The 40,610-nt window shown below is 74.6% G+C and carries 41 protein-coding genes and 1 pseudogene (1 of these 42 only partly in view); 21 read left to right on the top strand and 21 right to left on the bottom strand.

What is annotated here, in order from left to right:
* Positions 1 to 498: pseudogene (locus AC07DA_RS28640) on the bottom strand (amidinotransferase); the annotation flags it as partial.
* 165 nt (positions 499 to 663) lie between these two features.
* Here AC07DA_RS28640 and AC07DA_RS28635 point away from each other — a divergent pair.
* From AC07DA_RS28635 to AC07DA_RS28590, 10 genes are all read left to right on the top strand, one after another.
* On the top strand, positions 664 to 1,320 hold the full coding sequence (locus tag AC07DA_RS28635) for a maleylpyruvate isomerase N-terminal domain-containing protein (protein WP_479131099.1): 657 nt from the start codon (positions 664 to 666) through the stop codon (positions 1,318 to 1,320).
* Between the two features lie 58 nt (positions 1,321 to 1,378).
* Positions 1,379 to 2,182 (top strand): alpha/beta fold hydrolase, encoded by an 804-nt coding sequence (locus AC07DA_RS28630; RefSeq protein WP_479131104.1) that lies wholly within the window; start codon positions 1,379 to 1,381, stop codon positions 2,180 to 2,182.
* Entirely contained in the window at positions 2,182 to 3,543 is a 1,362-nt protein-coding gene (locus AC07DA_RS28625) for a SpoIIE family protein phosphatase (protein ID WP_479131098.1), read from the top strand. Before AC07DA_RS28630 ends, AC07DA_RS28625 begins: the two co-directional genes overlap by 1 nt.
* Positions 3,540 to 3,869, top strand: coding sequence for an STAS domain-containing protein (locus AC07DA_RS28620; RefSeq protein ID WP_479131097.1), 330 nt, complete (start codon positions 3,540 to 3,542; stop codon positions 3,867 to 3,869). Before AC07DA_RS28625 ends, AC07DA_RS28620 begins: the two co-directional genes overlap by 4 nt.
* An 890-nt stretch (positions 3,870 to 4,759) precedes the next feature.
* Positions 4,760 to 6,574, top strand: coding sequence for an ABC transporter ATP-binding protein (locus tag AC07DA_RS28615; protein ID WP_479131096.1), 1,815 nt, complete (start codon positions 4,760 to 4,762; stop codon positions 6,572 to 6,574).
* Between the two features lie 173 nt (positions 6,575 to 6,747).
* Positions 6,748 to 7,029 carry a hypothetical protein gene (locus AC07DA_RS28610; RefSeq protein ID WP_479131095.1) on the top strand — a complete coding sequence of 94 codons (282 nt, stop codon included), beginning with the start codon at positions 6,748 to 6,750 and terminating at the stop codon, positions 7,027 to 7,029.
* A 17-nt stretch (positions 7,030 to 7,046) separates the two neighbouring features.
* Entirely contained in the window at positions 7,047 to 7,985 is a 939-nt protein-coding gene (locus AC07DA_RS28605) for an alpha/beta fold hydrolase (RefSeq protein WP_479131094.1), read from the top strand.
* A complete protein-coding gene (locus tag AC07DA_RS28600; protein WP_479131093.1) occupies positions 7,982 to 9,574 on the top strand; it encodes an AMP-binding protein in 1,593 nt (530 codons plus the stop codon). Before AC07DA_RS28605 ends, AC07DA_RS28600 begins: the two co-directional genes overlap by 4 nt.
* Before the next feature lie 162 nt (positions 9,575 to 9,736).
* Positions 9,737 to 10,150 carry an SRPBCC family protein gene (locus tag AC07DA_RS28595; protein ID WP_479131092.1) on the top strand — a complete coding sequence of 138 codons (414 nt, stop codon included), beginning with the start codon at positions 9,737 to 9,739 and terminating at the stop codon, positions 10,148 to 10,150.
* A gap of 5 nt (positions 10,151 to 10,155) precedes the next feature.
* On the top strand, positions 10,156 to 10,464 hold the full coding sequence (locus AC07DA_RS28590) for a hypothetical protein (RefSeq protein ID WP_479131091.1): 309 nt from the start codon (positions 10,156 to 10,158) through the stop codon (positions 10,462 to 10,464).
* Positions 10,465 to 10,878: 414 nt separating this feature from the next.
* Here AC07DA_RS28590 and AC07DA_RS28585 read toward each other — a convergent pair whose 3' ends face one another.
* The 7 genes from AC07DA_RS28585 to AC07DA_RS28555 form a co-directional block, all read right to left on the bottom strand.
* Complete coding sequence (locus AC07DA_RS28585) at positions 10,879 to 11,484, bottom strand: hypothetical protein (protein WP_479131090.1); 606 nt, start codon at positions 11,482 to 11,484, stop codon at positions 10,879 to 10,881.
* Positions 11,485 to 11,607: 123 nt separating this feature from the next.
* A complete protein-coding gene (locus AC07DA_RS28580; protein WP_479131089.1) occupies positions 11,608 to 12,243 on the bottom strand; it encodes a potassium-transporting ATPase subunit C in 636 nt (211 codons plus the stop codon).
* Between the two features lie 5 nt (positions 12,244 to 12,248).
* A complete protein-coding gene (kdpB, locus tag AC07DA_RS28575; protein ID WP_479131088.1) occupies positions 12,249 to 14,357 on the bottom strand; it encodes a potassium-transporting ATPase subunit KdpB in 2,109 nt (702 codons plus the stop codon).
* Positions 14,354 to 16,018: a potassium-transporting ATPase subunit KdpA gene (kdpA, locus tag AC07DA_RS28570; RefSeq protein WP_479131087.1), complete on the bottom strand. Its 1,665-nt coding sequence runs from the start codon at positions 16,016 to 16,018 to the stop codon at positions 14,354 to 14,356. The genes kdpB and kdpA overlap by 4 nt, the downstream gene beginning before the upstream one ends.
* Positions 16,019 to 16,108 carry a K(+)-transporting ATPase subunit F gene (gene kdpF / locus AC07DA_RS28565; RefSeq protein WP_009326374.1) on the bottom strand — a complete coding sequence of 30 codons (90 nt, stop codon included), beginning with the start codon at positions 16,106 to 16,108 and terminating at the stop codon, positions 16,019 to 16,021.
* Between the two features lie 222 nt (positions 16,109 to 16,330).
* Positions 16,331 to 16,639, bottom strand: coding sequence for a hypothetical protein (locus tag AC07DA_RS28560; RefSeq protein WP_479131086.1), 309 nt, complete (start codon positions 16,637 to 16,639; stop codon positions 16,331 to 16,333).
* Positions 16,640 to 16,910: 271 nt separating this feature from the next.
* A complete protein-coding gene (locus AC07DA_RS28555; RefSeq protein ID WP_479131085.1) occupies positions 16,911 to 17,711 on the bottom strand; it encodes an endonuclease/exonuclease/phosphatase family protein in 801 nt (266 codons plus the stop codon).
* A 126-nt stretch (positions 17,712 to 17,837) separates the two neighbouring features.
* Between AC07DA_RS28555 and AC07DA_RS28550 the strand changes: the two genes are divergently transcribed.
* Positions 17,838 to 19,004, top strand: coding sequence for an NAD(P)/FAD-dependent oxidoreductase (locus tag AC07DA_RS28550; RefSeq protein ID WP_479131084.1), 1,167 nt, complete (start codon positions 17,838 to 17,840; stop codon positions 19,002 to 19,004).
* A 138-nt stretch (positions 19,005 to 19,142) separates the two neighbouring features.
* On the opposite strand, the gene AC07DA_RS28545 is transcribed toward AC07DA_RS28550, so the two are convergent.
* Positions 19,143 to 20,108, bottom strand: coding sequence for a pirin family protein (locus AC07DA_RS28545; protein ID WP_479131083.1), 966 nt, complete (start codon positions 20,106 to 20,108; stop codon positions 19,143 to 19,145).
* A 134-nt stretch (positions 20,109 to 20,242) separates the two neighbouring features.
* On the opposite strand from AC07DA_RS28545, the gene AC07DA_RS28540 reads away from it, so the two are divergent.
* From AC07DA_RS28540 to AC07DA_RS28530, 3 genes are read left to right on the top strand one after another with little or no spacing between them, the layout of a single operon-like run.
* Complete coding sequence (locus tag AC07DA_RS28540; protein WP_479131082.1) at positions 20,243 to 20,725, top strand: MarR family winged helix-turn-helix transcriptional regulator; 483 nt, start codon at positions 20,243 to 20,245, stop codon at positions 20,723 to 20,725.
* Complete coding sequence (locus tag AC07DA_RS28535) at positions 20,722 to 21,183, top strand: MarR family transcriptional regulator (RefSeq protein WP_479131081.1); 462 nt, start codon at positions 20,722 to 20,724, stop codon at positions 21,181 to 21,183. Before AC07DA_RS28540 ends, AC07DA_RS28535 begins: the two co-directional genes overlap by 4 nt.
* Before the next feature lie 50 nt (positions 21,184 to 21,233).
* Positions 21,234 to 21,593 (top strand): tetratricopeptide repeat protein, encoded by a 360-nt coding sequence (locus AC07DA_RS28530; protein WP_479131080.1) that lies wholly within the window; start codon positions 21,234 to 21,236, stop codon positions 21,591 to 21,593.
* Between the two features lie 73 nt (positions 21,594 to 21,666).
* On the opposite strand, the gene AC07DA_RS28525 is transcribed toward AC07DA_RS28530, so the two are convergent.
* Positions 21,667 to 23,070, bottom strand: a complete 1,404-nt coding sequence (locus tag AC07DA_RS28525; RefSeq protein WP_479131079.1) for a PepSY-associated TM helix domain-containing protein — start codon at positions 23,068 to 23,070, stop codon at positions 21,667 to 21,669.
* A 133-nt stretch (positions 23,071 to 23,203) separates the two neighbouring features.
* On the opposite strand from AC07DA_RS28525, the gene AC07DA_RS28520 reads away from it, so the two are divergent.
* Positions 23,204 to 23,848, top strand: a complete 645-nt coding sequence (locus AC07DA_RS28520) for a peptide deformylase (protein ID WP_479131078.1) — start codon at positions 23,204 to 23,206, stop codon at positions 23,846 to 23,848.
* Positions 23,849 to 23,887: 39 nt separating this feature from the next.
* Here the strand turns inward: AC07DA_RS28520 and AC07DA_RS28515 are convergent, their stop codons facing one another.
* Positions 23,888 to 25,318, bottom strand: coding sequence for a dihydrolipoyl dehydrogenase family protein (locus tag AC07DA_RS28515; RefSeq protein WP_479131077.1), 1,431 nt, complete (start codon positions 25,316 to 25,318; stop codon positions 23,888 to 23,890).
* Between the two features lie 118 nt (positions 25,319 to 25,436).
* Between AC07DA_RS28515 and trxA the strand changes: the two genes are divergently transcribed.
* Positions 25,437 to 25,826 (top strand): thioredoxin, encoded by a 390-nt coding sequence (trxA, locus tag AC07DA_RS28510; RefSeq protein WP_479131076.1) that lies wholly within the window; start codon positions 25,437 to 25,439, stop codon positions 25,824 to 25,826.
* Positions 25,827 to 25,878: 52 nt separating this feature from the next.
* Here the strand turns inward: trxA and AC07DA_RS28505 are convergent, their stop codons facing one another.
* The 3 genes from AC07DA_RS28505 to AC07DA_RS28495 all read right to left on the bottom strand — a co-directional run bounded on the left by AC07DA_RS28505 (position 25,879) and on the right by AC07DA_RS28495 (position 29,332).
* Complete coding sequence (locus tag AC07DA_RS28505; RefSeq protein WP_479131075.1) at positions 25,879 to 27,315, bottom strand: benzaldehyde dehydrogenase; 1,437 nt, start codon at positions 27,313 to 27,315, stop codon at positions 25,879 to 25,881.
* 221 nt (positions 27,316 to 27,536) lie between these two features.
* Entirely contained in the window at positions 27,537 to 28,574 is a 1,038-nt protein-coding gene (locus AC07DA_RS28500; RefSeq protein WP_479131074.1) for a LacI family DNA-binding transcriptional regulator, read from the bottom strand.
* A gap of 89 nt (positions 28,575 to 28,663) precedes the next feature.
* On the bottom strand, positions 28,664 to 29,332 hold the full coding sequence (locus AC07DA_RS28495; protein WP_479131073.1) for a TetR/AcrR family transcriptional regulator: 669 nt from the start codon (positions 29,330 to 29,332) through the stop codon (positions 28,664 to 28,666).
* A gap of 129 nt (positions 29,333 to 29,461) precedes the next feature.
* On the opposite strand from AC07DA_RS28495, the gene AC07DA_RS28490 reads away from it, so the two are divergent.
* A complete protein-coding gene (locus tag AC07DA_RS28490) occupies positions 29,462 to 30,025 on the top strand; it encodes an NAD(P)H-dependent oxidoreductase (RefSeq protein ID WP_479131072.1) in 564 nt (187 codons plus the stop codon).
* Between the two features lie 150 nt (positions 30,026 to 30,175).
* On the opposite strand, the gene AC07DA_RS28485 is transcribed toward AC07DA_RS28490, so the two are convergent.
* From AC07DA_RS28485 to AC07DA_RS28470, 4 genes are read right to left on the bottom strand one after another with little or no spacing between them, the layout of a single operon-like run.
* The gene (locus AC07DA_RS28485) at positions 30,176 to 31,363 is read right to left on the bottom strand and encodes an XdhC family protein (RefSeq protein WP_479131071.1); all 1,188 of its coding nucleotides are present in this window, start codon (positions 31,361 to 31,363) and stop codon (positions 30,176 to 30,178) included.
* Positions 31,356 to 33,470 (bottom strand): xanthine dehydrogenase family protein molybdopterin-binding subunit, encoded by a 2,115-nt coding sequence (locus tag AC07DA_RS28480; protein ID WP_479131070.1) that lies wholly within the window; start codon positions 33,468 to 33,470, stop codon positions 31,356 to 31,358. The genes AC07DA_RS28485 and AC07DA_RS28480 overlap by 8 nt, the downstream gene beginning before the upstream one ends.
* Positions 33,467 to 34,459: an FAD binding domain-containing protein gene (locus AC07DA_RS28475; protein WP_479131069.1), complete on the bottom strand. Its 993-nt coding sequence runs from the start codon at positions 34,457 to 34,459 to the stop codon at positions 33,467 to 33,469. Before AC07DA_RS28475 ends, AC07DA_RS28480 begins: the two co-directional genes overlap by 4 nt.
* Positions 34,456 to 35,001: a 2Fe-2S iron-sulfur cluster-binding protein gene (locus tag AC07DA_RS28470; RefSeq protein WP_479131068.1), complete on the bottom strand. Its 546-nt coding sequence runs from the start codon at positions 34,999 to 35,001 to the stop codon at positions 34,456 to 34,458. Before AC07DA_RS28470 ends, AC07DA_RS28475 begins: the two co-directional genes overlap by 4 nt.
* Positions 35,002 to 35,239: 238 nt before the next feature.
* Between AC07DA_RS28470 and AC07DA_RS28465 the strand changes: the two genes are divergently transcribed.
* Together AC07DA_RS28465 and AC07DA_RS28460 are read left to right on the top strand one after the other, a co-directional pair.
* The gene (locus AC07DA_RS28465) at positions 35,240 to 35,818 is read left to right on the top strand and encodes a TetR/AcrR family transcriptional regulator (RefSeq protein ID WP_479131067.1); all 579 of its coding nucleotides are present in this window, start codon (positions 35,240 to 35,242) and stop codon (positions 35,816 to 35,818) included.
* Positions 35,819 to 36,146: 328 nt separating this feature from the next.
* On the top strand, positions 36,147 to 37,337 hold the full coding sequence (locus AC07DA_RS28460; protein ID WP_479131066.1) for a CaiB/BaiF CoA transferase family protein: 1,191 nt from the start codon (positions 36,147 to 36,149) through the stop codon (positions 37,335 to 37,337).
* 15 nt (positions 37,338 to 37,352) lie between these two features.
* Here the strand turns inward: AC07DA_RS28460 and AC07DA_RS28455 are convergent, their stop codons facing one another.
* The 3 genes from AC07DA_RS28455 to AC07DA_RS28445 form a co-directional block, all read right to left on the bottom strand.
* Positions 37,353 to 38,348, bottom strand: coding sequence for a TerC family protein (locus AC07DA_RS28455; RefSeq protein ID WP_479131065.1), 996 nt, complete (start codon positions 38,346 to 38,348; stop codon positions 37,353 to 37,355).
* An 85-nt stretch (positions 38,349 to 38,433) separates the two neighbouring features.
* The gene (locus AC07DA_RS28450; protein WP_479131064.1) at positions 38,434 to 39,078 is read right to left on the bottom strand and encodes a phosphoribosyltransferase; all 645 of its coding nucleotides are present in this window, start codon (positions 39,076 to 39,078) and stop codon (positions 38,434 to 38,436) included.
* Between the two features lie 167 nt (positions 39,079 to 39,245).
* A complete protein-coding gene (locus AC07DA_RS28445) occupies positions 39,246 to 39,902 on the bottom strand; it encodes a dienelactone hydrolase family protein (RefSeq protein ID WP_479131063.1) in 657 nt (218 codons plus the stop codon).
* Between the two features lie 117 nt (positions 39,903 to 40,019).
* On the opposite strand from AC07DA_RS28445, the gene AC07DA_RS28440 reads away from it, so the two are divergent.
* Together AC07DA_RS28440 and AC07DA_RS28435 are read left to right on the top strand one after the other, a co-directional pair.
* Positions 40,020 to 40,142 carry a hypothetical protein gene (locus tag AC07DA_RS28440; RefSeq protein WP_479131061.1) on the top strand — a complete coding sequence of 41 codons (123 nt, stop codon included), beginning with the start codon at positions 40,020 to 40,022 and terminating at the stop codon, positions 40,140 to 40,142.
* Between the two features lie 57 nt (positions 40,143 to 40,199).
* On the top strand, positions 40,200 to 40,610 hold the 5' portion of the coding sequence (locus AC07DA_RS28435) for an archease (protein ID WP_479131059.1). 45 nt of this gene lie beyond the right edge of the window; the window shows 411 of its 456 coding nt (coding positions 1-411); the start codon lies at positions 40,200 to 40,202; the stop codon falls past the right edge of the window.

The following is a 40,610-nucleotide window of genomic DNA, read 5'->3' as shown; positions in this document are numbered from 1 at the left end:
GGGCCGGTAGGAGTGCGTCTCGAAGTACCGGCAGGGCCATGCCATCGGTGTCTCGATGATCTCGTCGCCGATGACCAGCATGCTGTCGCGCGGGCAGGTGTTGCAGAAGCCGCGCGAGGACCAGTCGGGTGTGGCGAAGCGGCGCCGGTGGTCGACCGCGTCGGGGCGGCGCACGGTGACGTCCAGTGACTCCAGCAGGGCGACGAAGGCGTCGATCTCCTGCTGCGCCTTCTCCACCAGCAGCCGCGGATAGCGGAACCCCGCGGCGAGCCCCTGCAGGCGCCCGGCCCAGGGCGGCACGTTGCAGGTGACCACCTCGTGGTCGGACGGGATCGTCGCCCCCTCCAGACGACCCACGATGATCTCCTCCAGCGGGTCCCACTCGGTGTGCGAGTTGACCGGCTGGGTGAGGTGCTCCGCGCCCGGTCCGGCCGGCGCGGGGTGCTGCGCGGCCTCGCCGGCGGCGGTGGCTGTTGCGGGACTGTGTGTGACCGCCATGCTCACCCCTCTTCTGGTCGCATGCCTCGGTGGCGCGCCGCGCCGGAACGCGGCGCGCGACGGCCGCCGACCCGTGCCGTCGGCCGTCGCGGCTTCCACGCCCGCGCGCGGGCGCCCGTGGAATAACGGTTGCCCATCTTTCGGGCACTTCACTACGTTGCCGAGGTGGATCTCTTCTCGGCCTCCTGGACGGCGCTGCGTGCCGCCGTCGCCGACCTGTCCGACGAGGACTTCGCGCGGCCGTCCGGCTGTGCGGGCTGGCTGGTGCGGGACCTGGTGTGCCATCTGGTCATCGACGCGCAGGACGTCCTGATCACGCTCGCCACCCCGTCCGAGCGGGAGCCGACCCGGGACGCGGTGACCTACTGGGAGGTCTCCGGCACCCCTCCGACCGGTGAGGACCCGCTCGACGCGCTGACCGTCCGGCTGGCCGCGGCGTACGGGGAGCCGCACCTGCTCCGGTTCCACCTGGACGACGTGGGCTCCGCCGCCGGCCGTGCCGCGCTGCTCGCCGACCCGGCCGGCCGGGTCGGCACCCGCGACGAAGTGCTCACGGTGGCCGACTACCTCTCGGTGTACGTGCTGGAGTGGACGCTGCACCACCTGGACCTGATCGCCCACCTCCCCGGTCCGGAGCAGCCCCCGAAGGCGACGCTCGCCCGGTCCCGCGAGCTGCTGGAGCGGATCGCGGGCAGCCCGTTCCCCGCGTCCCTGGGGGACGTGGACGCGCTGCTGATCGGCACGGGCAGGCGGGCGCCGACCGGGGCGGAGCGGGCCGTGCTGGGCGACCTGGCCGACCGGCTCCCGTTGTACCTCGGCTGAGGAGCCCGTCGCAGGCCCGCCGTCGAACCGCCGCGGCCGAGGTGGGAGCATGGTCGCCATGGACATCCGCCGCAGGAACAACGTGAACGTCACCGGTCCCGACGACGCCCCGGTGCTGCTCCTGGCACACGGCTTCGGCTGTGACCAGAACATGTGGCGCCTGGTGGTGCCGGTGCTGGCGGAGCGCTACCGCGTGGTGCTGTTCGACTACGTCGGCTCCGGCAAGTCGGACCTGACGGCCTGGAGCGAGGAGCGCTACTCCTCGCTGCACGGCTACGCGCGCGACGTCGTCGACGTCTGCGAGGAACTCGACCTGCGGCAGGCGGTCTTCGTGGGGCACTCGGTCAGCGCCATGGTGGGCGTGCTCGCGGCGCAGGCCGCGCCGGAGCGGATCGGGGCCCTGGTGATGGTGACGCCCTCGCCCTGCTACATCGACAGCGGGGACTACCGCGGCGGCTTCAGCGCGGAGGACATCGAGGAGCTGCTGGCCTCCCTGGAGGCGAACTACCTGGGCTGGTCGTCCGCGATGGCCCCGGTGATCATGGGCAATCCGGACCGCCCGGAGCTGGGCCGGGAACTGACCAACAGCTTCTGCGCGACCGATCCGGACATCGCCCGGGTCTTCGCCCGTACGACCTTCCTGACCGACAGCCGCGAGGACCTCCAGGACGTCCGGGTGCCGACCCTGGTGCTGGAATGCGAGCAGGACGCCATCGCGCCCCGCGAGGTCGGCGCGTACGTCCACACGGCGATCCCGTCCTCCCGCCTGGTCACGCTGGACGCCACGGGCCACTGCCCGCAGCTGAGCGCACCCGAGGCCACCGCCGAGGCGATCCTCGACTTCCTGGAGTCCGTCAAGTGATGTGCCGCACGGGCGGCGTACCGGAGCCCGCGGAGGCCGGGGACGGGGCGAGCACGGACGCGGTGTTCACCGCCCTGCTGGAGGACAGCGCCGAAGACCTCTACGAGTCCGCGCCGTGCGGCTACCTGTCCACGCTGATGGACGGCACCATCGCCAAGATCAACGCGACGCTGCTGGACTGGCTCGGCCTGGAACGCGAGGCCGTGGTGGGGCGCAAGCGCTTCACGGACCTGCTCACGGTCGGCGGCCGGCTCTACCACGAGACGCACTTCGCGCCGCTGCTGCGCATGCAGGGCGAGCTGCGCGGCATCGCCCTGGAGCTGCGCCGCCAGGGCGGCGGCCGGCTGCCGGTGCTGGTCTCCGCCGTGGTCAAGTACGGCACCGAGGGCGACCCGCTGCTGATCCGCATCACCGTCTTCGACGCCTCCGACCGGCGCGCCTACGAGGAGGAGCTGCTGCGCCGCCGCCAGGAGGCCGAGCGGGCCCGCGCGGAGGCGGAGCGGGCCCGCGCCGAGGCGGAGGCGGCGCGGCGGCAGGCCGAGTCCGACCGGGCCCGGCTGGCGGCGGCGCTCGCCGTCCTGCAGCGGTCCCTCGTACCCGACTCGCTGCCCGACGTGCCCGGCCTGGAGACGGCCGTCCACTACCACACGGCCTCGCCCGACCGGCTCGGCGGCGACTTCTACGACCTGTTCCCGGTGGCCGGCGACCGCTGGGCGTTCTTCCTCGGCGACGTGTGCGGCAAGGGACCCGAGGCCGCCTCGCTCACCTCGCTGACGCGCTACACCCTCCGGGCCGCCGCCCACCACGACCCGGATCCGGCCGCGGCCCTGGCCACGCTCAACGCCGTGCTGCACGAGCGGTACACGGGGGACGGCAACCCCCGCTACTGCACCTGCATCGTGGGTGTCGTCGAGCCCGCGGGCGAGCACGGTCCCGCGGTCGTGCGCCTGGCCTCCGGCGGGCACCCGCCGGCTCTCGTCCTGCGGTCGGACGGCCGCGCCGAGTACCTGCCGACCCCGGGCGGCATGCTCGTCGGCGTGCTGACCGACGCGCCGATCGGCACCGCACGGACCGTCCTGGAGCCCGGTGACACCCTCGTGCTGTACACCGACGGTCTCACCGAGGCCCGCAGCGGGCCCGGCCGCGACGACCGGTACGGGGAGGACGCCCTGCTCGCCTTCGGCGCCGGCCACGCGCCCGCCGCCCCCGGCGAGGTGATCACCGCGCTGACCGGGCTGCTGGAGGGCTTCGGTGACGGGCTGGACGACGACACGGCCCTGCTCGCGCTGGGCGTCCCCTCCCCCGCCCCGTGTGCCTCCCCCGCACCCGTGATCCGCCCCGCGACGGGCCGCCTGCCATGAACCCGCTGACCATCGATCTCCGCTCCACCGCGGCCGGCCCCGTCCTTCGGGTGGCCGGCGACCTCGACTTCGACCGGGCCCCCGCACTGCGCGGCCGCATCGACCAGCTCTCGCTGGAGTCCGGGCAGTGCCTGGTGGTGGACCTGTCCGGACTCGACTTCTGCGACTCCTCCGGCATCACGGCCCTGCTCGCCGCCCGCCAGCACGCCCTGGCCGCCGGGGCCGACATCGTGCTGGCCGCCGTACCGGCGCACCTGATGCGGGTCTTCACCCTCGTCGGCCTGGACCGGGTCTTCACCCTGCGCCCGGACGGCGCGACGCTGTGAGAGCAGGCGCCGGGCCGCGCTGAGGGACGAACCGGCCCCTTCGTTCAGCCGGCCGCCGAGGCCCAGCTCGCCGGCGCGCACGCCGGTCTGGAAGCGGGAGTCCGTGTCAGTAGCGGCAAGCGCGCGGGACTCTGCGACCGTCGGCGTCGAGGCGTGGGTGCTCGCCCTCCAGGAAGGCCTCGAGGTCGACGGCGCTGCCCCGGGCGGCCTCGCGGAGCGCGTACACGGAGCCGGCCGGGACGGGGCCCGGGTCCACCGTGCGGGCGCGGGGGGCCAGGACGGTCCCGGCGCGGGCACGCCGGTGCCCTGGTCGGCGAGGGCCCCGGCGACGCGCACGCCGGTGCCCTGGCCCGCGGGGGCGCGCAGGCTCGCGCGGCCGCTCTCCCCGGTCGGCGCGGCCGGGCGGCACCGCGCGCGGGCCTGCCGGCCGGGCGCGCGCCGCCACCCCCGCCGCCTGCCGGCCCCCGGACTCGCGCAGCCACCGCTCCGCCGCCTGTCGGGCGCGCGCCGGCTGTGGCCAGGTGCCCCGGCCGCGGACCGCGCGGACGAGCTCCTGCCGCACCGAGGAGAAGGAGAAGAGGGGGTCCGGCACGGGCCCCGCGGGGTCGAGGTCGCCGCGGACCGTCGCGACGTCCGCCACCCCGCCCTTCGGCCCGCCCGCGGCCCCCTCCCCCACCGCGCGCGGGAGACCGCCTCCGCCCCCCGAGTCCGCCCGCCGCGCCTCTTGGCGCTCCCCGCACACCACCGCCCGGCCGGAAAACGCTTGGACTGCGCGGTCGCGGTCGCGGGAGACTTCCGGACTCGACCCGGAACTCCACACATCCGTTGCGGCGACGGCCCCTGCCCGCACGCGCGCGGGAGGGGCGGCCGCAGGACGACACAGGGGTGGGATGGAAACGCCTGGATCACGCAGGGTTCAGCCGGGCAAACGCTCGGTCCTTCTGGCACTTCGGTACTACGGGAGGGAGCTGTCCCGGCTGCGCCGCTGGACGGCTCCCGCCATGTCGCTCTCGGCGCTGGGCAACATCGGCCTCTACTACATCGCGCCGCTGATCGTCGCCAAGCTGGTCGGCGACCTCGCCGGCGAGGAGCACGTCACGGTCGCCTCGACGCTGCCGTACGTGCTCGGCTTCGCCGGTGTGCTGCTGTTCGCGGAGGCGCTGTGGCGGGTCGCGCTGCACTGCCTCAACCGGCTCGACGCCCTGGGCATCGAGCATCTGTACGTGATCGGGATGGACGAGCTGTTCGCCAAGGACGCCGCGTTCTTCCACGACAACTTCGCCGGCTCGCTGACCAAGCGGGTCCTCAGCTTCGCCTCCCGCTTCGAGCCGTTCGTGGACACGCTGACCTTCCAGATCGTGGGCAGCTTCGTGCCGCTGACGTTCGGGGCGGTGGTGCTGTGGCGCTACGAGCCGCTGCTCGTCGTCGGCCTGCTGGTGATGATCGCGCTGACGGCGGTGCTGGTGGTGCCGCTCATCCGCCGGCGGCAGCGGCTCGTCGACGAGCGCGAGGAGGCGATCGCCCGGGTGTCGGGCCATGTCGCCGACAGCCTGATGAACATGGACACCGTGCGGGCCTTCGCCGCCGAGGAGCGTGAGGCCGCCGAGCACCGCCGTCGGGTCGCCGCGTCGCGCCGGCTCACCCTGCGCTCGTGGGACTACGGCAACCTGCGCATCGACACGCTGGTCGCGCCGATGTCCGTGGTGACCAACGCGGTGGGCCTGCTGCTCGCGGTGACGCTCGCCGGGGGCGCGCACGGCGTGGAGGCGATCGTGGTCGCCTTCACCTACTACACCAACGCGACCCGGATCATGTTCGACTTCAACCAGATCTACCGCCGGCTGGAGTCCTCGATGACGGAGGCCGCGCAGTTCACCGAGCTGCTGCTGACGCCGCCGACCGTGCTCGACCCGCCGGAGCCGGAGCCGCTGCGGCCCCGGGCCGCCGACGTCCGCTTCGAGAAGGTGACCTTCGCCCACCGGGGCGGCCGCCCGCTGTTCGACGGACTCGACCTGGACGTGCCGAGCGGGTCGAAGCTGGGGCTCGTAGGCCGGTCGGGCGGCGGCAAGACCACGCTCACCCGGCTGCTGTTGCGGATGACGGACATCGACGGCGGGCGCATCCTGATCGGCGGGCAGGACATCAGCCGGCTGCGCCAGGCCGACCTGCGGTCCCAGCTCGCCTACGTGCCGCAGGACCCGGCGATGTTCCACCGCACCCTGCGGGACAACATCGCCTTCGCCCGGCCGGAGGCGAGCGACGAGGAGATCCGCCGGGCGGCGCAGGCGGCGCACGTCACGGAGTTCGCCGACGCGCTGCCGGACGGCTTCGACACCATGGTGGGCGAGCGGGGCGTGAAGCTGTCCGGCGGGCAGCGCCAGCGCGTCGCCCTGGCCCGGGCGATCCTGCGCGACGCGCCGATCCTGCTGCTCGACGAGGCGACCAGCGCCCTGGACTCCGAGAGCGAACTTTTGGTCCAGGAGGCGCTGTGGCGGCTCATGGAGGGGCGGACCGCGCTGGTGGTGGCGCACCGGCTGAGCACGGTCGCGACCATGGACCAGCTCGTCGTCCTCGACCGGGGCCGGATCGTCGAGCAGGGCAGCCACCAGGAGCTGCTGGCGCTCGACGGCGCGTACGCGAAGCTGTGGCAGCACCAGTCGGGCGGCTTCCTCGACGACACGGCCGACCAGGCGGAGGTGGTGTAGGGCGGGCGGGCCGTCTCCCCGCTGCGGGGGACGGCCCCGGGCCTCCGCGGTGGCCTGCGCCACGGCAGCTCCGGCCGGGCGGGGCGAACCGGTTTCACCCGGGGGCGTGACACCGGACCGCCACACGAGTGAACTCCGCGTCACGGTGCGTGACCGGCCGTTACGGTGGCGCGGTGCCCGAAGCCCCGCGTGCCCGCTTGACACCCGCCGTCGTCCACCGGCGGCCCCACTGCCGCACCAGGGAGGAGATCCGTGCCGGGACCCCTGCCCTCGGACCCCGCGTCCACGGCGACCGCGCCGCGGCCCTCTCGCCCCCGCAACCGGTCGAGGCGCGGGTGAGCGACCGCGCCGAGCCCGGCGGCACCGTCGCGGTGCTCGGCCGGGCAGACGGCGCCATCGCGGTGCTCGGCCGGGCATACGGCATGGGCTGCGAGCCGGTCCCGGTGCCCCGGTGACGGCCGGGCACCGGCGCATGTCCGACGCCACGCGCGTCTCCGTCCTGCAGGAGCTGCTGCCCGGCTACCCGGCGCGCGAGCACTGGCGGCTCGTGCCGTCGACCGGCCAGCACTACCTCGACGTGGGCACGGGCCGGCCGCTGCTGTTCCTGCACGGCAACCCGACCTGGAGCTACGCCTGGCGCAGGCTGCTGCCCACGCTGGTCCCGCACGCCCGGTGCCTGGCCCCGGACCTGCCGGGGCTCGGCCTGTCCGGGCACCTGGCGCCCCCCGCCGACCCGGCGGACCGCCACCTGTACCACCTGGACCACCTGGACGCCCTCTACCGCCACGTGGTCCGCGACGCGGGTGTCGCGCCGACGGGCTGGACGTTCGTCGTGCACGACTGGGGCGGCCCGATCGGCATCGCCTGGCTGCTGCGCAATCCGGAGGTGGTCTCCCGTCTGGTGGTCCTCAACACCATCGCTTTCCCGTGGCCCGAGGGCTATCGGCTGCCGTTGCGCCTGCGCTGGATCCGGGACAACCGGCCGGTGGCCGCCGCCGTCCACGCCACCAACGCCTTCGCCCGGGCCACGGTCCGCCTCGGCGCCACCCACCGGCTCGGCCCCGCCGAGCGGCGCGCCTACCTCCTGCCGCACGCCCGCCGCGGCAACCGCCGGGCGATCACGGAGTTCCTGCGCGCCATCCCGCGGGGCCCAGCCGACCCGGTCTGGCGGCTGTTCGCGTCGCCCGACGGCACCGACGAGCTCGCCCGGCTGCCGATGCTCATCGGCTGGGGCATGCGCGACCCGGTGTTCACGCCGCAGGTCCTCGCCGAGTGGACCCGCCGCCACCCGCACGCCGTCGTCCACCGCTTCCCGCGCGCCGGCCACCTGGTCATGGACGACGCCGGGGACGAACTCGGCCTCCGCATCCGCGACTTCCTGCTCCCCGAACCCCTGCGAGGACAGCGATGACCGCCGCACCCGACACCGTCTCCTCCCGCCTGGCCCGCCTGGGCGAGCACCCGCACTCCACCGTCATCGTCCGCTGCAGCGGCCCGCTCTCCGCCGAGGACGTGACCGCGGCCCAGCTGCTGGACGGCTGCCGCCGTATCGCCGACGCGCTGCGGGCGGCCGGGGTGCGGTCCGGCGACAAGGCCGTGGTGATGACCCGGGACGCCTACCAACTCGTCGCCTGCGTCTACGCGTTGACCTCGCTCGGCGCCGTCCCGGTGCTGATCGAGCCGCGCGCCGAGGTGCGGCGCTGCCTGGACGAGATCGCCCCCGGCGTGTTCATCGGGGAGCCGCTGGCGCACGTGGCGCGCCGCGCACTGGGCTGGGGGCGCGGCCACGTCCGTACGGCGCTGGTCACCGGCCGCGGCTTCCCCGGGCAGGCGCACCTCCTCGGGCAGCATCTGCCGTCCGCCGTGCCGGACGGCACCGGTGCGGGCCCGCGCGTGCCGGAGCCCCGGCCCGAGGACCTGGCGATGATCGCCTTCACGTCCGGCTCCTCCGGGCGGCCCATGGGCGTGGAGTACGCCCACGCCACCCTCGCCGGGCAGCTCACCGCCCTGGACGCCGTCCTGCGGACGGAGGCGGACGACGTCCTGCTCTCCTGCTTCCTGCCGTTCGCCGCCCTGGGCCCCCTGCTCGGCGTGACCACCGTCGCCCCGCAGGTCGACCACCTGGCCCCGGCGCGCACGCCGCCGGGACATCTCGTGGGGCCCCTGCTGCACCACCGGGCGACCGTCCTGCTCGGTTCGCCGGCGGTCCTCGGTCTGATCGCCGGCCACTGCGCGCGCCACGGCCTGACGCTGCCCTCGGTGCGCCGTGTGCTGTCCTTCGGCGGGCCGCTGCGCCCGCGCCTCGCCGAGGCCCTGGCGAAGGCCCTGCCCGCCGGGGCGGAGATCCTTCAGGTCTACGGCGCCACGGAGTGCCTGCCCGTCGCCGCCATCGACGCGGAGCAGCTGCGCACGCTGCGGATCCAGCCGCCGCCGGGCCACGCGGGCACCTGTCTGGGCCGGCCCCTGCCCGGCGTCGAGGCACGCGTGCTGGACGCCGACGCCACCGGTCTGGGCGAGATCGCGGTCGCCGGGCCCGTGGTCAGCCCCGGCTACCACGCCCGTCCCGAGGCCACGGGCGCCACCCGGACCGAGGCCGACGGCACGCTCTGGTACCGCACCGGCGACCTGGGGCGCCTCGACGACGAGGGCCGCCTGTGGTACCTGGGCCGCAAGGCCCACCTCGTCACCGGTGAGGACTTCACCCTCACCACGGAGGACATCGAGGCCACGGCCGACACCGCCGCCGGGGTCCGCCGCACCGCCCTGGTGGGCGTCGGGCCCGCCGGACGGCAGCGGCCGGTGCTCTGCGTCGAGCCCGAGCGGGGCGCGCGCAAGGACGTGGTGGTGAGCACCCTGCGCACGGTCCTGCGCGACCACCCGCACGCCCGCCGTATCGGCACCGTGCTGTTCCACCCCCGCTTCCCCACCGACATCCGCCACCACTCCAGGACCGACCGGGCGCGGCTCGCCGCCCGGGCCGAGGAGGGGGGACGGCGCTGAGGGTCCCGGCCGGCGCGGGTCTCCGCGGCTCCGGGTCCCGGGTCGTCGGGTCACCGGGTCGTCTGGGCCGCCGGCGTGGACGTCCGCGGACGGACCACGCGGTTAGGACCGTGCGGGCCGGGAACGCGGTGCGCTGTACGTCCCCGAGCCGAGGGTGCCGCGATGACCGAGTACGAACGTTCCCGCACCATGCCCGCACCGCCCGAGCAGGTCTTCGACCGGGCCGCGGACGTGGGCCGGCTGGAGTCCTGGCTGCCGGACGCCCTGCACGTGGAGCCCGGTGAGCTGCCGGCCGTCACCGTGCACGAGGACCGCACCGACGAGGACACCGCCGCCCTGCTGCGGGCCCGGCCCGAGCAGATGCGGCTCGAATGGGGCACGCGTGAGCAGGGCGGTTACGCGGGCTGGCTGCAGGTCGCGGGCATCGGCAGCGGGGCCAGTGAGGTGACGCTGCACCTGTCGTTCTTCGACGCCGGCCACGACCCGGGCGAGGAGGCGGTCGGCGACGCCCTCGACACCAGCCTGCGCCGCCTGGAGGAACAGGTGCGGCCGGGCAGCGACCGGGCGGCGGGCTGATCGCCGTGGCGCGGACCAAGCAGTACGCCGTCGCGGCGTCCGGACAGTGGACCGACGAGGAGGAGGGCCGCCGCCGCCTGCCCTCCGGGGAGGTGCACGCCTGGGAGCCGGGCCGGAACGAGACCGTCTGCGGGTTGTCCCTGAGCCGGTCCCGGCTCCTGCGCTTCCCTCATGTGGGCTGGCCGGACACCTTCCCGGAGTCCGGCGGCGCCGCGGACCGGGTGCGGCGCCAGTGCCCGCGGTGCGCCTCGGTGGCCGGTCGCCGCGGTCTCGACGCCCGGCCCCGCTGGCACCGCACCAATCCCCGGCCGTGAGCGGCGGCCTCCACCGGCCGTCGCAGGGCCCGCCGGGCCCGCAGACGGCGGGGCGGCGGACAGGTAGGGGATCGATCGGCGAGACGCGGCCGTCGCCGTGCCACGCCCGGCAGGTCGCCCGCACCCGCCCGCGCGCCGTGCGCTCCGCGACCGCGCGACGGGGTACCGGAGGTCCGGGTTCACCCCGACGCGCCGCGGGTCGGTCGCGGCTGACACGGGAGCCGGGTGCCGCGAGGACCGGTCGCTCCCGTTGACGGCTGCGGAGGTGCCCGCCTGGAGGGCCCCGGTTCCGTCCGCCCCGGTCCCCCGGCCCCGGTCACGTCGGTCCCGGTCCCGCCTCTCATCGTGGCGGCCGCCCCTCCCCCGGGCCCGGCCTGCCCGGCGCGTACGGACGGGTGAGGCGCGGGCGGGAGTTCAGTGCCCGACGGGCGGCTCGAAGCAGCCGGTCTCCGGGTACGGGCCGCCTGTCCGCGCGTCGACGTTCGACGGCTGCACGAACGCCGTGACGCAGGCGTCGTCGTGCACGCGCAGCGCGACGCGCGCCCCCTCGGGCGTCACGTCACGGCCGTTCTCGTAGCGCGAGGGCATCTGCGTCACCGTGAGGGTGCCGTCGAGCCGCGTGCCGTCCGCGCCGACCCGCTCCTCCTCGTAACCGAGCCGGAGCAGGGCCGCCTTCACGGTGGCCGGGTCCCACCTCTTCCGCTTCCACAGCCGCTCCAGCACCGGCCTGATCCGGTCCGCCTCCCGCTCGGCGTCGCGCGCGTGCCCGGGGGACATCTCGCCCGGCCGGCGGTGGGCGTTGTTCTCGCCGTGGTGCGGGGCGCCGTCGCCGGCCCCGGGTTCCACGTACGGCGAGGCCCCCAGGGCGGTGGGCGAGGGCGATCCGCCGGACGCGCCCGGGGCGGCCCCGCGCTGCGCCTGCGAGGCGCCCGGCTCACCGCATCCGGTGAGGGCCAGGGCCCCGGCGAGGGCCAGGACGGTGGTGCGCGGGGCACGGCGCGGGGCCGTCGAGGTGGACATGCGGTCACCCTCTCATCGCGGCCGGGCCGCCCGGATCGGTCGTCGCGCGGGCGTGGTCGAGTACGCGTACTCATGACGTCGCGTGTGGCGTGCGGTAGGCGGGCGGTCCGGCCGAAGGCGCCCTCACGCCTTCCGCGCGACCAACTCCCGCAGGGCGACGTTCAGTTCGAGGACGTTGACCCGGGGCTCGCCCATGAAGCCCAGGGTGCGGCCCCGCGTGTGGGCCGCCACCAGTCGCTCCACCCGGCCGACCGGGAGGCCGTTGCGCTGTGCGACCCGGTGGACCTGGAGGGCGGCGTAGGCCGGGGAGATGTCCGGGTCGAGGCCGGAGCCGGACGAGGTGACGGCGTCGGCGGGGACCTGGGAGGGCCGCACGGTGTAGCCGGGTACGGAGTTCTCGCGGACCACCCGGGCCTTGGCGTCCTCGACCTGCCGCAGGAGCACCCCGCTGTCGGCGGACAGATTGGTGGCCCCGGAGACGATGAGCCGGTAGCGGGTGTTGAGGGTGTTCTGCCCGAGGCCGTTGGCCGGGCGGGGCTGGAAGTAGTCACGGCCGTAGCCCTGTTGCCCGATGAGGGACGAGCCGACGACCCTGCCGTCCGCCCTGATCTCGGAGCCGTTCGCCCGGTCGGGGAACAGCCCCTGGGCGATGCCGGTGACGGCCAGCGGGTAGACCACGCCGGTCACCAGGGTCAGGACGAGGAGGGCGCGCAGGCCCGCCCCGAGCAACCGGGCGGTGTTCGTGAGGGAGTTGTTCATGGCGGTCAGCCGATCCCGGGTATGAGCGACAGGAGCAGGTCGATGAGCTTGATGCCGGCGAAGGGGGCGATCAGGCCGCCGACGCCGTAGACCGTGAGGTTGCGGCGCAGCAGCCGGTCGGCGCTCATCGGCCGGTACCGCACGCCCCGCAGCGCCAGGGGTACGAGCGCGACGATGACCAGGGCGTTGAAGACGACGGCCGACAGGATCGCGGAGTCGGGCGAGGAGAGCCGCATGATGTTGAGGTCGCCCAGGCCCGGGTAGACCGCGGCGAACAGCGCCGGGATGATCGCGAAGTACTTGGCGACGTCGTTGGCGAGGGAGAACGTCGTCAACGCGCCCCGCGTGATGAGCAGTTGTTTGCCGATCTCGACGATCTCGATGAGCTTGGTCGGGTCGGAGTCGAGGTCGACCATGTTGCCGGCCTCCTTGGCGGCCGACGTCCCGGTGTTCATCGCGACACCGACGTCCGCCTGCGCGAGGGCGGGGGCGTCGTTGGTGCCGTCGCCGGTCATCGCGACCAGCTTGCCGCCCGCCTGTTCGCGCCTGATGAGGGCCATCTTGTCCTCGGGAGTGGCCTCGGCGAGGAAGTCGTCGACGCCGGCCTCCTCGGCGATCGCCCGGGCCGTCAGGGGGTTGTCACCCGTGATCATGACGGTCCTGATGCCCATGCGGCGCAGCTGCGCGAACCGCTCGCGCATCCCGTCCTTGACGACGTCCTTCAGGTGCACGGCGCCGAGCACCCGGATGCCGTCGGCGTCCTCGGCGGCGACCAGGAGCGGGGTGCCGCCCGACGCGGAGATCCGGTCGGCGATGCCGTCGGCGTCCTCGGGGACCGCGCCGCCCCGGTCCCGTACCCAGGCGACGACCGAGGCCGCGGCGCCCTTGCGGACGGTGCGGCCGTCGACGTCCACGCCCGACATGCGGGTCTGCGCGGTGAAGGCGATCCACCGGGCCCCGGCGAGCTCGCGCGGGCGCAGGCCGTGCCGCCGCTCGGCCAGGGTGACGACGGACCGGCCCTCGGGCGTCTCGTCGGCCAGCGACGACAGCTGGGCCGCCTCGGCCAGTTCGGCCTCGGTGACGCCGCGCACCGGCACGAACGCGGCGGCCTGCCGGTTGCCGAGGGTGATGGTGCCGGTCTTGTCCAGCAGCAGCGTCGACACGTCGCCCGCGGCCTCGACCGCCCGCCCGGACATGGCGAGCACGTTGCGCTGCACCAGCCGGTCCATGCCCGCGATGCCGATGGCCGGCAGCAGCGCGCCGATCGTGGTCGGGATGAGGCACACCAGCAGCGCGACCAGCACGACCAGGGTCACACGCGTGCCGGCGTGGGCCGCGAAGGGCGGCAGGGTGGCGCAGGCGAGCAGGAAGACGATGGTCAGCGAGGCGAGCAGGATGTTCAGCGCGATCTCGTTGGGCGTCCTCTGCCGGGCGGCTCCTTCGACGAGGCCGATCATCCGGTCGATGAAGGTCTCGCCCGGTCTGGTGGTGATCCGGACGACGATCCGGTCGGACAGCACCCGGGTGCCTCCGGTGACGGCCGAACGGTCGCCCCCGGACTCGCGGATGACCGGGGCGGACTCTCCGGTGATGGCCGACTCGTCGACCGACGCGACGCCCTCGACGACGTCACCGTCGCCGGGGATGGTGTCGCCGGCCTCGCAGACGACCAGGTCGCCGACCGTCAGCTCGGTGCCGGGGACGACCGTGCCGTCCACCTTGCGGGCCACGCTGCCGGACTTCGCCTTGCGCAGGGTCTCGGCCTGGGCCTTGCCGCGGCCTTCGGCGACCGCTTCGGCCAGGTTGGCGAAGAGCACCGTCAGCCACAGCCAGGCGCTGACGGTCCAGCCGAACCAGTCGCCCGGATCGGCAAAGGAGAAGGCCGTGGTCAGCACGGACCCGGTCCACACCACGAACATCACGGGCGACTTGACCATCACCCGTGGGTCCAGCTTGCGGACGGCTTCGGGCAGGGAGCCGAGCAACCGGGCGGGCTCGAACAGGCCCGCGCCGACGCGGTGTCCGGGGGCGCGCTGCTCCGCCGGCACGTCCTGGTGGGGCACCAGGGTGGGAGTGGACATGGCGTCCTCGTGGGGTTCGGTACGGGTGGTCATGACGCCAGCCCCTCCGCGAGCGGGCCCAGGGCCAGGGCGGGGAAGTAGGTCAGACCGGTGATGATCAGGACGGCGCCCACCAGCAGGCCGGTGAACAGCGGCTTCTCGGTGCGCAGGGTGCCCGCGGTGACCGGGACCGGGCGCTGCCCGGCGAGCGAGCCGGCCAGCGCCAGCACGAAGACCATGGGCAGGAACCGGCCGAGCAGCATGGCGAGTGCGGTCGTGGTGTTGAACCAGTCGGTGTTCGCGTTCAGCCCGGCGAAGGCCGAGCCGTTGTTGTTGGCGGCGGAGGTGAAGGCGTACAGCACCTCGGAGAAGCCGTGCGCACCCGGGTTCAGCATGGAGTGCGCGGGGGTCGGCAGCGCCAGCGAGGCCGCGGTGCCCACGAGCACCAGGGCCGGGGTGACGAGGAGGTAGCCGGCGGCGAGCTTCATCTCCCGGGCGCCGATCTTCTTGCCCAGGTACTCGGGCGTCCGCCCCACCATCAGACCGGCGATGAACACCGCGATGACGGCCAGCACGAGCATGCCGTAGAGGCCGGAGCCGGTGCCGCCCGGTGCGATCTCGCCGAGCATCATCGACAGCAGGGTGAGTCCGCCGCCCAGGCCGGTGAAGGAGGAGTGGAAGGAGTCCACCGCCCCGGTCGAGGTGAGCGTGGTCGACACCGCGAAGAGCGAGGACGAGCCGATGCCGAAGCGGACCTCCTTGCCCTCCATCGCTCCGCCGGCGGCCTGCAGCGCCGGGCCGTGGTGGCTGAACTCCGTCCACATCATCAGGGCGGCGAACCCCAGCCAGATGGTGAACATCGCGGCGAGGATCGCGTACCCCTGCCGGAGCGAGCCGACCATGAGGCCGAAGGCGCGGGGCAGCGAGAACGGGATGATCAGGATCAGGAGGATCTCGAAGAGGTTGGTGAAGGGCGTGGGGTTCTCGAACGGGTGGGCGGAGTTGGCGTTGAAATAGCCGCCGCCGTTGGTGCCGAGTTCCTTGATGGCCTCCTGGGAGGCGACCGCGCCGCCGTTCCACTGCTGCGAGCCGCCCGTGAACTGCCCGACCCCGTGGATGCCGGAGAAGTTCTGGATCACGCCGCACGCCACCAGGACGACGGCGGCGGCCGCCGCGGCCGGGACGAGGATCCGCACCGTGCCGCGCACCAGGTCGGCCCAGAAGTTGCCCAGGTCGTCGGTGCGGGACCGGGCGAAGCCCCGGACGAGGGCCACGGCGACGGCCATGCCGACGGCCGCGGACAGGAAGTTCTGCACGGCGAGACCGGCGGTCTGCACGACGTGCCCCATCGTCTGCTCGCCGGAGTACGACTGCCAGTTGGTGTTCGTCACGAACGACACGGCCGTGTTGAACGACTGCGCCGGGTCGACCGGCGCGAAGCCGAGCGAGCCCGGCAGGTGCCCCTGGAGCCGCATGAGCAGGTAGAGGAACAGCACGCCGACGGCCGAGAAGGCGAGGACACCGCGCAGATAGGCGGACCAGGTCATTCCGGCGTCGGGGTCGGCGCCGACGGCCCGGTAGATCCACCGCTCCGCCCGCAGGTGCCGCCCGCCGGAGTAGACCCGGGCCATGTAGGTGCCGGCGGGGACGTGGAGCAGCGCCAGGGCGCCGACGAGGGCCAGCAGCTGGAGCACGCCGGCGAGGACGGGGCCCATCTAGAACCTCTCCGGGAAGATCAGGGCGAGGACGAGATAGCCCAGCAGGGCGACGGCCACGACCAGGCCGACGACGTTCTCGGCGGTCACAGCTTCGTCACCCCCTTGGCGACGAGAGCCACCAGCGCGAAACCCGCGAGCACGGTGATGACGAAGGCCGGATCGGCCATCGCTGACTCCTGGAGGTGAGGTGCGGAACAACGGACGCACGCAGCAAAACGCCTCACCGACCGGATGTGATCACCCGTTGACGTCTCTCTTACGCCCGCGCCCGCGACCTTGACGCGCCTCTGACGGACCTGGCCCGTTCCGTCAGGTGTACCCGGCCCAGTCCACGATCGGGACCGCCGCGCCGGCCGCTTCCCGGCCCCGGCAGTGGGCGTGGTGCCTGCGGGCGATGCCGCCCGGGTCGCTCCGGGAGCCGAAGGCGGGGCGGGCGGCCAGCCGGCGGGCCCGTCCGCCGCCCCGCAGGAGACGGCGGCCGAACAGCGGCCCTCCTCCACGCCGTCCGCGCTGTTTACGGAGGGCCGCCGCGCCGGGACGGCCGGTGGCGGCGACGCAGCTGCTGGTCACCGCGCCCCCGGCGCTGCCGGCCTCACGGCTGCCGCGGGCCGCGCGCACGGGGTGCCCGAACCCCGGTCCGCGACAGCGGCCGGGACCGGCTGTCGGCCCCGGCCCGCGCCGCGGCGGCGGTGGCCGCGTCCGCCGCCGCGGACGGCCGGCGCACGTCCCGGCCGCCGGCACACGCCGTCTTGCACACGCCGTCATGGACCTCCCCGGCGGCGACCTGACGATGGTGCGCGACCACGCGGAGCCCACCGCGGCGGCGGTGCGCGCCCGGATCGAGGCGCACGCGGCGCGGGCCGACGGCCGAACGGCCCTGAGCCTTCCGCTACCTGGTGTCCAGGTCCGCGTAGACCATGTGGTGGTCCGAGTGCGGGCTCGGCTGCACCCGGTGGCCGACGGCGGTGACACCGCGCAGGAAGACGTAGTCGAACCGCAGCTGCCAGTCGGTGGTCGGCTCGCAGTCGCCGGTGGACGCGGGGCGGCACCGGGAGTCCGCCTCGACCGCCAGTTGCTGCATCGGGGTGAGTTCGGGAGCGTCCGGCACGGCGTTGAAGTCCCCGATGAGGACGGCGCGTTCGTGCCGGGCGGCGGCCGCGGCCAGGACGCGCACCTGTTCCGCCCGGACCGCCTCCTGGCTGCGCTGGGCGAGGTGGGTGTTGAAGACCCGGACGGGTTCACCGCCCACGGTGGTGGTGACGGCCATGTAGCCGCGGTCCTCCGAACCGCCGTCCGGGTACTCCACGCTGACGGCGTCGGTCATGGGTGCCGCGGACAGGATCGCCTGGCCGAAGGCGCCCGGGCTCCACGGCGCTCCCCCGCACCGGCCCCACTTGCGCAGCACCGTGCCGTACTCGACGTGGTAGACCAGCCCGTGCAGGTTCCTCAGGTGTTCCCGGATGCTCTCGACGTCCCGGACACACGCCTCCTGCATGCCGATGACCTGCGGAGCGTACGCGGCGATCTCCGCGGCCCGGTCGACGTCGCCCGCGTCGCACGGGTTGCAGATGTTCCACGTCATGACCCGGTTCGGTACAACGTCCTTGACGGCTCCGACGGGCAGCGACGCGCCGAGCAGGGCACCGCTCGGCGCACTGGGGCCGACGAGCACCATGCCGACAACGGTCATGACGCCCACGAGCCACCGCGCGCACCTTCCGAGCACCACGAGCCTCCTCCCACTGGTCCTCCCATAGTGACCTCCGCGGCGGCGGTGCACGCCGGGAACGGCAAGATCGACGAAAGGAGACAGGCCATGAAGGTCGTCGTCATCGGCGCCGGTGTGCTCGGAGTGAGTGCCGCGAGGCACCTCTCCGTCGCCGGCGCGGAGGTTCTGCTGCTGGACCGGCGGGGCGCCGGCACCGGCACGAGCGGGACGACGTTCGCCTGGGTCAACTCCAACCGGAAGCACGACGTGGCCTACCACGGGCTGAACGTGGCCGGGATGGAGGAGCACGCCAGGCTCGCCGGGCGGCTGCCGGGTGCGCGGTCGTACGTCCCGAGCGGGGCCCTGCACTGGGCGGACGACGCGAGCGAGCGGCGGCTCGCGCGCAACGTCGAACGGCTGCGGTCCCTCGGCTACCCCGCGCGGTGGGTCACCCGGGAGGAGGCGGGGCGGATCGCGGGCGGGCCGCGGATCCCGGTGGCCGTCCCGGCCGTCGCGCACTTCCCCGGCGAGGGGAACGTGCTGCCCGACCTGTTCCTGGCGAACCTGCTGTCGGACGCCGAGCGGCACGGCGCGCGGTGCGCGCCGGGCGAGGTGGTGGGCATCGACGACGGGCCGGGCGGAGTGTCCGTCACCCTGGCCGGAGGCGAGACCGTCCGGGGCGACCGGGTCGTCCTGGCGGCGGGCCGCTGGACGGAGCGGCTGGCCGCACGGGCCGGGATCGACGTCCCCATGGTGACGGGCACCGCCCGCGGATCGCAGACGGTGGGCCTGCTCGGATACGTCCGGTCACCGCGGCTCAGCACCCGCTGCGTGATCCACAGCCCTGGCCTGAACCTCCGCCCCGCGGCCGGCGGGCAGACCGTGATCCAGGCCCTCGACCTGAACGCGGGAGTCGATCCGGCGGCCCCTCCCTCCCCGGACGGGGACGTCGCGGCCACCCTCGCCGCCCGGCTGCGCGCCCTGCTGCCCGAGGTGGGCCCGGCGCCCAGGATCGACCTGCGGATCGGCTTCCGCTCCCTGCCCGCGGACGGCCACACCGTCGCCGGTCCCGCCTCCGCCCGGTCCCGTGTCTACTGCCTCGTCTCACACAGCGGGATCACGCTGGCCCCGCTCCTGGGGCGGCTGGCCGCGGCCGAGATCACGACCGGGGAGGAACAGGACCTGCTGCGGCCGTTCCGGCCCACCCGGTTCCTCGGCCTGCCGCGCCGCGACGTGGAGGTGGACCAGCGGGCCACCGCGCTGGGCGACCAGTGACCCGGCCCGTCCCCGGCCGACCGGACGCCCGCGCCCACGTCCCGGGAGCCCCACGCGCCGGCTCCGCGCGGCCCCGGGCGGGAACGAGGTCGCCGTCCGCCGACCGCGGGGCCGGGCCGGCCGGTTTCCCGACGCGGGTCAGCGCACCCTTCCCCGCCGTTTCAGTGGCGCCGCCGGAAGTTCCGGAGCAGCCAGCGGATCGCCGTCGTACCCCTTCACCTCCCCGAAGCGCGTCCCCTCCGTCCAGTCCCGCCGTGCCTGCTCGATCTCCTCCTGCGACCGCCCGATCCAGTTCCAGAACATGACCAGTTCCTCGCCGAACGGCTCGCCGCCCAGGAGCATCAGGCCCGCGTCCGACTCCGCCCGCAGCGGCAACTCACGGCGGCCGCAGCCGAGGTAGAGCATCGAGCCGGGCAGCACCGGGACGCCGTCGACGTGCGCCTCGCCGGACATGGCGAGCACCGCGTACTCGAAGTCGGGCTCCAGGGGCAGCCGTACGTCGGCGCCCCGGGCCAGGGCGAGGTCGGCGCCGACGATCGGGGTGTAGGCCGTGCCCGGCGAGGCGGCGCCGTCCAGGGTGCCGAGGATCACCGTGGCCGTGAGACCGGGCCCCCGCACGAGCGGCAGGTCGGCGTGGTGCTCGAAACGCGGCTCGGTGTGACGGTGGCTGTCCGGCAGGGCCACCCACAGCTGCGCGCCGTGCAGGAAGCGGGCGTGCGAACGGGGGCTCTCCTCGGAGTGGCTGATCGCCCGGCCCGACGTCATCAGGCCCAGCTCGCGGGGCCGGATCGTCTGGAGGCTGCCGGTGGAGTCGCGGTGCAGCACCTCGCCCTGGTGCAGCCAGCTCACCGTCTGCAGGCCCATGTGGGGGTGCGGGGGCACCTGCATGCCCGGTTCGTCGGCGATGTCGTCGGGGCCGTAGTGGTCGACGAAGCACCAGGCGCCGACCATCCGGCGCCCCAGGTTGGGCAGCAGCCGGCGCACCTCGCCCGACTCGCCGAGCCGGACCTGCCGGGGGCTGAGGAGTTCACGGACCGGCTCCGCCACCACGAAGCCCCGGCCCCCGCACACGGCGGGAACCGCGTCCCGCTCGAGATTGCTCATGGCGCACAACCTAGTCGGGCGGACGCCTCCGCGTCAGTCGCGTCGCCCGGCCGTGCCGTGACACCCCGCGCCCGGAGACCGACAGCGCCCCGAAAACAGTAGCCATGTACATAGTAGCCATGTACTGTTTCGCCATGAGCACAGGTACCGAAGGCGCGACGCCGGGCTTCCTGGTGTGGCGGCTGTCGATGAAGTGGCGGGTGGCCGTCGACCGTGCGGTCGCCCCGCTGGGACTGACCCACGCGCAGTACTCGCTCGTCGCCTCCCTGCACGGCATGCAGCGCGCCGGTGAGCGTCCGAGCCAGCGCCGCCTCGCCGACCACACCGGGCTCGAACCGCTCTACGTGTCGAAGCTCGCCCGCGCACTGGAGAGCGCCGGACTCCTGGAGCGCACCCGCGACCCGCGCGACCCGCGCGCGGTGCAGCTCGCGCTCACCGAGCGGGGCCGCGAGGTGACCCGGCGGGCGATCGGCGTCGTGCAGGGGCTGCTCGGCCAGCTCCTGGCCCCCCTCGGCGGCCTCGACAGCGCGCGCACCAGGGAGTTCACCCGCGATCTGACGGCCCTGCTCGACACACCTCTCGACCCCTTCGACGCGCACGAGACGGAGCAGCCATGACCACCACCACCGCCCCCTTGCTGAACCCCCGCGTCATCGCCCTGGCCCACTACGCCGGGCGCGCGATCCTGGAGACCGTGCTGGCCCGGCACGGCGTCACCTTCCAGCAGTCCGTCACCCTCCGGCTCGCCGCCGTCGCCGACGGCCCGCTCGAACGCGACCGGCTCGCCGACGGCGTCACCGGCGCGCTCAAGACCGGCCCCGCACAGGCGCACGGCGTGATCGACGAGCTGATCGCCGCACACCTGCTGGCCCCGGAAGGGGTCTCGGACGTGCGGATCACGGACACCGGGCGGGAGCTGTACGCCACGGCCTCCGGCGAGACCGCGCCCCTCACCGCCCGCGTCTACGACGGCATTCCGGCGGAGGACCTGGCCGTCGCCGGCCGGGTCCTCGGGCTGATCACCGAGCGGGCGAACGCCGAGCTCGCCGCCCTGTCCGGCCACCCAGGCATGTAGTGGAATATTCAACCAACAGGCGGGGTTGACGGGCGCGAAGGAGGTCACCAGTGAACACGACCCTCGAGCCCACCTACTACGACCACGGGACCCCGGCGGAGCGCTGGGAGCGCGCGCAGCTGTTCTTCGACGCCCAGGACTACGCCGCCGCCGCGCGCGTGCTGGCCGGGCTGGTCGAGGAGGTGCCCGAGCAGACCGGGCCGCGGCTGCTGCTGGCGCGCTCCTACTACCACTCGGCCCAACTGCGCCGGGCCGAGGCCGAGTTGCGGACGATCGTCGAGCGGGACCCGGTGGAGCACTACGCCCGGCTGATGCTCGGCCGTACGCTCCAGCGGCAGAGCCGGCACGACGAGGCCGACGCGCACCTGCGGGTCGCCGCCGCGCTCGCGGGGGATTTCGGGGACCGCTGAGCGGGCGTGGCACGCGGCGGCGGGTGCCCGGCTCCGGGAGGGGAGCCGGGCACCCGCGCGTTCCCGGCCCCCCTCACCCCACCGGGGTTCCGGTGCCGTACGTGCGCCGCCCCCGGCGGTGGGCGATCTCGCCCAGCAGGATGTCGACCGCGAAGAAGGCGGCCAGCGGGATGCCGAACAGCGGCAGGAAGTACCCGAGCACGGCGACCCCCGCCAGCAGCGGTACCAGGATCTGCGGCGGCACCTGCTGCCAGGCGCCGCGCGGCACCGGCCGGCCGAAGGCGCCGGCGCGGCCGCGCTGCCACCACATGCGGTACCCCCAGACGATCAGCAGGACGAGACAGAGCGCGAGCAGCATCAGCAGGATCTGGTTGGCGAGGCCGAACAGGATGCCCGTGTGCAGGTCGATGCCCCAGCGGGTGAGCTTCGCGAGCACCGGGAAGTCGTCGAACCGCAGGACGTCGGTGACCTCGCCGCTCGCCGGGTCGATCGCGACGGAGTCCTGCTTGGTGGGCCAGCTGCGCTGCACCTGCTTGACGACGTACGCCGAGTCCGCGTCGGCGGGTGGCACGATCTCCACCGGGTCGCCCAGCCCTTCGGCCCGCGCCGCCGCCAGGACCTTGTCCAGGCCCACGCCGTGCGCGGCGTCCCCGGCCCGTCCGGCGGCGCCGTGGCCCGAGTGTTCACCGCCGGCCGCCGACACCGAGGGGGTGGCCTGGCCGAGGGAGGTGCGCAGCTCGTCGATGGTGGCGCCGGCGTAGGCCGACCAGGTCAGACCGGTGGCCGAGAGGAAGAAGAACCCGGCCGCCGCCCATACGCCGACGGTGCCGTGCAGTCCGAGGGTGCGCCGCCGCCCCGTCGTCCCGCGCACCTTGCGCCGGCCCCGGCGGCGGGAGAACCACAGCACCAGTCCGCCTGCCGAGATCACCCACAGCCAGCTGGCCGCCAACTCGCTGTACAGCCGCCCGCCCTCCCCCAGGCGCAGGTCCCGGTGGAACTCGTCGATCCAGGTGCGCAGGGGCAACGCCCCGGTCGAGCCGTACTGTTCGAGGGCGCCGCGCACCTCGGCGGTGTACGGGTCCACGAACACGGCGAGCGTGTAGTCCTCGCCGACGCCGGGGACGCCGGACAGCAGCACCCTGGTCGTCGCGTCTGCCTCGGGCGAGGGCCGTACGGCGGAGACCGTGCCCTGGGGATGGGCCTCGCGGGCGGCGGCGACCTGCTCGCCGATGGGCAGCTTCTCCCGGCCGACGGGGACGGTGAGTTCGTGGTCGTACACGATCTTCTCCGCCTGGAAGGAGGCGGCGTAGAGCAGGCCGGTGACGGCGGCGACGAGGAGGAACGGCGCCACCAGCACACCCGCGTAGAAGTGCAGGCGGAGGACCAGCGGGCGCAGGCGTGCCCAGCTGCTCTTCTCCGGGGCCGGGGCGGCTGGTCGAGGGGCCTCGTCCGTGGTGGTCGAGGGAGCGGTGGTCATCGGCGGGCTTCTCCGGGGGACGTCTTCTTGGGCCGTTGCGGTCCAGTAGTCGGGGCGCGGGGGCGTCCGGTTCCCGGAGCATGTGTGTGTCGTGCGCCACACGGCGGCGGCGCCGCCGTGTCATCCTGACGCGATGGGAACTCCGAGCGATCGCGCACCCCTGACCGAGCGGGTCGAGGAACTCCTCGCCGGCGGCGGCCCGTTGGCCATCGTGGCGGCGGGGGACCCGGTGCTGCGCGGCGGCACCGAGCCGTACGACGGCCAGCTGGGGCCCGCGTTGCTGGCCCGGTTCGTCGAGGCGCTGCGCCTGACGATGCGCGCGGCGCCCGGGGTCGGCCTGGCGGCGCCGCAGGTGGGGGTGGAGCTGCGGATCGCGGTGATCGAGGACCCGGCGCCGGTGCCGGAGGAGGTGCGGCTCGCGCGCGGCCGGGTGCCGCAGCCGTTCCGGGTACTGGTCAACCCCGCCTACCAGCCCGCCGGTGACGCGCGGGCCGCGTTCTTCGAGGGCTGTCTGAGCGTCCCGGGCTGGCAGGCGGTCGTCGCGCGGCCCGCCGCGGTGCGGCTGACGGGGCAGGACGAGCGGGGACGGGCGCTGGACGAGGTCGTCACGGGCTGGCCCGCCCGGATCGTGCAGCACGAGACGGACCACCTCGACGGGGTGCTCTATCTGGACCGCGCCGAACTGCGGTCCCTGTCGTCCCAGCAGGCGGTGGCGGAACGCTGGGCACAGCCCACGCCACAGGAGGCGGCGCGGGCCCTCGGCTTCCGGCTGCCGTAGGGTCCCGTGCCCCGGCGGGCGTGGTGTCCCCCGGCTGACTCAGCTGTCCCGGTACGCCTCCAGCAGCCGCAGCCACACCTCGCTGATCGTCGGGTAGGAGGGGACCGCGTGCCACAGGCGGCCCACCGGGACCTGGCCGGCGACGGCGATCGTGGCGGAGTGGATGAGTTCGCCGACGCCGGGGCCGACGAGGGTCACGCCGCGCAGGATCTCGTCCTCGACGTCGACGACCATGCGGGCGCGGCCTTTGTAGCCGTCGGCGTACAGGCCCGCCCCGGCGACCGAGGACAGGTCGACGTCGACGGCCTGCACGCGGTGCCCGGCCTGCTCCGCCTCCGCGAGGGAGAGGCCGACGGCCGCCGCCTCCGGGTCGGTGAAGACCACCTGCGGGACGGCGGCGTGGTCGGCGGTGGCGGCGTGGGCGCCCCAGGGCTGGGCGGCGAGGTCCTCGCCGGTGGCCCGGGCGGCGATGGCGGCACCGGCGATGCGGGCCTGGTACTTGCCCTGGTGGGTGAGGAGGGCGCGGTGGTTGACGTCGCCGACCGCGTAGAGCCAGTCGTGGCCGGTCACGCGGAGACTGTCGTCGACCGGCAGCCAGGAGCCGGGGTCGAGGCCGATGGTCTCCAGGCCGATGTCGTCGGTGCGCGGGGCGCGGCCGGTGGCGAAGAGGATCTCGTCCGCCTCGACGCGGTCGCCGCCGTCCGTGACGGCCACGACGGTCCCGTTCTCGCGCGTCACCGACTCCACCGACGTGCCGGTGCGGACGTCCGCGCCCGCCTCGGTGAGCGCCTCGGCGACCAGTTCCCCGGCGAAGGGCTCCATCCTGGGGAGCAGTCCCTTGCCCCGCACCAGCAGGGTGACCCGCGAGCCGAGGGCCTGCCAGACGGTGGCCATCTCGGTGGCGACCACGCCGCCGCCCACCACGATCAGCCGGCCGGGCACGGTCCTGGCACTGGTGGCCTCCCGGCTGGTCCACGGCTTGACGGCGTCGAGGCCCGGCAGCGGGGGCAGGGCGGCGCGGCTGCCGGTGCAGACCGCCACGGCGTGCCGGGCGGTCAGCACGCGCTCGGCGCCGTCCGGGCCGGTGACCGTCACCGCGCGGGGGCCGGTGAGCCGCCCGTGGCCGCGGTAGAGGTCCGCTCCGATGGAGTCGAGCCACCCGACCTGGCCGTCGTCCGTCCAGTTCGAGGTGTAGTAGTCGCGGTGGGCGAGGACGGCGGAGGCGTCGAGGGGCCCCTGCACCGCCTGGCTCAGGCCGGGCACGCGGCGGGCGTCCGCGCGGGCGATGACCGGCCGCAGCAGGGCCTTGCTGGGCATGCACGCCCAGTACGAGCACTCGCCGCCCACCAGTTCGCTCTCCACGACCGCGGTGGTCAGACCCGCCGCGCGGGTGCGGTCGGCGACGTTCTCCCCCACGGGCCCGGCCCCGAGCACCACGACGTCGTACGCGTTGGTTTCCGTTTCCGTCATGGGGTCAGTCTGGTGGGTGGTGTGCGCCCTGGCCACACGGGTAGGGGCGCGGAATACGTGCCCGGCCGGCCGTGTTGTGCCGACGGCCTGACCCCACCCAGGAAGAGGGATAGACGCCATGAGCAGCACCGTGGAGCTCACCAAGGAGAACTTCGACCAGACGGTCACGGACAACGAGTTCGTCCTGATCGACTTCTGGGCGTCCTGGTGCGGGCCGTGCAGGCAGTTCGCGCCGGTCTACGAGAAGGCGGCGGAGGAGAACCCGGACCTGGTGTTCGGCAAGGTGGACACCGAGGCGCAGCCCGAGCTGGCCGCGGCCTTCGGCATCCAGTCGATCCCCACGCTGATGATCGTGCGGGACCAGGTCGCCGTGTTCGCCCAGCCGGGCGCGCTGCCCGAGGCCGCTCTGACGGACGTCATCGGGCAGGCCCGGAACCTGGACATGGACGAGGTCCGCAAGGCGATCGCCGAGCAGCAGGCCCAGCAGTCGCAGCAGCCGGCCGAGTGACGGCCGCGGCGACCGGCCCCGGGCCAGCGGGCGCGGTGCCTGGAAGGGGCGGTCAGAACGGGTAGGGGGCCACGTCTCCGCGTACCGTCGTCCAGCGCAGTTCGGTGAAGGCCTCCAGGTTGGCCTCGCCGCCGAAGCGGGCTCCGGTGCCGGAGGCGGCCACTCCGCCGAAGGGCGCCACGGCCTCGTCGTTCACCGTCTGGTCGTTGATGTGGACGATGCCGGTCGGGATGCGCTCGGCGAGGTCCAGGCCGCGGGCCGGGTCCCGGGTGACGATGCCCAGGGACAGGCCGTACGGGCTGTGCGCGGCCAGGGCCGCCGCCTCGTCCGCCGTGCCGAAGGAGCGGACGGGCGCCACGGGGCCGAAGACCTCCTCGGTGTAGGCCGGGGTGCGGTCGTCGACGTGGGCGAGGACCGTCGGCCGGTAGAACAGCTTCTCGTGGGTGCCGCCGGCCACGACCTTGGCGCCCGCGGACCGGCTGGCGTCGACCAGGCCGTCGATCTTGGCGAGCTGTCCCGAGTCGATGATCGGACCCAGGTGGACCTGGTCCCGGTACGGGTCGCCGACCGTGAGGGACGCGGCCTTGGCGGCCAGCCGCTCGACGTACTCGTCGTACAGGGACGCGTGCACCAGGTGGCGTCCGGTGGTCATGCAGATCTGGCCCTGGTGGAAGAACGAGCCCCAGGCGGCCGTGGAGATCACCGCGTCGAGGTCGGCGTCCTCCAGCACGATCAGGGCGGAGTTTCCGCCCAGTTCCAGGTGCGCCCGCTTCAGGTGACGCCCCGCGGCCTCGCCCACGGCCCGCCCGGCGGCGGTGGAACCGGTGAAGGAGACCACGGGCACGCGCGGATCGGCGACCAGGGCCTGCCCGGCGTCCGGGCCGCCGGGCAGCACGTGCAGCAGGTCCTCCGGCAGGCCCGCGGCGGCGAACACCGCGGCGAGGGCCAGCCCGCCGCAGACGGCCGTGCGCGGATCGGGCTTGAGCAGGACCGCGTTGCCCAGCGCCAGGGCGGGGGCGACGGACCGGATGGACAGGATCAGCGGCGCGTTGAACGGGGAGATCACGCCGACCACCCCGGCCGGGACGCGGCGGGTGTACGACAGCCGCGGCGCCTCGCTGGGCAGGACCTGCCCGGCCGGGCGGGAGGCGAGCGCGGCGGCCTCATAGCACTCCTGGGCGGCGACGTGCAGTTCGAAGTCGGCCTTGCCCGGGACGGAACCGGATTCGCGGACGAGCCACGTGCGCAGTTCGGCGGCGTGCTCGGTGAACAGGTCACCGGCCTTGCGGAGCACCGCTGCCCGGGCGAAGTGCGGGGCGCGTGCCCAGGCGCGCTGGGCGTCGGCGGCGCTCGCGGCAGCGGCCTCGACGTCCTCGGGCCGGGCGAGGGCGAGGGTGCCGAGGGACTGCCCGGTGGCGGGCTCGGTGACGGTGTACCCGGGCCCCGTGAGGGTGCGGGGCTGCCAGGTGCTGGCGTCGAGCAACGGCATGACGGCTCTCCGATCGATCGGTCACCGGCTGACGGGTGGACGGAACTCCCGCGCGTGTGCGGCCGGTTCGGCGGTCACAGGGCGGGACGCGCGGATCGGTCGCGGCCGGGTGTGCCGCGGTCCGGGTGCGCACACGCCCTCATTTTGTTGAGCATGCAACATCCTAGCCGTGCCGGTGGGGACGGCCCGGTCACCGGCCGCCCGCCGGAGCGCCGCGCCGGTCAGCTGGACTCCCGGCGCACCACCGTCGCGCCCAGCGCCTTGTGGGTCTCGGGCCGCGTACCGGGGTTGCGCACCGCGCGGTCGACGAGTTCGGCGAGCTCGCGGCCCGAGGGCAGTTCCAGGTGGACGGTGCTCAGGCGCGGCCGGAGCAGCCGGCCCAGCACGAGGTCGTCGGCGCCGATCACGGCCGTCTCCTCGGGGATCCGGACGCCCTCGTCCTGCAGCGCCCGCATCAGCAGCATCGCGTACTCGTCGTTGTAGGTGAACACCGCGTCCAGGCCGAGGGTGCGCCAGCGGGCGGCGAGGCGGGCGGCGGCCTGCTCGTCGTAGGCGAGGGGCAGTTCGGTGACCGTCGCGCCGGTGCCGCGTACGGACTGGCGGACCCCGTCGAGCCGGGGCGCGGAGAACGCGTCGAGGCCGGGCTCCTGCGGGACGACCACGCCGATCCGGCGGCGGCCGCGGTCGTAGAGGTGGGCGCCCGCGCTGTGGCCCACGGCGTCGTGGTCCATGAGCAGGGCGTGCGCGCCCTCGATGGTCTCGGGGCCGAGGGTGACCACGGCCCGGGCTCCGGAGCGTTTGAGCACCGCGACCCCGCGCGGGCCGAGTCCGGAGCCGGGCACGAGGACGGCGACGGGCCGCAGCTCGGCCCAGGCGCGGGCGGCCTCGTCGCCGTGCGGGCCGCCGGTGCCGTACTGCACGACCGTGTAGTCCAGGGTGGCGAGCGCGCCCTGGAGGTCGGCGAGGAAGCGGCTGTAGAGGGGGCCGACGGGGAACGTCGGCGCGGGGATCAGGACCATGCGGCTGTGCCCGGCGCGCAGGCTGCGGGCGGCCGCGTGCGGGACGTACCCGAGTTCCTTCGCGGCGTCGTGGACGCGGCGGCGGGTGGGTTCGCTGATCCGTACGGCGCTGGTGTTGTTGAGGACGTAGGAGACGGTCGCGCGCGAGACGCCGGCCAGGCGGGCCACGTCGGCGCTCGTGGGCACGGAGCGCGACAACGCGGGGGACGGGGGCGCGGGCGTTTTCGGTATCTGCACCATGACGACGGCATCTTGGCAGAAGCCCCAACGCGCCTTTTCAGCGGGGGAGTTGTGAGGATGCCGTGAGCGTTCACGGCGGGGCGGCGCCCTCAGCCGGAGCGGTCGGCCCCCGTCACCCGGTTGACCAGGTCGATCCAGGCGTCCTCCAGGCGGGCCAGGGGCAGCCCGCACTGCTTGGTCAGGTGGTGGACCAGGGCCGGGTCCAGCTGGCCCAGCAACGCGTGGGAGAGGAGCTCGCAGTCCGCCCCGGGGACCGCCTGCCGCAGGAGCATCTCGACGTGGTGCCGCAGCACACGGCGGGCCGGGGACATGAAGCGCCGGTTGGCACCGGGCTCCGCGGCCAGCTGCAGCTCCAGGTCGTCGGTCGAGCGGCGCAGCATCGCGCGGCCGAACGCCCGCAGCCGCTCGACGGGCGGCGCGCCGGGACCGAGCGGCGGCGGGCCGCCGAGGAAGGCGGCCTGGAACTTCTTCTCGGAGTGGTCGAGCAGTGCCGTCAGCAGGCCCGTGCGGTCGCCGAACCGGCGGAAGACCGTGCCCTTGCCGACGCGGGCCGCGGCGGCCACCGCCTCCATCGTGACGCCCTCGGCGCCGCGCTCCGCGACCAGCCGCGCGGCGGCCTCCAGCAGGCGGGCCCGGTTGCGCGCGGCGTCGGCGCGCAGGCACGGCTCGTCCGCCTCCGGGGCGGTGCCGAGCTGAAGCAGCTCGGGGTGGTCGACGGACTCCCGGGGCGTCGGGGAGGGCGGCGGGACGGTGGACATGAAGCCAGCGTAAAGCATCGGGAAGAAAACTGGACCGCGGTCCGGTTAGGGTGCTACAACATTAAACGGACCTCGGTCCGGATCGTGACGGCAGTGTTTCACTGCAGTTTTCACTACGTGGGAGTCAGCATGTCTGTTCGTATCCTCGCCCTCGTCGGCAGCCTCCGCGCCGGTTCGCACAACCGCCAGCTCGCCGAGGCCGCGGTCAAGCTCGCTCCGGAGGGCGCCGAGGTGAACCTCTTCGAGGGGCTCGCCGAGATCCCCTTCTACAACGAGGACATCGACGTCGAGGGCGGCGTCCCGGCCGCCGCCGCACGGCTGCGCGAGGCCGCGAACGACGCGGACGGCCTGATCCTGTTCACGCCGGAGTACAACGGCACCATTCCGGCCGTGCTGAAGAACGCCATCGACTGGCTGTCCCGCCCGTACGGCGCGGGTGCGCTCACCGGCAAGCCGGTCGCCGTCGTCGGCACCGCCTTCGGCCAGTACGGCGGTGTCTGGGCGCACGACGAGACCCGCAAGGCGGTCGGCATCGCCGGCGGCACGGTGCTGGAGGACGTCAAGCTGTCCATCCCGGGCTCGGTGACCCGCTTCGCCGAGACCCACCCGGCCGACGACACCGAGGTCGCCGCGCAGCTGACCGAGGTCATCGCCCGCCTGCACGGCCGGGCCACGGCACCGGCCGTCGCCTGACACCCCCGCGGGGGCCGGGGCCGGCCACGGCCCCGGCCCCCGCGTCACGTCCGGGCCGGAGCACACCCGCGGGGGCGCCGGGAACCCGGGCGACCGGCCACGACGGGCCCGCACCCGGCGCCGCACGGACACCGCCCCGGCACGCCCCGTTCAGACCGCCTGCGGCGCCGCCTCCGGGCCGGCGGCGTGGATCGGCCGGTCCGAACCGGTCAGGGGCCTGCCCGTCCCGCCGTACCGCGAGGCGATGATCTCCGCCGTGATGGACACCGCCGTCTCCTCGGGCGTCCGGGCTCCCAGATCGAGGCCGATGGGAGACCTCAGCCGGGCCAGTTCCCCCTCGCTGACGCCCTCCTCCCGCAGCCGCCGGGCGCGGTCCTCGTGGGTGCGGCGCGAGCCCATGGCACCGACGTACGCGACCGGCAGCCGCAGTGCCTCCGTCAGCAGCGGCACGTCGAACTTGGCGTCGTGGGTGAGCACGCACAGCACCGTCCGCCGGTCGGTCCGGGTGCCGCGCAGGTAGCGGTCGGGCCAGTCCACGACGACCTCGTCGGCGTCGGGGAAGCGGGCCCGGGTCGCGAAGACCGGCCGCGCGTCGCAGACGGTGACGTGGTAGCCGAGGAACTTGCCCGCGCCGACCAGCGCCGACGCGAAGTCGATCGCACCGAAGACGATCATGCGCGGCGGCGGCACGGCCGACTCGACGAGCAGGGTGAGCCCGCCCGGGCAGCGCGACCCGTCCCCGGACAGCTCGACCGTGCCGGTGCGCCCGGCGTCCAGCAACGCCCGGGCCTCGGCTACGGCGGCGCGGTCCAGACCGGGGTCACCGCCGAGCCCGCCCTCGTACCCGCCGTCGGGACGCACCAGCAGCGCCCCGCCGAGCAGGTCCGCCGGTCCGCGGACCACACGGGCCAGGGCGACGGGTTCGCCGCGGCCGGCTGCCGCCACCGCGGCCAACGCCGCGGCCGCCCGCCGGGCAGGCTCCCGGGACGCCCCGGCCACCGGCGCGGGCGTTCGCGCCCCGTGTCCCGCCGGGAACGGTGTGATCATGACGTCGATCGTCCCGCCGCAGGTCAGGCCGACCGCGAAGGCGTCCTCGTCGCTGTAGCCGAACCGCTGAACCCGCGTCTTCCCGTCATGCAGGGCCTGGACGCACAGGTCGTACACCGCGCCCTCCACGCAGCCCCCGGAGACCGAGCCGATCGCGGTGCCGTCACCGGAGACCGCCAGCGCGGCGCCCGGGGGGCGCGGGGCGCTGCCGCCCACGGCGACGACCGTGGCGACGGCGAAGTCCCGGTCCTCCTCGGCCCATGCCCGCAGGCGTCCGGCCAGATCAAGCATCGCCGCCCGCCAGCAGGACGCGGTCCGGGCGGATCGGCAGGTTCCGGTGGCGGACGCCGGTCGCGTGCCACACGGCGTTGGCGACCGCCGCCGCGGCGCCCACGATGCCGATCTCACCGATGCCCTTGATCCCGACCGGGTCGTCCGGGTCGGGGTCGTCGACCCAGTCGGCCTCGACGTGCGGGACGTCGGCGTGCGCGGCGACGTGGTAGCCCGCGAGGTCGGCGCCGTACAGGCCACCGCTGGACCGGTCCCGGACGGCCTCCTCGTGCAGGGCCATGGACAGGCCCCAGACCATGCCGCCGACCAGCTGGTTGCGGGCGGTGAGCGGGTTGACGACGCGGCCGGCCGCGAAGACGCCCAGCATGCGGCGCACCCGCACCTCGCCGGTGGCCGGGTCCACGGCGACCTCCGCGAACTGCGCCCCGAAGGCGTGCCGTTCCTTCTGCGCCAGGGCGCCGACGGCCTCGGCCGTGTCCGACCGCGCGGTGACGCCCTCCGGTGGGATACCGGCGCCCGGCACGAGGCTGCGGCGCAGTTCGTCGGCGGCGGCCGTGACGGCCCACGCCCAGGAGCGGGTGCCCATGGAGCCGCCGGCGATGATCGCCGGTCCGAGGTCGCTGTCGCCGATCCGCACCCGGACCCGTTCCGTGGGCACCTCCAGCGCGTCGGCGGCGACCAGGGTGAGCGCGGTACGGGCGCCGGTGCCGATGTCCGCCGCGTTGATCCGCACCGTGAAGGTGCCGTCGGCCTCGGCGGTGACGGCCGCCGTGGAAGGCATGGCCGTCGTCGGGAAGGAAGCGGCCGCCGTGCCCGTGCCGAGCAGCCATCGCCCCTCGCGGCGCACGCCGGGGCGCGGGTCCCGCCCGGCCCAGCCGAACCGGCGGGCGCCCTCCCGGAAGCAGGCGATCAGGTTGCGGCTGCCGAAGGGCAGCCCCGACACCGGGCCGACCTCCGGCTCGTTGCGCACGCGCAGTTCGATCGGGTCGATCCCCAGCCGCTCGGCGAGCTCGTCGAGCGCCGACTCCAGCGCGAAGGAGCCCGGGGCCTCCCCCGGCGCGCGCATCCACGTCGGGCTCGGCACGTCGAGCCGCACGATCCGGCTGGCCGTGTGGTGGGCGTCGGCGGCGTACATCGACCGTCCGGCCGCGGCACCCGGCTCGACGAAGTCGTAGACGCGGGAGGTGAGGTTGAGCGAGCGGTGCTCCAGGGCGCGCAGCCGTCCGTCCGGGCCGGCGCCGAGCCTGACCCGCTGGGCGGTGGGGCTGCGGTAGCCGGCGAGCGAGAACATCTGCCGGCGGGTCATGACGACCCTGACCGGGCGCTGCAGGACGGTCGCGGCCATCACGGCGGCCACCTGGTGGGCGCGCAGGCCCTTGCTGCCGAAGCCGCCGCCGACGTGTTCGGAGCGCACCCGCACGGAGGCCGGGTCGAGGGAGAACAGGCTCGCGAGTTCACCGGCGACCCAGCCGGTGCCCTGGTTGGAGTCGACGACCTCCAGGCGGCCGCCCTCCCACCGGGCGGCGGCCGCGTGCGGCTCCATCGGGTGGTGGTGCTCCTGCGGGGTGGTGTACTCCGCGTCGACCACGACGGCGGAGGCCGCCAGCCGGGCCTCCAGGTCGCCCTTCTCCACCACGGCCGGCATGTGCCCGTCCACCGTGCGGCCCTCGTTCTCGCGCTCCGCGGAGAAGGCGACGTCGTGCGGCTCGCGCTCGTAGTCGACGGCGAGTGACTCGGCGGCCTCCCGGGCCTGTTCGGACGTCTCGGCGACGACCAGCGCCACCGGCCAGCCCATGTGGGCCACCCGGTCGTCCTGGAAGAGGGCGACGCTCGGGTCCGGGGGCACACCGAGCAGCCCGGCGTAGTCGGTGGTGAGGTGCGGGGCGTTGCCGTGGTGGAGCACGGTGAGGACCCCGGGCATCCGCAGGACGGCCTCGGTGTGCAGGGCGCGGACCCGGCCGCGGGCCACGGTGGACAGCACCAGCCAGCCGTGCGCGAGGTCGGCGAAGGGGATCTCGCCGGCGTAACGGGCGGCTCCGGTGACCTTGTCGCGGCCTTCCACGCGGGTGTGCGCGGTGCCGACGGCTCCCCGGGTGGCGGTGGTCATCGGGCGGCCTCCTCGGCGAGTTCGCTCAGGACGGCCACGACGAGGTTGCGCATCAGGGTCACCTTGTATCCGTTGTGAGGCAGGGGCCTGGCGGCCGCCAGTTCGGCGTCCGCGGCCGCCGCGAAGTTCGCGGCGGTCGCGGGGGCGCCGGTCAGGGCGCGCTCGGCCGCCCGGGCCCGCCAGGGGCGGGAGGCGACGGCGCCGAACGCCAGGCGCACGTCGTGCACGAGGCCGTCGCGCACGTCCAGCGCGGCGGCGACGGAGCCGAGGGCGAAGGCGTACGAGGCCCGCTCGCGGACCTTGCGGTAGCGCGAGTGCGCCGCCACCGGTGCGGCCGGCAGGGTCACTTGGGTGATCAGCGCGCCCGGCGGCAGGACGGTCTCCCGGTGCGGGGTGTCCCCGACCGGCAGGTAGAAGTCGGCCAGCGGCACCTCGCCCGGACCGTCCGCCGTCTCGTACGACACGACGGCGTCGAAGGCGGCCAGGGCCACGCCCATGTCGGAGGGGTGGGTCGCCACGCAGTGGCCGGAGGCGCCGAGGACGGCGTGGTTGTGGTGCTCGCCGGTGAGGGCGGGGCAGCCGCTGCCGGGATCGCGCTTGTTGCAGGGCGAGCCGACGTCGGTGAAGTAGCCGCAGCGGGTGCGCTGGAGCAGGTTGCCGCCGACGGTGGCCATGTTGCGCAGCTGCCCGGAGGCGCCGGCCAGCACGGCGTGCGCCAGGGCCGGGTAGCGGCGGCGGACCTCCGGATGGGCGGCCAGGTCGCTGTTGGTGACGGTGGCTCCGATGCGCAGGCCGCCGTCCGCGGCCGGTTCGACGCGGTCCAGGGGCAGTTCGCGGACGTCGACGAGCAGGGCGGGCCGCTCGACGCCGGTCTTCATCAGGTCGACCAGGTTGGTGCCGCCGCCCAGGAAGCGTGCGTCGGGGTCGCCGTCGAGCAGCGCCACCGCACCGGGGACGTCGTGGGCCCGCCGGTAGCCGAACTCCCTCATGCCGCGGCTCCCTCGGACTCGGCGGCGGCCCGGGCGACGGCCTGGACGATGGACACGTACGCGCCACAGCGGCACAGGTTTCCGCTCATCCGTTCCCGTATCTCCTCGGGGGTCAGTGCGGGCGGCCCGGCCTCGGGCCGTACGTCGCCGGTGACCGCGCTCGGCCAGCCGGCCGCGTGCTCCTCGATCACGGCGATGGCCGAACAGATCTGTCCCGGCGTGCAGTAGCCGCACTGGAAGCCGTCCAGATCGAGGAAGGCCTGCTGGACCGGGTGCAGTCGCCCGCCCCGGGCGACGCCTTCGACGGTGGTGATCTCGCGTCCTTCGGCCGCGACGGCCAGGTGCAGGCAGGCCACGCTGCGGCGGCCGTCGACCAGGACGGTGCAGGCACCGCACTGCCCCTGGTCACAGCCCTTCTTGGTGCCGGTCAGGTCCAGTCGTTCGCGCAGCGCGTCGAGCAGGGTGGTGCGGTGGTCGACGGTCAGCGTGTACTTCTCGCCGTTGACGGACAGGGTGAGGTCGCTGGACGTCGATGGGGGCATGGAAGCCTTCTTTCACATCGCGAGGTCGGGCGGGAGGCCGTGCGGGTGGCGGCGCCGGTCCGCGGCGGGGCAGGATGCGGGGGCGGACCGGCCGTGACGGGGGCCGGTACGGGGTGTGCGCGGGGAGGGCACGCCGGTACGATGAGACAAGCGGACAGTTGTCCGTTACCCGGAAAACGTAACGGACAACTGTCCGCTTAACAAGGCCGGGTTTCGGCCACGACCGCGAGGAGGGCGAGTGCCGCAGCGGAAGGACGCTCCCCTGCGCTCGGACGCGCAGCGCAACCGCGAGCGCATCCTGGAGGTGGCCCTGGTCGAGCTGACGCGCTCGGCGGACGCGCCGTTGAGCGCCATCGCCAAGAAGGCGGGGGTCGGTCAGGGCACCTTCTACCGCCACTTCCCGAACCGGGAAGCGCTCGTCCTGGAGATCTACCGCCACGAGATGCGGCAGGTCGCCGAGTCGGCGGCGCCGCTGCTGGAGAGCCGGGAGCCCGACCGGGCGCTGCGCGAGTGGATGGACCGCCTCGCCCGGTTCGCCATGACGAAGGCGGGCCTGGCCGACGCGATCCGCCAGGCCACCAGCGCGCCGGGGAAGCCGGAGAAGCCGGGACACGCGCCGGTGACCGAGGCGGCCGACTTGCTGCTGCGCGCCGCCGAGCGGGCCGGCAGCATCCGGCCGGGCATCACGGCGGACGACCTGTTCCTCGCCATCGGCGGCCTGTGGACGATCGACCCGCACGACGACTGGCAGCCCCGCGCGACCCGCCTGCTGGACCTGGTGATGGACGCGCTGCGGGTGGGAGCGCCCGGACGCTGAGCGACCGCCGGGGCGGGGCGCGGTGCCGTGCGGGGTGACGGGCACCGGCCCCGGAGTTCCGCCGTCACCGCCGGGCGGGGAGAGCGCACCCGGCCCGGCCACCAGGCGGCCAGGAGCAGCGTCCGGCCCCGTACCTCTCGGACGCCCCTCGGCGGGCCGTCTCGCGCCCGCACCCGGCCCTGACGGCAGGTCACCCGACCCCGTCCCGGGACACTCCGGCGGACCCCGCCTCCACCGTGATCCGGATCGCCCCCGGCGGCCCGCCCCACGCCCTCCGCCTGGGAGACACTGTCGTGGCCCTCCCGTACGAGGATCAGGAGCTTGAGGCATGAGCGTGCAGCGGTATCCCCTGTCCGGGGTCACGGTGGTCAGCCTGGAACAGGCGGTGGCCGCTCCCTACGCCACCCGGCAGCTCGCCGACCTCGGCGCCCGGGTGATCAAGGTGGAGCGCCCCGGCGGCGGTGACTTCGCCCGGCGCTACGACACGACCGTGCACGGCCACTCCAGCTATTTCGTGTGGATCAACCGCTCCAAGGAGTCGCTCACCCTGGACCTGAAGGACCCGCGCGGCCGCGAGATCCTGCACGACCTGCTCGACGGCGCCGACGTGTTCGTGCAGAACCTCGCCCCGGGCGCCGCCGGCCGCCTCGGCCTGGACGCCGCCGCCGTCACCAGCCGCCGCCCCCAGCTGATCCCGTGCACGATAAGCGGCTGGGGCACGACCGGCCCCTGGGCCGACCGCAAGGCCTACGACCTGCTCGTGCAGTGCCAGACCGGGCTGGTGTCCCTCACCGGCACGCCGGACGCGACGTCCCGGACGGGCATCTCCGTCGCCGACATCGCCGCGGGGATGTACGCCTACAGCGGCATCCTCACGGCCCTGTACACCCGCGCCGTCACCGGAGAGGCCCACCCCGTGGAGGTGTCCCTGTTCGAGGCGCTCGCCGAGTGGATGGGCCAGCCCGCCTACTACACCCGGCACGGCGGCACCCAGCCCCCGCGCCTGGGCACCCGGCACGCCACCATCGCGCCGTACGGGACGTACCCGGCCGCCGACGGCAAGGAGGTGCTGTTCTCCGTCCAGAACGAGCGGGAGTGGGCGGCCCTGTGCACCGAGTTCCTCGGCCGGCCCGAGCTCGTGGACGACCCGCGCTTCGCCACCGCCTCCGACCGCGTCGCCCACCGCGGGGAACTCGACGCGGTCGTCGCCGGCCGCTTCGCCCGCTCCGCGTCCGACGAGATCCTCACGGACCTGGAGCGGATCGGCGTCGCCTGCGCGGGGGTCAACGACGTCGCCGCGTTCCTGGACCACCCCGTGCTCGCGGCCCGCGGCCGCTGGACCGAGGTCGGCGTGCCCGGCGCCACGGTGGAGGCCCTGCTCCCGCCGGCCGACCTGGTGGGCCTGCCCGCGCGCATGGACCCCGTGCCGGACGTGGGCGAGCACACCGAGGCCATCCTCACCGAACTGGGCCGCACCGGCGAGGAGGTGGCGGCACTGCGCGCGGACGGCGTCGTCTGACGGGTGCGGACGGGCTCATCCGGACTCGGCGGAGCGCCGTTGCGCGTCCTCGGCCTCCCGCTGCGCCGCATCCCGCTTCCCCGAGGCCCGCAGGCTCGTGATCGTGGTGACGGTGAGGACGAGCACGATGAAGCCCAGGGAGAAGGGGATGCTGATCTCGGGGACGTGGACGCCCGACTCGTGCAGGGCGTGCAGCACCAGCTTCACGCCGATGAAGCCCAGGATGATCGACAGGCCGTAGGAGAGGTGGACCAGCTTCTTCAGCAGCCCGCCGATGAGGAAGTACAGCTGGCGCAGGCCCATCAGGGCGAAGGCGTTGGCGGTGAAGACGATGTACGGGTCCTGGGTCAGGCCGTAGATGGCGGGGATGGAGTCGAGGGCGAACAGCACGTCGGTGGAGCCGATCGCGAGCATCACGACCAGCATCGGCGTCATGATCCGCTTGCCGTTCTCGGTGATGAACAGCCGGGTGCCGTGGTAGCGGTCGGCCACGCCGAAGCGCCGCTCCGCCATCTTCAGCAGCTTGTTCTCCTGGTACTCCTCCTCGTGCTCCTCCTTGCGGGCGTCCTGGACCAGCTTCCAGGCAGTCCAGATCAGGAACGCCCCGAAGAGGTAGAAGACCCAGGAGAAGGCGGAGATGATCGCCGCGCCGGCCGCGATGAACACGGCCCGCAGCACCAGGGCCGTCAGGACGCCGATCATGAGCACCCGCTGCTGGTACTGCGGGGGCACCGCGAACTTCGCCATGATCAGGACGAACACGAAGAGGTTGTCCACGCTCAGTGACTTCTCGGTGATGTACCCGGCGAAGAACTCGCCCGTGGGCCCGCTCCCCCCGAAGTACCACAGGCCCAGCCCGAACAGCACGGCCAGGACGATCCACACCACCGTCCACGTCCCGGCTTCCTTCAGGGTCACCTCGTGGGGCTTGCGGCCGATGAAGAAGTCGACGGCGACGAGCACGCACAGGGCCGCCACCGTGAGCAGCCACACGGAGAGCGAGACGTTCACGTGTTACTCCTGGTGCAGATGTGGGGATGGCACATCGTCGTCCCGGATGGCCGGTTCTCGCCACTCCTGCCAGGTGAACACTTGGTCAAGACGGCACGTGGAGGGCCTCCAGGACGTCCTGGTCCGTCAGCTGCCCGAAGTCCTCGTACCACTGGCCCACGGCCAGGAACGCGGCCGGCACGTGCAGGCACACCACCTCGTCCGCCTCCGCGCGCATCAGCCCGGCCGCCTCCCGGGAGCACACCGGCGCGGCCAGCACCACCCGCCCGGGCTCCTGACGGCGTACGAAGCGCAGCGCGGCCCGGGCCGTGGAACCGGTCGCCAGGCCGTCGTCGACGACGATCACGGTCCGTCCCCGCAGGTCCGGCGCGGGGCGGCCCTGCCGGTACAGCCGCTCACGGCGGCGCAGTTCCGCGCGTTCCCGTTCGATGACGGGGGCCAGGGCGGCCTCGCCGATGCCCAGGTGGCGCAGGGCGTCGTGGTCGAGGAGGGGCACCTCGTCCCCGGCCATGGCACCGACGCCGAGCTCCTCGTGGAAGGGCGCCCCGATCTTGCGCACGACCAGCACGTCGAGCGGGGCGCGCAGGGCCGCGGCCACCTCGCGCGCCACGGCCACGCCGCCGCGGGGCAGCGCCAGGACCACGGGGCCGGGCAGGGCTCCCTCGCGCTGCCGGGTGCGCAGCGTTTCGGCCAGTTCTCCGCCGGCCTGCCGACGATCACGGAACCGCATGACGTCACCTCCGCCGCCGCTCGCGCGCGACTGCCCGCGCGGTTGGCCGGGCCGGTCCGGCCCCCGCGTACCCCGTGGCCGGGAGGCGATGCGCGCCGCGCTCACCCGCGCCGGCCACCGGCCCCGGGGCGTCCCCAGCCGGGTGGCGGGCACGGCGGCTTCCGCCCTCAGCCCGCCACGGTCCGCAGCTGTTCGACGCACCACCGCCGGGCCGTGTCGGTCACCTGCTCCAGTGCGCCCGGCTCCTCGAACAGGTGGGTGGCCCCGGGCACCACGTGCAGGGTGTGCGGGACGTGCAGCCGGCGGGCCGCCTCCTCGTTGAGCCGCAGTACGTGCCGGTCCTGGCCGCCCACGATCAGCAGCACCGGGGCGCGTACGGCGGCCAGGGCCTCGCCCGCCAGGTCGGGCCGCCCGCCGCGCGAGACGACCGCCTGCACCCGGCCGGGCCGTTCGGCGGCGGCGACCAGCGCCGCACCGGCGCCGGTGCTGGCCCCGAACAGGACCACCGGCAGGGCCCGGGTCTCGGCCCACCGGGCCAGCTCGTCGACGGCGGCGACCAGCCGGCCGCCCAGCAGCGGGATGTCGAACCGGAGTCCGGCGGTGCGCGCGTCCTGCCGGTCCTCCTCCTGCGTGAGCAGGTCGATCAGCAGGGTGCCGAGCCGGGCGGCGCGCAGACCGGCGGCGACCTCGCGGTTGCGGGGACTGTGCCGGGAACTGCCGCTGCCGTGCGCGAACAGCACCACCGCGCGGGCGTCCGGCGGCACGGCCAGATCACCGGTGAGAACCGCGCCGCCGACGGGCACGGTGACCGTCTGGGAGTTCATCGGGAGCCTCCTCTCCCCCGGCTCCCGAGGTACCCACGCCACGGCGGACGTCCCATGGCGCGATGTGTGGGGTGCCCGTCGTTGACGCCGTGATCCGCGCCGGTGGAGCGTGGACGGGTGAACGATCACCGCGTCGTCTTCGTCGTCTTCGACGGTTTCCAGCCGCTCGACCTCACCGGCCCGCACGAGGTGTCCGCCGGCGCGGGCGGCTACGCCTGCCAGGTCGACGAGCCCGTCTGACGCGTCCTTCGGCGCCGGCCGCCGCATGGGAGCCGCGGCTCCGGGCAGGCGGTGTTCATGGGCGGTGACACGGGCGAGGACGGGCAGGTACGGCGGCCGGGCGACTGCGGGCACCGGGTGGTGCCGCACCCGGGGGACATCCGGATCGAGGCGTGGGCGGCGTGCCGGGAGCACTGTCTGGCGGAAGCCGTCCTGGCGATGGTGGAGTGCTTCGTGGACCTGTCCGGGGTGCGGCCCACGGCCGTGGACCGGGTGCGGCTGGGCGAGGCCAGTGACGACGACCTGCTCGCCGGGCTGCTGGACGAGGTCATCTTCCGGCTGGAGGCCTACGGTCAGGTGCCCGTCGACGTGGAGGCGGACGAGGCCGACGGCGGCCTGGACGTCCGGCTCGCGGTCACCGCCCTCGCGGACGTCGAGATCACTGGGGCGGTCCCGAGGGCGGTGGCGTGGGAGGAGCTGCGGATCGGG

The sequence above is a fragment of the Streptomyces sp. NPDC044921 genome, from assembly GCF_056432865.1.
This window is presented reverse-complemented; position numbering and strand designations above follow the sequence as displayed.

Coding starts and splice junctions, on each gene's coding strand:
- AC07DA_RS28525 (WP_479131079.1), bottom strand. CDS start 23,070: ATGACCACCGCTCCCTCGACCACCACGGACGAGGCCCCTCGACCAGCC.
- AC07DA_RS28515 (WP_479131077.1), bottom strand. CDS start 25,318: ATGACGGAAACGGAAACCAACGCGTACGACGTCGTGGTGCTCGGGGCC.
- AC07DA_RS28620 (WP_479131097.1), top strand. CDS start 3,540: ATGAACCCGCTGACCATCGATCTCCGCTCCACCGCGGCCGGCCCCGTC.
- AC07DA_RS28490 (WP_479131072.1), top strand. CDS start 29,462: ATGTCTGTTCGTATCCTCGCCCTCGTCGGCAGCCTCCGCGCCGGTTCG.
- AC07DA_RS28475 (WP_479131069.1), bottom strand. CDS start 34,459: ATGAGGGAGTTCGGCTACCGGCGGGCCCACGACGTCCCCGGTGCGGTG.
- AC07DA_RS28480 (WP_479131070.1), bottom strand. CDS start 33,470: ATGACCACCGCCACCCGGGGAGCCGTCGGCACCGCGCACACCCGCGTG.
- AC07DA_RS28445 (WP_479131063.1), bottom strand. CDS start 39,902: ATGAACTCCCAGACGGTCACCGTGCCCGTCGGCGGCGCGGTTCTCACC.
- AC07DA_RS28535 (WP_479131081.1), top strand. CDS start 20,722: ATGACCACCACCACCGCCCCCTTGCTGAACCCCCGCGTCATCGCCCTG.
- kdpB (WP_479131088.1), bottom strand. CDS start 14,357: ATGACCACCCGTACCGAACCCCACGAGGACGCCATGTCCACTCCCACC.
- AC07DA_RS28460 (WP_479131066.1), top strand. CDS start 36,147: ATGAGCGTGCAGCGGTATCCCCTGTCCGGGGTCACGGTGGTCAGCCTG.
- AC07DA_RS28615 (WP_479131096.1), top strand. CDS start 4,760: ATGGAAACGCCTGGATCACGCAGGGTTCAGCCGGGCAAACGCTCGGTC.
- AC07DA_RS28505 (WP_479131075.1), bottom strand. CDS start 27,315: ATGCCGTTGCTCGACGCCAGCACCTGGCAGCCCCGCACCCTCACGGGG.
- AC07DA_RS28470 (WP_479131068.1), bottom strand. CDS start 35,001: ATGCCCCCATCGACGTCCAGCGACCTCACCCTGTCCGTCAACGGCGAG.
- kdpA (WP_479131087.1), bottom strand. CDS start 16,018: ATGGGCCCCGTCCTCGCCGGCGTGCTCCAGCTGCTGGCCCTCGTCGGC.
- AC07DA_RS28595 (WP_479131092.1), top strand. CDS start 9,737: ATGACCGAGTACGAACGTTCCCGCACCATGCCCGCACCGCCCGAGCAG.
- AC07DA_RS28630 (WP_479131104.1), top strand. CDS start 1,379: ATGGACATCCGCCGCAGGAACAACGTGAACGTCACCGGTCCCGACGAC.
- AC07DA_RS28600 (WP_479131093.1), top strand. CDS start 7,982: ATGACCGCCGCACCCGACACCGTCTCCTCCCGCCTGGCCCGCCTGGGC.
- AC07DA_RS28605 (WP_479131094.1), top strand. CDS start 7,047: ATGTCCGACGCCACGCGCGTCTCCGTCCTGCAGGAGCTGCTGCCCGGC.
- AC07DA_RS28540 (WP_479131082.1), top strand. CDS start 20,243: ATGAGCACAGGTACCGAAGGCGCGACGCCGGGCTTCCTGGTGTGGCGG.
- AC07DA_RS28450 (WP_479131064.1), bottom strand. CDS start 39,078: ATGCGGTTCCGTGATCGTCGGCAGGCCGGCGGAGAACTGGCCGAAACG.
- trxA (WP_479131076.1), top strand. CDS start 25,437: ATGAGCAGCACCGTGGAGCTCACCAAGGAGAACTTCGACCAGACGGTC.
- AC07DA_RS28545 (WP_479131083.1), bottom strand. CDS start 20,108: ATGAGCAATCTCGAGCGGGACGCGGTTCCCGCCGTGTGCGGGGGCCGG.
- AC07DA_RS28580 (WP_479131089.1), bottom strand. CDS start 12,243: ATGAACAACTCCCTCACGAACACCGCCCGGTTGCTCGGGGCGGGCCTG.
- AC07DA_RS28625 (WP_479131098.1), top strand. CDS start 2,182: ATGTGCCGCACGGGCGGCGTACCGGAGCCCGCGGAGGCCGGGGACGGG.
- AC07DA_RS28500 (WP_479131074.1), bottom strand. CDS start 28,574: ATGGTGCAGATACCGAAAACGCCCGCGCCCCCGTCCCCCGCGTTGTCG.
- AC07DA_RS28555 (WP_479131085.1), bottom strand. CDS start 17,711: ATGACCGTTGTCGGCATGGTGCTCGTCGGCCCCAGTGCGCCGAGCGGT.
- AC07DA_RS28485 (WP_479131071.1), bottom strand. CDS start 31,363: ATGCTTGATCTGGCCGGACGCCTGCGGGCATGGGCCGAGGAGGACCGG.
- AC07DA_RS28520 (WP_479131078.1), top strand. CDS start 23,204: ATGGGAACTCCGAGCGATCGCGCACCCCTGACCGAGCGGGTCGAGGAA.
- AC07DA_RS28550 (WP_479131084.1), top strand. CDS start 17,838: ATGAAGGTCGTCGTCATCGGCGCCGGTGTGCTCGGAGTGAGTGCCGCG.
- AC07DA_RS28495 (WP_479131073.1), bottom strand. CDS start 29,332: ATGTCCACCGTCCCGCCGCCCTCCCCGACGCCCCGGGAGTCCGTCGAC.
- AC07DA_RS28585 (WP_479131090.1), bottom strand. CDS start 11,484: ATGTCCACCTCGACGGCCCCGCGCCGTGCCCCGCGCACCACCGTCCTG.